The sequence below is a fragment of the Janthinobacterium sp. PLB04 genome (assembly GCF_021165895.1).
In the GTDB taxonomy this organism is placed as follows: domain Bacteria; phylum Pseudomonadota; class Gammaproteobacteria; order Burkholderiales; family Burkholderiaceae_D; genus Janthinobacterium; species Janthinobacterium lividum.
In genome coordinates, this window is the sequence record NZ_CP088968.1 from 894549 (window position 1) to 952219 (window position 57671).

Consider the following 57671-nt stretch of genomic DNA (forward strand, 5'->3'; position numbering starts at 1 on the left):
CGCATCGCCGGCGTCGACGCGGCCAAGGAACTCAGTGCGCGCCAGGAAGAATTCGCCGAAGCGCTGCGCAATTCGAAGCCGCTGAAGGAAGAGCGCCTGGAAGTGGGCGGCCGCCTGGGCGAGTTGCAGAACCTCACCAAGAACGCCACCGTGGCGCGCACGCGTGCCGATACCGTGTGGCAAAACGCGCGCCTGGCACTGTCTGAAGCGGAAGCCGGTTCGCGCCTCGGTTACAAGAAGCAGATCGAACAGCGCGCCGAGCATGCGCGCGCCTTGCTGGCCCTGCGCCATGCATGGCGCCACTTGCCGAAAAGCTGGCGCCGTCCCGCACGCCGCGCTGCCCTTGTGGCCGAGCACCAGAATGCGCACCAGGTCGATCTGCGCGTGGCCAGCCTGCAAAACAGCCTGGCGCGCGACGACTGGGAACTCGACGCCACCGTCATCGACCAGCATCACCGCCTGTCGGACCAGCTGCATGGCCGCCAGTCGGAGACGGACGAGCGCCGCTACCAGAACAACCGGGCCATCGAAGCGACGGGCAATGCCCGCGGCGCCTACATGGAGCGCTTGCGCTACACCATCAAGACGTACAGCAAGAACATCAAGGAGCTGGGCGAACTGGCCGGCATCGAAGTGCATGCCGACCCCGTGCGCCTGGAAAACGACGATGTGCAGCTGTCGCAGGCGGGCTTGCATGTGCGCTTCAAGTTCGATGGCAAGGGCGTGATCGGTATGAATGACGGCGAAGCGTCGGGCGGCCAGCAGGTGATGAAGTCGCTGGTGCTGTTGATCGGCTTGCTGAAATCGGAAGACGGTTCCGGCGGCTTCGTCTTCATCGACGAACCGTTTGCCCACCTCGATATCCGCAACATTCAATTGGTCGGCGAGTTCCTGAAAAACACGGAAGCGCAATACCTGATGACGACGCCGTTGACGCACAACACGGATGTCTACGATCCGTCGGAGCTGACCTTAATCACCAGCAAGAAGAAAAAGGATACCCAATGGGCACAACCGATTTTCGTGCTGCAGCGCAGGGTCGATCCCGTCTCGGGCAAGGCGGCGTGATGCTGGTGCACACCTTGCTGGCATCTGCCGCGCTGGCGCTGGCGTGTTCGGCGCCGGCAATGGCCAACGACGGCATCGGCTCGGTCGGTACCGGCGGCATTATCGTCGGCAAGAGCGACGCCGTGGCCATGAAAAAGGAGGTGCTGACGGTCAGCCCGGACTTGATCAAGGTCGAGTACGAGTTTCTCAACGAATCGAAAAGCGATGTGGAAGAGACCATCATCTTTCCGCTGCCTGCCTACGAGGCCGGCTACCACCAGTCGCCCACGTATTACGGCCAGCCGCAGCAGTTCTCGATCGAGGTCGATGGCAAGCGCAAGGATTACCAGACCGTGCTGGTCGCCAAACTCGACGGCCGTGACGTGACGGCGCGCCTGGCGCAGCTTGGCCTGTCGGACGCGCAAGTCGCTTATTTTCCGTCGTTCAGCCCGTTCGAAAAAAAGGTGGCGCCCTTGAGCGCCGCGCAGCAAAAAGCCATGATCGCCGAAGGCTTGCTGGCCAAGCTGTCCGAAGACGAAGAATGGGTGCCGGCCTGGTCCGTGACCGTGGTTTACCAGTGGCGGCAGAAATTCCCTGCTGGAAAAACGGTGCGCGTGCGCCATCAATATGCGCCTTTCGTGGCCGCCGGCCCCGGTGCCTCCTACTTGGGCGACGGCAAGGAGTTTGAGCAAAAGTATTGTGGCGACAAGGCTTTCTACAAGACGTGGAACCGCCTGGCGGCGCAACAAGGCGAGAGCGGCTTCGTCAATGCCAAATGGGTCTCGTACATCTTGAAGACGGGCAACACCTGGAAGAATGGCATCGAAGACTTTACCTTGAACCTGGTCAAGGGCAAGCCGGATGAGCTGATCAGCCTGTGCTTTCCCGGCACGTTCACCAAGATCAATCCCACCACCTTGCAAGTCAAGCTGCGCAACTTCCGCCCGCAGCAGGATCTGAACGTATATTTCGGCAATGTCGAGAATGGCAGCGGGAATACGGGCGAGGCGCCTGCGTTGCGTAGCAATTACTTGCTGACGAAATAGAAAGACCGCGCCTTGGAAACTGCTGCTCTTCAGCACCCACTGTGTAGACTGTTCCCGGGTGCGCTGCTTGCCGTGCCCGCCGCCCGGGCCGACAGTGATGCCGCTTCCAGCAAGCCGGCGCGCGCCTGGACGCGATCCTGGACCCACGCGTGAGTACGCAGCCGGCACTGGCAGCGCGGCTGCGCGCCATCGTCAGGAGCACGCCATGGTGCATGCAGGCCCTGCACGCCGTGGCGCAGCTGGGCTTGCCTGACTGCTGCATCGGCGCCGGCGCCGTGCGCAACCTCGTGTGGGACGCCTTGCACGGCTATGCGCATTCATCGGCATTGAGCGATGTCGACGTGGCGTATTTCGATGCGCATGATTCAAGCCCGGAAAGCGAAACGCAGCTGCGCCAGCGCCTGGCCACCTTGCTACCGGGCGTGCCGTGGGAGGTGTGCAACCAGGCCAGGGTGCACCTGTGGTTCGAAGACGAGTTTGGCTACGCCGTGCCGCCCCTGCTGTCGCTCGACGACGCCATCGCTACCTGGCCCGAGTTTGCCACCTCGGTTGGCATCTATCTGCAGCCTGACGGCGAGATCGGCATCGTCGCGCCGCATGGCCTCGATGACCTGTTCAATATGGTGGTGCGGCGCAACCCGGCGCGCATCAGCCTGGATGGCTATGCGCAGCGGCTGGCCAGCAAGGACTATGCGGCGCGCTGGCCGCGCGTCACCATCATCTCCCAAGCAAATGATGGTGTAAAACGCAATTAAATGCACTATGGATACAGATTGCCTATAATTACCAATTATCCAATAGTATTCTTCTGATCTGATGTCCCTATCGATTTCCCCGCCGCTGCGCCGCATCGGCCGCTTGTTCTGCCTTTCCTCCGCCCTCGTGGCGCCCGCCGCCTGGGCCGACAGCTATACCGATTTCCAGCAAGCCAGCGCGCGCCTGGAAGCGATGATGGCCAAGGCGACGCCACAAGGCGGCTTGCCGCGCCTGGGCGACCCTGACGTGGCAGCGTTGTTTGCCCGGATGACCGATGCGCCGCGCCTGTTCCAGGCGCCCGTCGCGGCGCTGCAGGACATGAACCAGAGCGTGGCCCTGTGCGAGCGGGCCACCAACGTGGGCAAGGCCTATTACCAATTTGGCCTCGCGCTGCCGCTGCCGCTGTCGGGCGCCGAATTGCAGCAGGCGCGCAAGGAGCAAGTGACGCAGAACCTGGCCAATTATGGCGATGAAATGAGCACCATGTTCGCCTTTGGCCTGCATTGCCATGCGCACTTGATCCGTCTAATGGAGCAGGAATTCAGTCACCAGCCGGGGCAGGAGGTGAGCGGGGCCGAGCGCATGCGCGCGCGCGCCTTCAGCAAGGGATCGAGCACGGCTTACTCCGGCGTGGTGCAGTTCGTGCAGGTGGCGTTCTGGAACGTGGCGCAAAAGAAAATGATGCTGGAAGCGGCCGCGCAGCACGCCACGGCGAACGCGGGCCTTATGCCGCCGCCCTTGCGCGAGCGTCTGCTGAACAGCCTGGCGGATGCTGACAAGGATCTTGATCCGGCCCTGGCGCCGGCGCTGGCGACGATCCGCCAGGCGCTGTCGGTGACGACGTGTACCGGCCTGTGCCAGTACTATTGACGGGATGACTTACTCGGGCGCCTGCAGCGGCTGGTTGCGCTGGCGCCAGCGCACGAGGCCCCACGCATACACGGCGTAGTAGCCGATGACGAGGCCGTAGGCGGCCATGGTCAGCGCGCTCTGGCCAAACGGTGGCGGCGGCACCGGCACGTCGAGGCGCGAGTTCAGGTAGATTTGCATGCCGCGGTACAGCAAGCGGGCGATGAACAGCATCGTGATGGTCAGGCCCAGGTAGCGGTGCTGGGTAAAGAAAAAGTCCTTGCCGACGTGTTCGAAGCGCGTCAGCTTCAAGCCCAGCACGCCCAGCCAGCCGCCGGCCAGGGCAGCGGCGCCCAGGCTGGACAGGGGCAGGACGTCGAATTTCGTCGTCGTCGCCAGGAACAGCAGCAGCGCGGGAAACGCGATCGCCACGGTCCAGTGCCGCCACAGCTGCGATTTCTGGCGCGCCACCAGTTTTTTCAGGCGCGAATAAATGCGCCAGACCAGCAGCGGGACCAGTAACAGCAGGGCGAGGGTGGTGGTTTCCATGTATGCAATCGGGTACGGGTAAAACAGCGATTGTAAGCCAGATGGGGACGGGCGACGATGCTTGTCAAACGGCAAAGTTGCATGTTGACATTTTTATGGCATGAACGCACTATGCCCTGTCACAAAGCGCCGCCATGAGCGGTGCGGTGCGCTCGCTTGTTGTCACCACCTTCATACACTGGAGTTCCATGTCTACTCGTTTGCCTTTGCTGCCCATCACTGTCGGCCTGATGGCCTCGTCTTCCCTGGCCATGGCGCAAGATGGTGCCTATCAAGCCCCGCCAGCGCCCTTGCAAGCCATCGTCGATGCGCCGCGTGCGCCGACCCTGAGCCTGAGCCCGAAACGCAACCTGGCCGCCGTGCTGCCTACGCCATCCTTGCCCAGCATTAGCGAAGTGGCGCAGCCGGAACTGAAGCTGGCCGGCTTGCGCATCAATCCGCGCACGTATTCGGCCAGCCGTTTCAGTTTTCACACGGGACTGGGCTTGCTCGACATCGATACGCAGAAGGAAATCAAGGTCAGCGGCTTGCCGGCCGCACCCCGCATCGCCGACCTGGCCTGGTCGCCCGACCAGCGCTACCTGGCGTTTACGCACGTCGCCTTTGCCGATCCTGCCAAGGGCGTGAAGGAATCGGGCGTGGAACTGTGGTTGCTCGACGTGCAGACGAAAGCGGCGCGCAAGCTGGCCAGCCAGCCTTTGTCGGCCGTGTATGGTCGCGGCTTTTCCTGGATGCCGGACAGCAAGACCTTGCTGGTGCAGTTGAAGCCGGCCAAGCTGGGTGCGGCGCCCGTGGCGAGCGGCATCCCGACGGGCCCGTCCATCCAGGACAGCGTGCCGGGTGGTGGCGTCAAGCAATTGCGCACCTATCCCGACCTGCTGAAAAACGAACAGGATGCGCAGCTGTTCGAACATTACATTACCGTCCAGCTGGCCTTGCTGGACGTGGCGGGCAAGCAGCGCCTCGTGGGCCAGCCCGGCCAGTTCTCGCGCGTGTCGGCCTCGCCCGATGGCAAGCATCTGTTGACGACCAGCATCGTGCGTCCGTATTCCTATATCGTGCCGGCGCATGACTTCGGCCACAAGATCGACGTGCGCGACCTGAATGGCAAGGTGGTGCATGCGCTGGCAGCCCTGCCGCTGGAAGAAGGGCTGCCGCCAGGTAATGATGCCGTGTCCGCCGGCGTGCGCTCCGTCAGCTGGCGCGTCGATGCGCCCGCCACCCTGGTGTGGGCCGAAGCGCAGGATGGCGGCGATCCGGCCAAGGTGGTCGAGATCCGCGACATCGTCTACACGCAGGCGGCGCCGTTCACCGCCAAGCCGGCCGTGCTGGCCAGGCTGGCTTCGCGCTATGCGGGCGTGGCCTGGGGCCGTGGCGACCTGGCCCTGCTCAGCGAAGCGTGGTACAAGACGCGCGCCGTCAAGCAGTGGCGTATCCAGCCGGACCAGCCATCCGCCGTGGCGGGCACACCTGGCGACCTCGTGTACGCCGGTTCCTTCGAAGACCGCTACAACGATCCGGGCCAGCCCGTCATGCGCGCCGACGCTGCCGGCTTGCCGCGTTTGCTCATCGCCGCCGATGGCTCCATCCTGCTCGACGGCCAGGGCGCCTCGAAGGAAGGCGACCGTCCCTTCATCGACCGCCTGAACCTGGCGACGAAACAGAAGGAGCGCCTGTTCCAGAGCGCCGCGCCGTATTATGAAAACGTGGTAGCCGTGCTGGACGAGGATGGCAGCCGGCTGCTGTCCACCCGCGAATCGCCGACCGAGCAGCCGAATTATTATGTGCGCAACCTGAAACAGCAGGGCGCCGCGCAATTGACGGCCCTCACGCATTTCCCCCATCCGCTGCCGCAATTGAAGGACGTGCAGAAAGAGTTGATCCGCTACAAGCGCGCCGACGGCGTGGACTTGACGGCCACCCTGATGCTGCCGCCGAACTACGACGTCAAGCGTGACGGCCCGCTGCCGACCCTGATGTGGGCGTACCCGCAGGAATTCAAGACGGCCAGCGCCGCCAGCCAGACCAAGGGTTCGCCGTACAAATTCAACGCTGTCAGCTACTGGGGCCCGGCCGCCTTTCTTTCCATGGGCTACGCCGTGCTCGACAATCCATCGTTCCCCATCGTCGGCAATGGCGAGCAGGAACCGAACGACACGTATCTGCCGCAACTGGTGGCCGACGCCGAGGCGGCCGTCGACGAGGTGGTGCGCCGTGGCGTGTCCGACCGCAACCGCATCGCCATCGGCGGCCACTCGTATGGCGCCTTCATGACGGGCAATTTGTTGGCGCACACGCGTCTGTTCCGCGCCGGCATCGCCCGCAGCGGCGCCTACAACCGCACCCTGACGCCGTTCGGCTTCCAGGCGGAAGAACGCTCGTTCTGGCAGGCACCGGCCGTCTACCAAGCCATGTCGCCATTTAATTATGCGGACAAGATCAAGGATGCGCTGCTGATGATCCATGGCGAGCAGGACAACAACTCGGGCACATTCCCGATCCAGAGCGAGCGCATGTTCCAGGCCGTCAAGGGACTGGGCGGCACGGCGCGCCTGGTGATGCTGCCGAACGAGAGCCACGGCTACCGCGCGCGCGAATCGATCATGCAGATGCTGTATGAAAGCAACAACTGGCTGGAGAAATATGTGAAGAACGCGGCACCACCGGCCGCCGACCTCAAGCCGGCAGGCAAATAAGGGCAGCGGCGGGCATCTCGTGGTATGGTCTTCTTTTGTCTGCAGGGAGGCCAGCCATGTCAGTCATCCATGCCCACCGCGCGCCCGACCCGGCGCCCGTCGATGAACCCATGCCGGCGCCGGAGCCGCAAGAAGCGCCCGGGCATCATCCGGGGCCCGTGCATCCGGTGCCGCAGGACGATCCCGTGCCGCACCCGCATCCCAGTTAATCTCGTCAAGAAAGGCTGTTTTAGATGGCAATTGTCAAGGAAGTCTACACACGCAAAGTCAGCGGAGAATCGTTCGACTATGAACTCGATTACACCCAGGGCGCGGACGTGGCCTGGATTGCGCGCGTGTACCACGACGGCGTGCTGAAAGGCTCGCCGCACGGCGCGCTGACGGCCAACGTGCTGTCCGGCCCCGCGCTGGAACAATATTTGCGCGCGTACGTCGAAGGCATGATCGAGCGCGGGCTCGACGTGGCCGAGTAAGCCGTTGGCGTCCTTTGCCGCAAGAGTGCGGCATGCACCCGCCCCATCATTCCCGGCGATATGGACGCGAAAATCCGGCCCTCATCGCGCTCCTGGAATGTATTTTTAAAAGTTCTGGAAAGATAAAGCCCGCATTGCGGGCTTTATTTTCGGAACAACATGACATTTCCAGGGTCTGGTGCTCATGTTTTTAAAAGTGCAATATTCATGAATGCCAAATACATGCTGCTCCGCGCTTCACAATATTCTATTATTTATGCGCAAAGATTTTATGGGTAGCCGTGGCCAGTTCCTGGCAATTCCGGTCCGGTGGATGAGCATGGCATTTGCATGTCTTCCAAGCGGTACGGTGTTTGTTCGCCCCAATAAATCATCCTGCCCGAGCAGGTGAACTCTGCACCGCCTACATGATCCGAGTACGATGGATCGGAATAGTAGGAATAAGTGATGGAATACATCGGCCGGGCGTAGGCCGCGGCGGCAACTAGCAATGTTGCAAGTGTAGCGGCAAAAGCAATTTTCTTTTTGGTTTTCATCTATTTTCCTTCATTATAAAATTCAAAAAAATATATCCCCATAAATTTGCTGCGAGTTGATTGTATCTTAATAATTTAATTCTTTATCGTAATTTTTCGGTATTCTTGGTTTCGCCAATTTCGCCATTGTTTGTTTTTACGCCTATGCGTTTCGTTATTGGCCATCGATAAAAAAATGCCGCTCAGTTTGCACTGAGCGGCATTGATTACCGGCGGTCCGTATTTCCGAGTGGTCTGACGATCAATCGAACGCCCACGTGTACAGCACGTCGAGCGCATTGTTCGTGCCAGTCTGGAATTGCAGGGTGATGCGGCGGTTCAGCTTGTAGCGCAGCTTGACCAGGCTCGTCGCCGTGCTCGTGCCTTGCTCGAACGTCAGGTAGGCGCGCGAGGACAGGCGCTTGCCGACGGTGACGACCGTGCTTTCCAGCCCTTGCGCCTGCGACAGGCCCACTTCATCGAGTCCCAGCGAACTGGCCAGCTTGCCCTGCAAGCCGCCGCCGGAGCCGCCGAAGAGGGCGCCTGCAGCCGTCGTCAAGAGGGCCATTTCATCGCCGGCCGCCGTTTCCGCGCCGTGGCCCAGGATCAGCCAGGCCAGCTTGTCGCTGTCCGACACGCTTGGCGTGGAGACAAGCTTGGCCGTCGGCGCCTGGGCCGTGCCGCGCACTTCCACGCCCGCTTCCACATTCGTTTCCGACAAGGCTTCGCCCTCGGGGCGCTTGCGCACGGCGAGGATGTTCAGGGACGGGTTGTCGTAGGCGCCCGTGAAGGCGATCAAGCCCCGTTCGATGGCCAGTTTCTGCCCATACGCCGCATACAGGCCATTGACGACCCGGATGCTGCCCGTCACGCGCGGCGCGGCGCGGTTGATGACCCTGGCGCGCACATTGCCCGCCAGGTCCGCATCGATGCCCATGCCGCGCAGGTGGAAGGCATTGCCCAGGTCGAACTCGAGGTCGATATTCAGGGGGAGCGAAGGCGCTTCCTTGCCGCCCTTCACTTCCTTGCCCAGCACCACCACGTCGCTGCTTTGCGTCGGCGTGTCTTGCGGCGCCAGCTCGATCAGCGCGCGGTTGGCCTTGAACTTGCCCTCAAAGCTGAAGCGCTTGTCGTTGCGCACCAGGGTGCTGTTGCCCGACAGGATCAAGGTACGGTCGGGGCGCGACAGCGCCTGCAGGCGGTCGGCCATCAGTTTCAGTTCCAGGCTCGCTTCGCCATTCGCAAAGCGTACCCAGCCATCTGCCTGCACCTTGCCATCGCCGCCGTCAAAGCTCAGGCGCTGCAATTGCAATTGATCGCCGGCCAGCTTGGCTTGCAGTACGCCATTGCGCAACTTCAAGCCCTGGTCGGCCCAGTTCACCAGCAGCTTGCTGCCGTTGATGTCGCCATTCAATTGCGGCGTGCCGATGGTGCCGCTGCCGGCCAGCGCGATTTTCAAGGCGCCGCCCAGTTCCAGGCCCGGCTGGCCCGTCAGCGGCGCCAGCCACGCCAGCGAATCGATGCTGGTCGTGCCCGTCAGCGAGAGGGCGCTGTCGTTGCTGATGCGCCCGCCCAGCATTTGCACGGTGGCATTGATGTCGCTCTGGCCCGCGCGTGCGCCATCGAGTTTCACGGCCAGGCGCAGCTGCTGGTTGGCCACGTCGATGCGCGCATCGAGGGTGCGCAAGCCCAGCGCCAGCGGCTGTTCCACGCCTACCGTCACGTCGCCTTTTTCGCGGTAGATATGCAGCATGCCGGCCAGGGACGGATCTTTCTGCTTGGCCGTCGGCACCTGCATGTCGAGCGACCACTGCGCGCCCAGGGTCAGGTCGCTGCGCGCATTGGCCTGCAGCGCGGGGATCACTTGCGCCAGGTAGGTCAGCGCCACGCCTGCCGCCTGGCCGGAACTGGTCCAGCGGGGGCCGTTCTTGACCAGGTTTTGCATGGTGATGCTGCCTGCTGGCAATTTGATGACAGTGTTGCCCACGCTGATCTGCTCGGGCTGACCGAGGCCCGCCACGCCGCTGCCGGCAGGACCGGCCACCTTGACGGGCACGGGCGCTTGCAGCACCAGCGCATAGCGGCCCTTGTTTTGCAGGCTGTCGATGGTGCCCGTCCAGCCGGCGCCGCTCTGGCTGCCACGGACTTGCACGGTGGCGTCGAAATCGTCGTTGCGCGCCGCCAAACTCACCGTATGGCTGCCGCGCGTGCCCGTCGTGCCCAGGCGGGCGCTGGCCAGCTTGAAGGTGGGCGTGCTGTAGCCCGTGATGTCCAGGCTGCTGACCATGGGGTCGAGCGCGCCCTGGCCGGCGCCCACGCTGGCGCTGCCTTTGATGGATTTCAGTTGCTGGTCGCCAAAGAAGGTCAGGTCACGGCCGTCGAGCGTCAGTTGCGCGGCGGGCGCGTCCATCTTGCCGCTGACGGAGCCGGCTGCCTGCAGCACGCCGGCAAAGCGCGGACCCAGGGTCGACAGTTGCGGCGCATCGAGTTTCCACGTCAGCTTGTCGGTGGCGCCGCCCAGCGCGCCCTTGGCCAGCAGGCTGTTCGGTCCCAGGCGCAGTTCCGTATCCACGCTGTCGATGCGTTTCGCGTTGGCCGACAGCTTGGCGTAGCCGGCCAGCGGAGCGTTTTGCAGGGTCGATTCGCGCAGGGCCAGGTTGAGGGCCACTTGCCAGTCGCCGCTCAGGCGGCCGTTGCCGTTGAAATCCGCATTGACGTTGCCGTTGGGCAGTGATGCGCCAAACGCGGCTGGGTTGATCTTTTGCAAGGAACCCGTCATTTTCAGTTCCGCTTCCTTTTTCGGTCCCGTCAAGCCCACGTCGCCGCTGGCGTGGATGGCGCTGTCCGGCGCAGGGCGCTTGCCGCTGGTGAAACCCAGTCCTTTTGCATCGGCAACAAAGCTCGTGCGCGGCTGCTGCAGGGTGCCTTGCACCACGCCGCTGGCCAGCACGGTGCCCAGCAAATCGCCCTGCAGGGCGGAAAGTTGCCGTGCATCGACATTCCAGTTCAGCTTTTCGCCGGCGCCGCCAAAGTTGCCCTTGGCCGTGACGTTGTTCTTGCCCAGCGCCAATTGCACGTCGATGCCGCTGAAGTGGGCCGCATCGGCCGTCAGCTTGCCCTTGCCCGACAGGGGCTGGTCGAGCAGCTTGCTGGGGCGTACGGTGAAGTCCGCATTCGCCAGCCACTGGGGCGCCACGTGACCATTGGCGCGCACGTCGAGGTTCAGGTCGGCCACGGGGAAGGCGCCGAAGTCGGCGGGATTGAGGCGGCTGGCATTGGCCACGGTCTTGAAGGGCTGATCGTCCTTCAGGCTGATCTGGCCCGTCGCATTCACGCTGCTTTTGCCTGCTTGCAAGGTTGCCTTGCGCAATTGCACGAGCGAGTCGGCCAGGGTGGCTTCCACGTCCAGGCGCAGCTTGGCTTCGCCCAGCTTGGCGCGCAGGGTCTGCGTCTTGCCATCGCTGTCGAGCACGATGTCGCCGACGATCTTCGTGCTGTTGATGCTGCTGTAAATGTGTTGCAAGTCGATCTTGTCGGTGTGCAAGGTCAGCTGCGCGTTGCCGATGGGGCCGTCGACGGCGTCGCGGTTGAGCTTGCCGCTACCCGTGAATTTGCCCGCGTTGCCGAAATCGATGATGGCCGACTCGAGCGTGGTGGCCGTCAGGGTGCCGCCCAGGCGCGCCTCGAACTGGCGCAGCGGCAGCTTTTGCTGGTCGATGGGGCCGGGCGTGGCGTGGTTGAGGATGGCCAGCTTGCCCGACACGGTTTGCGCGTTGGGCCGCGTATCGATGGCGGCATCGAGTTCCAGGCTCAGGTCCGCCTGCGGCAGGGTCGCGTCGAACTTGCCCGGATTGATGTTGCGGCCTTTGATGCTGGCCGAGCGCAGGATGATGACAGGGTCGAACGGCGCCAGCGCCAGCTGGGCGTCGGCCGTGGCCGCGCCCGCGCTGCCCTTGGCCGTCACGTTCAGCACATTCAGGTCGCCGCCCAGTTGCAAGGCGAGGGCGGCGGGTTTTTCACCGGCGGCGGGGGTGAGCTGCGTCAAGCCGGCCTTGCCTGACAGTTTGAACGGTTGTGTGGCGGCAATCGTCGCGCTGGCCGTGGCCTGGCCGAAGGGCGTCAGGGCCGAAGCGTCTTCCAGCTGCCATTGCGTCTTGTCGCCCGACAGGCTGAAATGGATCTTTTCAAACACCGTGTTGCCGCCCGCGCTCACCAGGGTCACCTTGTCCAGGCGCGCGTCGGCAATGCCGATCTTGAAGGGCGAGGCCAGGCTGGCAGGCATGGTCGATGGTTCTTCGGACGGCGCCGTGCTTTCCACGGACAGGCTGGCCACGTGCAGTTCGCTGATGGCGATGCCTTCCGAGAAGAACTGGAATGGCGACCAGTTGATATCGATGTTGTCGGCCGTGATGTGCTGCGTCTTGCTGCGGTAGCTGACGTGGCCCAGGTGCATGCGGTTGTACAGCGAGCCGGACACGCCCGACACTTCGATTTCGCCGCCGCTGGCGCTGGCCACTTTTTGCACCAGCATCTGCAAGGTCGATTCGCGGCCCAGGAACCAGAAGGCGCCGCCCAGCAGCACGGCCAGACTGGCGACGGCGATCAGCACATAGCGCACCCAGCGGCGCGGTTTTTTCGCCGGCGGTGGCGGCGCGGCGTCGTGGGACTCGGTAGTAATATCGGACATCAGAAAGTGAATCCCAGAGAGAAGTGCAAACGGTAGGCGTGGACGGCGTGGCCATACGCCACGTCGACATTGATGGGGCCGACGGGGCTCTTGTAGCGCCCGCCCAGGCCATAGCCCGATTTCGGCGTCATGGCCGCTTTCACGGTATCGGCCGCGTTGCCGGCGTCATAGAAGGCGGCGACGGCCCACTTCGGTTTGAACCAGTACTGGTATTCGGCGCTGCCGGTGAGCATGTAGCGACCACCGATGGTGGCGTCGCCTTCCTTGACGCCCAGTTCCTGGTAGGCATAGCCGCGCACCGACTGGTCGCCGCCCGCGCGGAACAGGTAGACGGCCGGCACGCCGCGTTTTTCCTTCGAGCCCAGCGCGCCCATTTCGCCGCGCACGATCAGTTCGCCTTTTTCACCGAGCGGACGGTAATACACGGCCTTGCCGGCCACGCGCACGAAGCGCTCGTCCGTCAGCACGGGCAGCAGGGCACCGCCCACCTGGGCGTTGATGACATAGCCCTTGGTGGGGAACAGCAGGCTGTCGAGGCTGCGCTTGGTGATGGCATAGGTCAGCGGCAAGCTCTTGCTGCGCGTCTGTTCCAGGCCGACGACGGTCTTGTCTTCGCTGAGGAACTCGAACGTCAGGCTGCGCTCGAGGTTGGTGCCACCCCAGTTGCGCTTGGCCGAGATGGTGGTGACGGCCGTGATTTCGTTGGAAATGTCGCTGCGCTCGAACGAGGCGCCCGCGCTGTCGTTGTAGCCGCGTTCGGTCGTTGGAAAGTAAAAATTGGCGTGCGCCGCCTGTTTCTTCGTTTCCATGGTGATCGCGCTCTTGAAGCGCGTGCCCCACACGTTCAGATTGTCATAGTTGAGCTGGGCGCGATTCCCCGTGTTCGTACTGAAACCGAGACCGGCGCTGACGTTCTGCTGCTTGTTTTCCGTCACGCGTACCACCAGCGGCAGCAGCGGCGCGGGGCCGCGGTTGGCCGGCTTGGCTTCGGCGGCGGCGCTGGCACCTTCGACCTCGGCTTGCTGGCTTTCCTGACCTGCTTCGATCTGCTCGTTGAGGATGCTGCTCATGTCGGCGCTCACTTCCACGCTGGCAAAATAGCCCGTGTCCTGCAGGCGCGCCTGGAACGATTGCAGCGCCGATTCGCTGTAGTATTCGCCGGGACGTATCTTGTCGAGGTTGCGGATGATGCTGGCATCGTAGCGTTTCAAGCCTTCGATGCGCAGCTCGCCGAAGCGCAGCTCGGGGCCGCTGTCGAGCACCACCAGCAGCGAGACTTTATGCGTTTCCGGGTCGACCACGGCTTGCGTATCGACCAGCTGGGCGCGCGGGTAGCGCGTTTGCACCACTTCGCGCAGCAGGGCGCGCTTGGCCGATTCCCAGTCGGCCTGGCGAAACACGCTGCCCGTTTTCAAGGACCAGCTGCGCTTCAGGGCTTCCGTATCGTAGGGTTCGCTGGCGGCCAGCGGCGGCGTGGGGTCGAAGCCGCGCAATTCCAGCTCGACCTTGTCGATGGTCACCGGCTGGCCCGGGTCAAGGTCGACGATGACGACGGGTTTGGCGCCCGTCGTATCGACGCGCACCGTGACGACGGGCGTGTAATAGCCGGCCGTGGCGACGAGGTTTTTGGCTTGCTCGGGCGTATCGCGCACGAGGCGCTGCAATTGCTCGCGGTCCATGCGCGGGTTGCCGCGGAAGCGTTCCAGATCCAGGTTTTTTTCGAGCAACTCATCGAGGTCGCCCGGTGCGTTGACCTTGACCTCGTACTGCAGCGGGGCGGGCGCCGCTTCCGTGGCAGGGGTGCCGGCGGCCGCGTCTTGCGGACGCTCTTGCGTTTCCTCCTGTGCGCGCGCCTGGACGGCCGGGCATGCCAGGATGACACTGCCGGCGGCCGCCAGTGTCAGTTGACCCATTACTTTTGTCACTACTTGTGCCAAAATCCGTGGTCGTATCGCCTTGCCGGCAGCCGTATGCCGTATGGGTCGTGCAGAAAACATGGTGCTCCAGATGAGTAAATGCTGACTGCATGTTACCGGAATAGGTAAACTGATGGCGGACGAATAAGTATTTTTTGCACCGGGAATCATGTTTCCCTGCGCACTATTGGACAGAATAAAACTGAAAGAAAGAAATTATGCTAGCAACGGACTCCGCACTGGTGCTCTTCAGCGGTGGACAAGATTCCACCACCTGCCTGGCCTGGGCCTTGAAACACTATAGCCGCGTGGAAACCATCGGCTTTGACTATGGACAGCGTCACGCGATCGAACTGACCGTGCGCCCTGGTGTACTGGAACAGATGCGCCAGCAGTCGCCCGAGTGGGATAGCCGCCTGGGCCAGGATCACATGATCGACCTGTCCCTGATTTCCGCCATTTCCGATACGGCCATGACGCAGAACGTCGAGATCGTCATGCAGGAAAACGGCTTGCCGAACACGTTCGTGCCTGGACGCAACTTGCTGTTCATGACCGTGGCCGCCACCGTGGCGTACCGCCGCGGCTTGACGGTGCTGGTCGGCGGCATGTGCGAGACGGATTTTTCCGGCTACCCGGATTGCCGTGACGACACAATGAAGGCCCTGCAAGTGGCCCTGAACCTGGGCATGAATACGCGATTGAAGCTGGAAACGCCGCTGATGTGGCTGGACAAGGCGCAAAGCTGGGACCTGGCGGAAGACCTGGGCGGCCAGCCCCTGGTCGACCTGATCCGCAGCGGCACGCATACCTGCTACCTGGGCGAGCGGGGCGAGCTGCACGACTGGGGCTATGGCTGCGGCACCTGCCCCGCCTGCGCCCTGCGCGCGAATGGCTACCAGCAATACGCGGCGAGAAAGGCTGCAAAGCAGGCCAAATAAGCAGCTTGCGCCGTTTCTTCAAGCGGCGGGGAGGGGGACAAGGCCAAGCTGTGGTTTTTGCCACAGGAGTCCCTTGCCATGAAATCCCTCTTTGCCGCGCTGTACGGCCCCGCGTTCTGGGCCGGCTTCATCGGCGCCGCCAGTTACCTGATTGCGGTGTGTCATTATTCTCTCTGGGTCTTGCCGCCCTTGCTGCTGCTGGCCCTACTCACTTCCTTTCTTGCCGAACGCTATCTGCCGTATGACGGCGCGTGGAACCACGATCATGGCGACGGCTGGCGCGACAGCCTGCATGCGCTCGTCAATGAAGCGCTGTATCTGCTGGGCCTGGCTGCCTTTCCCTTGCTGGCCGGGCACCTGGCGCTGGGCGCATTCTGGCCAGTCCAGCTGCCGTTCTGGGCGCAACTGTTGCTGGCGATCGTCATCGCCGATTGCGGCATCACGCTCGTGCATTACCTGAGCCACCGCTATTATTTTCTGTGGAAACTGCATGCCGTGCACCACAGCGTACAGCGCCTGTATGGCTTCAATGGCTGGATGAAGCACCCGCTGCACCTGCTGCTGGAAGCGGCGGGCGGCATGCTGCCCTTGCTGCTGCTGGGCATGCCGGAGCGTGTCATGGCCGTGCTGGCGTTTGCCGTGGCGATCCAGCTGTTGCTGCAGCATGCGAATGTCGACATGCGCATGGGCCCGCTGCGCCAGATATTCGCCTGGGCGCCATTGCACCGTTTTCATCACATGAAATACGGCACGGCCGGCGATGTGAACTTCGGCCTGTTTTTTACCTGCTGGGACCGCTTGCTGGGCACGCGTTTCGATGCACCGGGCTACCGCATGCGGGGCGAGGACCTGGGCATCGGCAGCCGTCCCGATTATCCGGCCGCATACGGGGCGCAACTGCTGGAACCGTTCCGCGCGGAAGAGGGCGTGCGGGCGCCCGAGCCGCCAGCCGGTTTGCGTAAAGTCATCAATCGAGCAGCTTGACGTCGAGCTGGCGCAAGCTGCGGTCGGCGCGCACGCCGAACAGGCTGCGCATGGTGCGCGAAAAATGCGCGGCATCGGCAAAGCCGGCGCCGTGGGCCGCCTCCGTCAGTGTACTGCCGAGCAGGATGAAACGGATGGCCAGGCGCAGGCGGCGCCACAGCACCAGGCGCCGCACGGGCAGGCCCAGCTGGGCGCTGAACAGGCGTTCCAGCTGGCTCAGCGACAAATGCGCCGCCTCGGCCACGGCGGCCGCGCTGACCTTGCCCGACAGCAGCGCATCGACCTTGTCCAGCGCCCGCCGCAAGCGGGGATCGGGCAAGCGTTCGCGTGGCTGCGCCTGCAGCGCGGCGGCCAGATTGTCCAGACTGGGTACGCCGGCGCTGGCGGCTGCTGCCAGCAGAGCCGCGCCGCCCAGGCGCTGCGGCTCCGCATAGATGGTCAGCATGGGCACCGGCGCGGCCAGGATGGCGTGCGGGCGCAGGCTGTCGATCAGCAAGTGCCGCGCCGTGTGGACGATGCCGTCGAGCTTGGCCGTGAAGGGCGCGCCCGTGCTCAGCATCAGCTGGTGCGCATAATGGGCGTGGCTGTCCGTGGCGCCCGCTGCGCCATGCAAAATGGCAAAGTCTGGCGCCAGCCATAGGGTTCCCTGCCAGCGGTCGTCGTGCAAGCGATGCTCCCGTGTCTGCAATCGCCAGCACTGTACAGCAGCGCGCTCAGGCCCGCTGGCGTTGCTGCGCCAACTGGCGCGCCAGCAACATGGCCAGCAGGGCGCAGACGATGCCGAGCGTGAAACTGCCGCCGTAGCCGGCCGTGGCCGCCACGCCCGTCAAGGTGGACGAGGTGAGGATTTCACCGCCGTCGCGCATGCTTTGCACGGCCGTCATGTCCGTGCCCGCCTGTCCGCTCTGGCGGGCAAACTGCATCGCCATGGTCAGCATGGAGACCGATGCACAGCCGGCGCCGAAGCAGCCCAGCGCCGTCGCCAGCCAGACCAGGCTGGACGGCAGGGGCGCCGCCATCGCTGCCAGCCACAGCCACAGGCCGGCAGCGGCCGCAGAGGCGCCTATGCCTAGCAGGAAGACGCGCTGCGGGCCATGGCGGCCCATCAGCCAGGCGCCGCCGCCACAGCCCAGCAGCACGGTGATCATGCCACCGGCCATGCCCACCTTGCCGACATCTTCCAGCGGCCAGCCGGCGTCGACCAGCAGCAGTTTCGACAGGCCATAGCCGGCCACGGCTGTCATGGACGACAAAAAGGCGATGCCCAGCAGCGCCGGCGCACCGGGCCGGCGGATGAAGCCGCGCAAGCTGGCCTTGCGTGGCGCCGGGACCGGGACCGGGACCGATGCGGGCAGCGCGGCCGCGAGCGGGCTCTCGCGCCACAGCACGACGAGCGCCAGGCTGGCGGCACCGATCACCGCCAGTGCCAGCAGCGCCACGCGTTGATCGAACATGCCCGACAGCATCAATACTCCGGAGCCGCCCGTGAAAAAGCCCACCATGGTGCCGCCCACCTGCAAGGCGTTGGCGCGGCCCAGCGCGGCGCCTTCGAAGCGCTCGGCCAGCAGGCCGTCGGTAGCGATATCTTGCGTGGCGCTGGCCAGCGAACCCATCGCTGCCAGGGCGACGATCAGCGGCGCCGTGGCGGCAGACAGCCCCAGCAGGGCGGCGCCCAGCAGGCAGGCGGTGGCCAGCGCCTGCATCGGCAGCAGCCAGCTGCGGCGCCGGCCCACGCGGGCGTTCCAGCGGTTGTCGACTTGCGCCGCCCAGAGAAATTTCAGGACCCAAGGCAAGCCCACCAGCGGTAAAAAAGCCAGGGCGTCGAGCGGCGCGCCGTCGCGGCGCAGCATGGCCGGCAGCGCTTCCATGGCCAGCCCCAGCGGCACGCCTTGCGTGAAGTACAGGGCCGCCACCATCAGCCACAGGTGCGCCCGCCGCAGTGCCGGCCTCATGCGGCACCGCCCACTTTGCGGTGTTCGCTGCCGATGCTGGGCGTGATGAACAGCAGGCGTCCGGGGACGTCCACCTGCAGCCGGTGCCAGGTGCCGCACGGCACGATGCAGGCTTGCCCCGCCTGCAAGGCGACGCGGCGTTCCGCGCCATCGTGCGTTTGCAGCACCAGTTCGATGCTGCCTTCGAGCAGGCACAGGGTTTCGTCGCCGCGCGGGTGGCGCTCCCAATGGTCGCCGTGCACGGACTGGGCGTCGCTGACGTGCTTGACGCCGATGATCCAGTCGGCGCGGCTCTTGCCGCGCGCATGGTAGGGAATGGCCAGGGCCAGCGCATCGGGGTGCAGCGCGAGCAGGTGGCCATCGAGCGGGAAAATGGTCAAGGTGTTGTCATTCATGGGGGACCTCAATACTGGGCGCGCAGGGACAGCATCACGCTGCGCGGCTCGCCATAGCGGTTGTTCCAGGCCGTGCCGGACAGGCTCTGGTAATAGTGTTTGTCGAACAGGTTGTTGACATTGAGCGCGGCCGTGAAATGGTGGTCGATGCGCCAGCCCAGGCGGGCATTGGCCAGCGCATAGCCGGCCTGGCGCAGCGTCACGCCGCCCGAGGTGACGCTGTAGCGGCTTTGCGCCTGCAGGCCCAGTCCGGCGCTCAAACGGCGTCCGGCCCACGGCAGGGTGGCGTTGGCCCACGCGCGCAGGATGTGGGCGGGTGCGAAGCTGGCAAACGGCTGGCCCTGCGATTCGGCATCCTTCAGGTAGCGCGTCGTGTTGTAGCTGTAGCCGGCCGACAGGTTCAGGTCGGGCGTCAGCTGGCCGTTCGCTTCCGCTTCCAGGCCGCGGCTTTGCACTTCGCCGCCGGCGATGTAATAGCAGACGTTGCCCGCGCAAGGGAAATTCGGGTCTTCCTGGGCCCGCTTGTTCTGGCGGATCTGGTACACGGCCAGGGAAACGTCCAGCTTGCCATTCGCCAGCGCACCCTTGATCCCCGCTTCCAGGTTGTTGCCCGTCACGGGAGCTAGCGTCTTGCCGTCGATGGTGGCCTGGCTTTGCGGCTGGAACACTTGCGTATAGCTGCCATAGCCGGACCATTGCGGCGACAGGGCGTAGACCAGGCCGCCATACGGTGTCAGCTGGGTATCCGGTTCCACGCGCGCCGTGCGCGTTTCCTGTTTCCAGCGGCTCAGGCGCGTGCCGGCGATGGCCGTCAGCGCGTCGCTCACCTGGAAGCGCCCCATGGCATAGGCGCCCCACTGACTGACCTTGGTCGGGCCGCGCGAGGCATACGCGCTGGTGGCCGGTTCCGCCAGCGCGTAGGGGTTCCAGTGGAAGACGTCATGGGTGCCCTTCGGCGGCGGCAGGAAGCTGGCGGAGAACTGTTCGCTGGACGTGTGCTGGACGTTGGCGCCCAACAATAGTTCATGCTGGCGTCCGCCCAGGCGGAAGGGACCGCTGGCGTAGGCATCGACGCTGTTCTGCAGGTTGTCGAAGCGGTAGGCGGCGCCCATCACGCTCGAGGATGGACGTTGGTCGCGGCGCGCGGCGCCATATGCACCCGCGTATTTCAGGAAGGAATCCCCGGACAAGTGATTGGCCTGCACCTTGGCTTGCCAGCCATTGGCAAAATGCTGCTCCAGGCTGGCGAAGACGCGCTGGGTATCCCAGTCGAACTGGTCCCAGGCCGCATCGAGATAGGTGGAACGGGGCAAGCCGATATCGCCGCCGTCCGCATAGCGGGGCACGCCTGCCATGTTGGTGATGGAACGGATGCGCTGTTTCTGTACACCCACGCTGAGCGTGCTGCCCGGCGTCAGGTCCAGTTCGGCGACGCCATACAGATTGCTGCTGTTCTGCTGCGCCACGTCATAGAAAAAGCCCCGTTCCTCGTGCGTGGCGACGACGCGCGCGCGTAGCGTGGCCGCGGCGTTCAGGGGGCCGCCGATGTCGGCTTCGCCACGGCGCCGGTCCCAGCTGCCGGCCGACAGCGCACCTTGCGCGGCGAAGTTCTTTTGCGGCCGCTTGGCCACCAGGTTGACGGTGGCGGCAGGGTTGCCGCTGCCATGCAGCAAGCCATTCGCGCCGCGCAGGATTTCCACGCGTTCCAGCATCGCCATGTCTTGCTGCGGACTGGCCATGTGACCCATCAGCACGGGCACGCCGTCCTGTTCGAAGGAATCGATCTTGAAGCCGCGCGCATAGTAGGCCGTGGTCAGCAGCTGGAACGGCTGCACGGTGGTGCCCGTCGCCTGCTGCAGCACGTCGTCGAGCGTCTGCAGGTTTTGTTCCTGCATGCGTTCCTGGCTGATGATGCTCAGCGACTGCGGCGTGTCCTTCAGCGAGGCGCCCGTCTTGCCCATGCTGGCGCCCGCTTCGCGCGTGGCCGTGACGGCGATGACGGGCAGACTGGCCTCGGGTGCCGGCGCGTCGGCCGCCTGCGCCAGGGGGCTGCAGCCGAGGGCGGCCAGGACGTGCAGGGTATGCCGGGGCCAGCGCACGCCGCGTGGGGGGAGGGGAAACATTGCCATGAAAAACCAGACCTTTCGTATTGAGAATCAATCTCAATATGGTAAGGACCGAGGGCGTCAGGGCGTTAAGGATTGCCGCTGTTTTCCTGGCGATTGCGCGTATTGCGTCAGGCGCAGCGCAGGTCGCTGGGGGAAACGCCGTAGCGCTGCCGGAACACCTTGCTGAAATGCGAATCCGTATAGCCGCAGGCATGCGCCGCGTCGGCCACGCTGATGTTGCCGGCCGCCAGCATGCGGTACGCCAGTTCCAGCCGCTGCTCGCGCACGTAGGCGAAGACGCTGGTGCCGAACTGCTGGCGAAAGCCCTGGCTCAGGGTGCTGGCGTTGGTGCCGGCCAGGCGCGCCAGTTCCGGCAAGGTGGGCGGTGCGTGCAGGCGCTGCAGCAAGATGTCGCGCGCCTGCTGCAGGCAGCGCAGCTGGCGTGTGCCGGGCGCCGTCTCGGCCGCGGCGCCGGTGCCGGTCAGGCCGTCCATCACGGCCGCTGTCAGTTCCAGCGCCTTGCCGGATAAATACAGCTGACGCAGCGGACCGGCCAGCGGGCACAGCATGATTTGCCGGCCCAGCGCCTGCACGGCCTTGCCGGCGTATCCGTTCGCCGTGGCCATGGTCTGCCGCGCGGCCGGAGCGATGCGCCGCGCCAGCGAACCAAGCTCGGCGCCGAAGGTATCGTGCAAGGCCTGCATCGGCATGCGTACGCTCAGGTACTGCAGCGGTTGCCGTGCCGCATAGTGGTGGCTGACGGAAAACGGCGTGTCGCTCAGGCTGATATGGAAGGCCGGGCCTTCGACACTCACGGCGCCACCGCTTTGCAGTTGATAATCCAGCTGGCCGCCCAGGACCAGCACCAGTTTCAGTCCTGCCTCATTGTGTTCGATGCTGTGCGCCGGCGCCGGAAAGGACAGGGTGCCCGCGCTGAGTTCCAGCGTTGGCGTGGCCAACGGTAGTTGCCAGGAAGTGTCGTGGGAGGAAGGCGGCTGGGAGGGCATCGTCGAGGGTGTGGAGGAAAAGCGGGATGATCATTATAAATGAGAATCATTATCAGTTGCGATGGCGTCGACTTTGTGCTGGGAAAACTCAGTTGCAGCTTCGCAATTCGTGGTCTTTTTAATACAATATTCAGCATTGCAAGGGCGCCCGCTGTAACGTACTATCATTCTCATCGACTACCGATGGTCGTCGTGCGGCCCGCCGCCAGCCATGTTGCTGGCCGTGTAGCGGTTTGATGTCCGTCCTGCTTTTTCGCCTGCCATGTCTACACGCGCGTCTACGTCGTGGTTTGCTCGTTCAGTGTCGCACTGGCTGGGACCGCGCGCGTTGGCCTCGCTGGTGCTGGCGCTGTGCCTGGGATTGACGTATGGCGCCTGGCGCAATGCCGACGACGCCAGCGAACAGCAGGTGCAGGCCGATTTCGATTTCCGCGTGCGCGAACTGGTGGGCAATATCGTCGGCCGCATGCAGACCTACATCCAGGTGCTGCACGGGGTGCAGGGCCTGTATGCCAGTTCGCAGGAAGTCACGCGCCGCGAATTCCATGCCTATCTGGCGGTGCAGCAAGTGGACCGCCACTTTCCCGGTATTCACGGCATCGGCTACCTGCCGCTGCTGTCCGGCGCCGCCCTGGCACGGCATGAGGCCAGCGTGCGCGCGGACGGCTATCCCGGCTATGCCGTGCGTCCGCACGGCCAGCGCGATTGGCATGCGCCCATCACTTATCTGGAACCTTTGAGCGAGAGCAACCTGCTGGCCTTCGGCTATGACATCGGGTCCGAACCCGTGCGCCGGGCCGCGCTGGAGCAGGCGCGCGACACGGGGCAAGCCGCCATGACGGGCAAGATCCACCTGGTGCAAGATGGCGGCAGCGCCCGGGCGCATGGCTTCCTGGTCGTATTGCCCGTGTATGACAATGGCTTGCCGCACGCCAGCGTGGAGCAGCGGCGCGCCGCCTTGCGCGCCTGGGTGTTTGCGCCGTTCCGCATGGGGGATCTGATGGCGGGCGTGGGCGGCGAGGGCGCGCGCCAGCTGGATCTGGAAATCTATGATGGCGCGCAACTGGCCGAGGCGGCCCTGATGTATGACAGCTTGCCGGGCGCCTTGTCGTCTGTCGCTTCGGACAGCCTGGTGTCGCAGCAGGCGATCACCATCGCCGGCCATGCCTGGACCTTGCGCATGCGCGCCATGCCGGGCTTTGATGGCGAACTGCTGGCGCGGCCCCGCCTGGTGGCCTGGACCGGCTTGCTGGCCAGCATCGGGCTGGCGCTGGCCACCTGGCTGCTGGCGGCGGGCCGCGCCCGCGCCCAGGCGGCGCTGGCGCGCTCGAGCGAACTGACCGGCCAGCTGGAGCAGGGGCAGGCGAGCGTGCTGGCCATGGCCGAGGCGGCGCAGCGCAGCCAGGCCATGCTGCGCAGCATCCTCGATTCGACCATCGACGGCATTCTGGTCGACAATACCGATGGCCGCATCTTCACGTCGAACCGGCGCTTCCGCGACCTGTGGCAAGTGCCCGATGCACTCGACTGGCAAGCCGATGGCGCGGCGCTGGTGCGCCATGTGGAAAGCCAGCTGGAGCAGGCGGCGCCGTTCCTCGGGGCACGCGCCCACGCACCGCATGGCCACCGCGAGCGGCGCGACGTGCTGCACCTGCGCGATGGACGGGTGGTCGAGCAATATGTGCGCAGCATGCAGCTGGGCAATGAGCAGGCGCGCCTGTGGACCTTCCGCGATATCAGCGAGCGCAGCCAGATGGAACGGCGCGAACATACGCGGCGGCAGGTGCTGGAAATGCTGGCCACGGGCGCGCCGCTGGAACGGGTGCTGGAAAGCGTGGTGCTGAGCGTGCAAGCGGACCATCCCGCCATGCTGTGCAGCATCTTGCTGCTCGATGAAAGCCGCCACCGCCTGGTGCTGGGCGCTGCGCCGAGTTTGCCTGCGTTTTTCAACCTGGCCAGCCATGGCCATGACCTCGATACCCTGCAGGGCGTGCATGGCATCGCCGCGCAAGCCGTGCGCGACGGCCAGCGCGTGATCGTCGGCGACCTGCATGCCGATGCGCAGGAAACGATGGAACTGGCGTGGCGGGCCCAGCTGCAATCGTGCTGGGCCGAGCCCGTGCGTGGCGGCTCGGGCAAGCTGCTCGGTGTGCTGATGGCGTATCACCGCCAGCCGACGCTGCCGGGCGCGGCGCATCTGGCGCGGCTGAGCGAGGCGGCGCACCTGGCCGGCATGGCCATCGAACAGGCGCAAGTGGCGCTGGCCCTGCGCGCCGGCGAAGCGCGTTTCCGCAGCCTGTACGACCATGCGCCCGTGGCCCTGTGGGAACAGGACTGGTCGGCCGTGCGCGCCGCGCTCGATGCCTTCGAACAAGCGGGCGTGCGCGACCTGGGCGCCCACTTCCAGGCCCATCCGGACGCGCTGCGGCAACTGGCGGGGCTGGTGCGCATCATCGATGCGAACGGCGCCGCCCTGGCGCAGGTGCGCGCCAACGAGGACGATCAGCGCCGCGGTGCGCTGGGCCTGGCGCAGAATTTCGACGACAGCGCCTTGCCCCGTTTCGGCGACGCGCTGCTGGCGCTGGCTGGCGGCGCCCACCTGTACGAGTGCGAGAGCAGCTTCGTGCGCCTCGATGGCGCGGCGCGGCAAAATGAATTGAGCTTGCTGGTGATGCCCGGCCATGCGGACAGCCTCGATTTCGTCATGGTGTCCTCGCTCGATATCACCGAGCGCAAGCGCATGAACGCGGAACTGCTGCAACTGGCTACCACGGATTTCCTGACCGGTTTGCCGAACCGGCGCCACTTCATGGCGTCACTGGAAAACGAGCATGCCCGCTTGCAGCGTGAGCTGGCCAGCTGCGCCAGCGTGCTGATGCTCGACATCGATCACTTCAAGCGCGTCAACGACGAGTATGGCCACGCCGTGGGTGATGCCGTGCTGCGCCACCTGGGCGCGCTGATGTGCCAGGCGCTGCGCAAGGTCGACGTGCCGGGCCGCGTGGGCGGCGAAGAATTCGCCATCCTGCTGCCCGGCACCGACCTGTCGGCAGCGGCCGTGTTTGCCGAACGGCTGCGCCGGCGCGTGGCGGAAAGTTCGCTGACCATCGATGGCGGCATTGTGATCACCGTCACGGTGAGTATCGGCATGGCCGCCATGGCCGGCACCGATGCCGATTGCGACGCCGTGCTGGCGCGCGCCGACGAGGCGCTGTACCGGGCTAAGCGGGGTGGGCGCAACCGCATCGAGCAGAATGACGGCGGCAGCGACGGCGTGCTCAGCAAGTTCATGGCGCAATGATTACAGGCTGTGCTGACGCGCTTGCGCCTGCTTGCGGTTGCGGCTGACGATCAGCCAGACGATGGCGACGGGAATGAGCAGCGGCAGCAGCACGGGCGTGCTCAATGCCAGCGCCAGTACCACGCAGAGCGCCACCACCGCGATCAGCACCACGCCCACGCCGGCCAGGACGACGCCGGTGATGACGGCGGCGCACACCACCGCAATGGCGGCGATCAGCAAGCCGCCGCCGGCAAACACCAGGCCGAACAGCCATTCCAGCGGACCGTCGACATCGTCGCCGTTGAACTGCATGTGCATGTCGCTGCCGCCGATCTTGTCGAGGAACAGGCAGGCGAGCATGACGATGAGGACGAAGGTGAGCAATTTTTTCATGGTGAGCCTCAGTGTGTGGGTGATGGGGTGTTGCATGATCACACTGTAGGGGCGCGCCCGGCTTGCCGCCAGCGGCGTGCGACAGGCCGTCATTTTCACGGTATGGAAAGCGCTGGCGGGGCGAAAAACGCTGATCTGGAACAAGATTTCTTTTCTTGTAATGTGCGCAAGCCGTCCTATACTGAATACCTCAGTCTCGCAAGGAGGGCAACATGCTTTTGTTTGCAGATACCGGGGATCAATCGCTATCCCCCCCTGACCATCGAATCACGCGCCAGCGTAGCGCCACGCAGTCCTGCGCCGAGCCCGTCGGCGCGCCATCGGCGATACCGCCGATCATCATCACCCCATTCAACTACCATGCACCGCTGCCGGCCATCGACCCGCGCTGGGTACCGCCCGGTCCTCCGCTGACCTGGCCCAGCCGGCCTGCCATGTCCATGTGTTGAGGCGGCTATAAGGCGTTGCCGTCCATGCGATGGCTGGTTGTGAAAAAAGCCCGCATCGCGGGCTTTGGCTTGCGCATGGCCGTGTTATGACGCTTTGCGGCGCAGCATGAAACCCAGCAGGCCCAGACCGGCCAGCAGCATGGCGTATGTTCCCGGTTCCGGCACGGCGGCGATGTAGGCGTGGTTGTCGCTTTCAAACGCGTTCGTGTTTGGCGAATGGAAGGCGACCGAGGTGAAGCTCGCCCCTTGGCCGGCCCAGGCGTTGATATACAGGCCGACGGACTGGTCGCCATTCGGGCTGACGCCGCCCAGGGCGGCCATTTGCGAACCGGTCAGGACGACTGTGCTGCTGTCGCCCATGGTGAAGACGATGCTGTTGTACGTGTCGGGCGATCCCATGTAAAAACCAAAATAGCTGAGTCCGCCACTGAAGGTGGCCGTGCCTGGCGTGATCTGGCCATCCGAGACGCCGACGGAATAGAAGGCCGTCAAGTCATTCGGCGGTTGCGCGGCATAGCTGGGGTGGTTGCTGGTAAACACGGCGCCCGTGTAGTTGCTTGGTAGTAAGCCATCGTTGAAGTTGATCGTCGTGGCGCCTGCGACCGAGGTGACAAGGCCTTCCCCTGCCAGTGCCGTGCCGCCGGCAGTGAAGGTGGGGACGGCGCTTGCGGTACCTGCGGCGACCGTTAGCGTGGCCAAGGCCAGCGTAGTCAAGATTTTCATGTGAGTCCCTCTGATGAGTATAGTTATATGCAGCGGTAATGGACGATAGAGATGCCTGGCGTGGCGGGGCAATGCGGCGTGCGGGGACGAGGGACGTCGCGTGAGAAAAGAATTTCTTGGAGCCAAGCATTACTACATGCAATATTTAAATACAAAAAACACAATTCAGATTGCAAAATAATAATAGGTTTACTTGAGAAATATCAAAGCTCGATTACTAGAATAAAGCTACTACATTGATAGCTTGTCTTCTTGCCGGGATCGACTATGGCGGGCCGCGCCTTACCTTGCGGCAAGGCGGCACGGGTGGGCGTTTTCGACTATCATGCTAGCCCCGACCTTCCATCACGAGCACCGCCATGAGTACCGATTTTCCCGACTTTTCCGACGAAGCAGCCGAGCAAGACAATGACGCCCCGATCCAGGAGCCGCGCCTGTGGGTAGGCAATGGCTGGACGGCGCGCGTGATCAAGAACGAGGAAGATGAGGGCTGGGCCGTGGCCATGATCAAGGATGGCGAACCGGAGCCGGCCCTGGTGGGCCCGTGGACCATGGGGCGCGACAAGAAAAATCCGAAGCCGCTCGACGTCAACGCGTTCAACACGCTGGTCAAGACGGCTTCGGAAGTGCTGCGCCGCCATGAGCAGCAGCTGCATGCCCAATTGCACAAGAACCTGTTTGTCGCCACCGACGAGGGGCAAGTCAAGGTGATGTTCGACATCGTGCCCGACGAAGAGCACCCGTATGCGGAACTGAGCGCCTACGACGCCGACGGCGAGCAGATCGCCAAGGTGCGCACCTCGGCCGCCTTCAAGTTCAACGCCACATCAGCGGCGAACTGGATCGAAGGCGGCTACCGCCGGCCAGGCTAGCAAAATCTACTGCGCGGCACGCTTTGCGGCCTCCGATGCTCGCTGTACTTAAGTACAGCTGCGCTTCTCGGCCACAAATCGAAGCCGCTCGCTACGATTTTGCTACGCCTGGTTCCAGGACTACACCGCCGCGCCTTCGGGCGCGGCCTGCATTTCCACCTCGTCTTCCCTGCGGTACGCCAGCCGGTACAGCAGCGGCAGCACCAGCAGGGTCAATGCCGTCGAAGATAAAATGCCGCCGATCACCACGGTGGCCAGCGGACGCTGCACTTCAGCGCCCGTGCCCGTGGCGATAGCCATCGGCACGAAACCCAGCGACGCCACCAGCGCCGTCATCAGCACGGGCCGCAAGCGCGTGATCGCCCCTACACGTATCGCCTCCTGCAAGGGCATGCCCTGTTCGCGCAGCTGGCGGATATAGGCGATCATCACGAGGCCGTTCAGCACGGCCACGCCGGACAGGGCGATGAAGCCGACTGCGGCCGAGATCGACATGGGAATGTCGCGCAGCCACAGGGCGACGATGCCGCCCGTCAAGGCGAACGGGATGCCGCTGAACACCAATAAGCCATCCTTCACGTTGCCGAACATGGCAAACAGCAAGACGAAGACGAGGGCCAGCGCCACCGGCACCACCAGCTCCAGGCGTTTCGTGGCCGACTGCAATTGCTCGAACTGGCCGCCCCAGCTGGTCCAGTAGCCGGGGGGAATGGCTACCTGCGCTTGCAGCTGCTGCGTGGCGTCGGCCACGAACGAGCCGATGTCGCGGCCGCGCACGTTGGCGCTGATGACGATGCGGCGCTTGCCGTCTTCGCGGCTGATCTGGTTCGGCCCCGGCGCCACTTGCAGGCTGGCCACTTCGCCCAGCGGGATGAAGCGGGCGCGGCCTTCCGCCGCCGCGCCCAGGGGCAGGGCGATGGGTAGGCGTTTGAGTTGCTCCAGGTCGCTGCGCAGGCTGTCGGGCAGGCGCACGACGATGTCGAAGCGGCGGTCGCCCTGGAACAGGGTGCCCGCTTCCTGCCCGCCGATGGCCGTGGCAATTGCCGCCTGCACGTCGGCAATGTTGAGGCCGTAGCGGGCAGTCTGCTCGCGGTCGATCTGCACCGTCAGCATGGGCAGCCCCGTCGTCTGCTCGACCTTCACTTCCGTGGCGCCCGGAATCTTCCCAAGCACGCCGGCGATCTTCGCCGCCGTGCCGTCGAGCACGGCCATGTCGTCGCCGAACAGTTTGACGGCCACGTCGCTGCGCACGCCGGAAATCAGTTCATTGAAGCGCAGCTGGATCGGCTGCGAAAACTCGTAGTTGTTGCCCGGCAAGCTGGTGGCCGTCGCTTCGATTTCCGCCAGCAATTGCTCGCGCGATTTCCCGGGTTGCGGCCACTGGTCGCGGGGCTTGAGCATGATGTAGCCGTCGGAAATATTCGGCGGCATGGGGTCGGACGCGATCTCGGCTGTACCCGTGCGGGCGAACACGCGCGCGATTTCCTTGTGGTTTGCCATCAGCTTGCGTTCCAGCTGCTGCTGCATGGCCAGCGATTGCGTCAAGCTGGTGCCGGGGATGCGCAGGGCCTGGATGGCGATGTCGCCCTCGTTCAGGCTGGGCACGAATTCGCTGCCCATGCGCGTGGCCAGCAAGCCCGACAGCACTACGGCCACGGCCGCGCCCGTCAGCACGACAGGCGTGTTGCGCATCACCTTGTCCAGCAGCGGCGCATACCAGCGCTTGGCCGCGCGCATGATGGCGTTTTCCTTTTCCGCCACCTTGTCGCCGATAAACAGCGCCACGGCGGCCGGGATGAAGGTGATCGACAGCAGCATGGCGCCCAGCAGGGCGATGACGACCGTCAGGGCCATCGGCGTAAACATGCGGCCTTCCACGCCCGTCAGGGCAAAGATGGGCAGGTACACGACCATGATAATCAGCTGGCCATACAGCAGGGGGCGGCGCGCCTCCTGCGATGCCGCAAACACTTCGTGAAAACGTTCCTGCAAGGTCAAGGGCCGTCCCAGTTTCTGCTGCGCATGGGCCAGGCGGCGCACGCAGTTTTCCACGATCACCACGGCGCCATCGATGATGATGCCGAAGTCCAGCGCGCCCAGGCTCATCAGATTGGCGCTCACATGGTATTGCACCATGCCCGTAAACGTGAACAGCATGGCCAGCGGAATCACCATGGCCGTGATGATTGCCGCGCGGATATTGCCGAGGAACAGGAACAGGATGGCGATCACCAGCACGGCGCCTTCGAGCAGGTTTTTCTTCACCGTATTGATGGCTTTGTCGACGAGCACCGTGCGGTCATACACGGTGACGGCGTGCACGCCTTTCGGCAGGCTGCGGTTGATCTCCAGCATCTTCTTGTCGACGGCTTGCGAGACGGCGCGGCTGTTCTGGCCGATCAGCATGAAGACCGTGCCGAGCACCACTTCGCGGCCGTTTTCCGTGGCCGCGCCCGTGCGCAGCTCGCGCCCCAGCACCACGTCGGCCACGTCGCGGATGCGGATCGCCACGCCCTGCACATTGGCGACGACGATGTTGGCAAGGTCGCTTTTTGATGCCACCTGGCCCGGCGCGCGTATCAGCAACTGCTCGCCCTGCCTTTCGATGTAGCCGGCGCCCACGTTGCTGTTGTTGCGCTCGAGCGCCGTCACCACGTCTTGCAGGCTGATGCCGTAGGCGGCCAGTTTTTCCGGATACGGCGCCACCTGGTATTGCTTGGCGTAACCGCCGATGGCATTGATTTCCGTGACACCCGTGACATTGCGCAACTGCGGCTTGATGATCCAGTCCTGGATTTCGCGCAAGTCCGTCGGCGTGTAAGGCGTGCCATCGGGCTTTTTCGCGCCGTCCTGCGTTTCCACCGTCCACAGGTAGATTTCGCCGAGGCCCGTGGAGACGGGGCCCATCTTCGGCGTGATGCCGGCCGGCAGACTTTCCTTCGCCTCCTGCAAGCGCTCGTTGATCATCTGGCGCGCAAAATAGATGTCCGTGCCATCCTTGAAGATCACGGTGACCTGCGACAGGCCATAGCGTGACAGCGAACGCGTCTGTTCCAGGTTCGGCAAGCCGGCCATGGCCGTCTCGATGGGGAACGTCACGCGCTGCTCGGTTTCCAGCGGCGAATAGCCGGCGGACTGGGTATTGATTTGCACCTGCACATTGGTGATGTCGGGCACGGCGTCGATGGGCAGCTTTTGATAGCTGTAGATGCCCAGGCCAGCCATGGCGGCCACGGCCAGCATCACCAGCCAGCGCTGGTCGATGGCGAAGCGGATCAAGCGTTCAAACATGATGGTTTCCTTAGCCTTGACGTGATCAGTGTTCGTGACCGGCGGAGTCCTTGCCCAGCTCGGACTTCAGGACAAAACTGCCTTGCGCCGCGTACGGCGTGCCGGCGGCAAGCCCCTGCTTGATGTGCGTCAAGGTGCCATCGCTGCGGCCCAGCACCACGGGCGTGGCCTGGTAGCCATCTTTCACCTGCACGAAGACGACGGGCTTGTCTTCCACCGTCTGGATCGCCGTGCTGTGCACGGTGACAGGCGCGTCCGCTTCGCCGGAGACCACTTCCACCGTGACGAAGAGGCCCGGGCGCCAGGCCATGTCGGGATTCAGCAAGCTGATGCGTGCCTTGGCCGTGCGCGTCTGCTCGCCCAGCAGCGCGCCCACATAGGTGATCGTGCCTTGCGCGCTGGCATCGAAGGCGGACGCTTTCACTTCCGCCTTGCCTCCCATGCGCACGGTGGCCAGGTCTTTCGCCGGCACGGCGATTTCCGCCCACACGGTCGACAGGTCGGAAATGACGAAGATGTTCGCGTCTTCCTTGACGGCTTCGCCCAGCGTGATGTGTTTTTCCAGCACCATGCCGTCGAACGGCGCGCGGATGTCGTAGCGGTTCAGCGGCCCCTTGCTGGTCCCGGTCCCGGTCCCGGAACCACTGGCGCCCAGCGCGCTGAGCTTTTGCTGCGCGTTCTGCACGGCGATTTCCGCCTCGCGCCACGCTTGCTGCGCCTGCAGGTAATCCTGTTCGGCCGAGATTTTTTCGCGCCACAGCTTTTCTTCGCGCTCATAGGTGGAACGGGCCAGCGACAGCCGTCGCTGCGCCGACAGCAGCGCGCTGCGTTGTTCCGACAGTTCCGTGCTGGCGATGACGGCCAGCACTTGTCCCTTTTTCACCAGCTGGCCCAGGTCCGCGTGCACGGCTTCCACCACGCCAGCCAGGCGCGGCACGACGTGGGCCGTGCGGTCTTCATTGAAACGGATTTCACCGGGCAGGGCGACCGTCGTCTTGATGCGGCCAGGCGCGGCCGTGGCGATGACGACGCCGGCTGCCTTGCTTTGCGCAGCCGTCAATTCCAGCTTGCCTTCCACTTCTTCGTGGCCGTGTTCGTCTTTCTTTTCCACATGTGCTTCCGCCTTGGCGGCCGGGACTGCCGGGGCGCTGGACTTGCCCGTGCCGAGGATGAGGATTGCCAGCACGATGCCGGCGGCGGCGATGGAGACGATGGCGATCGCCTGCTTTTTGTTCAGTGTGATATTCATGGTCGGGGATTCCTTACAGGGGAGCTGGTGTGCCCAGCAGGCGCTCGATGTCGGCGGCGGCGTGCTGCGCTTCCGTCAGCGCGCGCAGGTATTGGTTTTTGGCTTGCAGCAAGGTGCGCTGGGCATCGAGCACGTCGAGGAAGGCGAACTTGCCGAACTCGAAGCCCTTGCTGGCCGCGTCGTAGGCGCTCTGGGCGCCAGGCAAGATGTCCTGGCGCAAGCTTTCCACGTCGAGCCGGGCCGTGGCCAGGCGTTCGGTGGCGGCGGCCACGTCCGTTTGCACGGCGATGCGGGCGGCGGCCAGCTCGTCGCTGGCCTTGTCGCTGCGCCGCAGTGCGTCGAGCTTGTTGCCGGCATTGCGGTCGAACAGGGGCAGCGGCAAGGCCAGGCCGATGATGGCCTGGTTGCGGCCCAGCTCTTCCGAACGCTTCATGCCGATACTGACCGTAACGTCGGGCGTGGCGCGCCGCTGTTCCACGTCCAGCATCGCTTGCCGCTGGGCCAGCGCGCTTTGCGCCTGGCGCACGGCCGGGGCCTGGGCCAGGCGCGCCGCCAGTTCGCTGGCCGGGGGCAGCTCGGGCACGGTTTCCAGGCGTCCCTCCGCGAGGGTAAAACGTGGCGTGGCGTTGCCCCACAGGGAGGCCAGGCGCTTGCGGGCGCTGGCCAGGGTGCTGCGGGCCAGGTTCAGCTCCAGCCGCACGCTCGCTTCGGCGACCCTGGCGCGGGTTTCCTCGACGGGCGAAGCCTTGCCTGCCGTGACCCGGCGCGCCGTGATGTCGCTGGCGCGCGCGGCCAGCGCCTGCGCGCTGTCGGCCAGGCGCAAGCCTTCCTGCGCCGCCAGCACGTCGACAAAGGCGGAAGTCACGGCGGCGCGGGTTTCCGCCTGCTGCAGCGACAGGCCCGCTTGCGCCAGGTCTTCGCCACGCTGGGCGACGGCGGCGCGCGCCCCCCGCTTGCCGCCCAGTTCGATGAGCTGGTTGAGCTGCACGGTGGTGCTGCGCGAGGCGCGCCGCGTGTCTTCCAGCACGGTTTGCAGTTCCGGATTGGGCAGGGCGCGCGCCTGTTGCAGGGCGCCCCCTTGCGCCGCCAGTTCATGGCGGGCAGCGGACAAAGTGGCGTTGCCGCCCTCGGCGAGCAGCAGCGCGGCAGGCAAGGTCAGGGGGCCGGCAGGCTCCTGTGGAGCTTGCGCATGGACAAAGTTGCCAGCCAACAGGCTGGCGGAGAGTAATAACAGATAGATGGATCGGTACATCGAATTCTCCAAAAGCATGGAAAAGAATTCGACGGGACGCGCAGGCTGGCGCCTGGCTTACTGCGAAAAGTGATTGAAACGTCCCGTCGGCCTAGGTGGCCGACGACCAGTCAGGGCGCTTGGGAGCGTCCGGGATGTGGGAAGCGTAAAAGAAGGGGGAAGTGTCCGCATTCACGGAAGCCGTGTCGCCGATGGGCAGGCTGGAGCCGGCCGGCAGCCATGCATGGCCGATGCCGTGGCAGACGTTGCAGTCGCTGTGCGGCTGGCCTTTTTTCTGCTGGTCCGCCACTTTTTTGTCGCCAAAGGGCTGCTTGTCCGCATCGGCCTCTGCCTTGTGCTGGTGGCTGTGGTGGCCCAGGTGCTGCGCCGCCTTGCCTTCCTCGTGCAGGCAATACGCGCTCGCCGCAGCCCAGGACATCTGGAGCGGAAGCACGAACAGCAGCAAAATGAGGAAGAATCGGCGCATGGTGACGACTATTGTACAGAAAGGCGGGCGGCCGTGCCCATGTCAGCGTGCCTGGGCACGCCACGCCTTCAGCTGCGCGGCGATGGCCTTGCCCTGGAACAGCTGCGGCTCGGAATGCTCTTCCGTCTCCATGCCGCCTTCGCGGAAATCGGCTTCTTCACGGGCCTGCACCAGCACCTTGGCCTTGTCGAAGGCTTCGGCAAAGCCGGCGCTCCTGGGCAGCGCTTCCTTGAAATATGCTTCGCTGAAGTAGGTAAAATCGTTCTGGTCATCGCAGCCGAACGAGGTGCGGTCGCTGCGCGCGGCCGTGATGATGAGGGTGTTGTCATCCTTTAGTGGCGCAATGAAGCCGCCCGCATAGCAGGCCGAGATCACGATGACCTTCCAGCGGATGCCGCTGTGTTTGAGCATGGATGCCAGCTCTTGCGCGGGCAGGCTGTGCAGGTCCATGCCGTTTTGCGCCAGCGCCAGCTCGTGCTCGGGCGAGCCGTGGCTGGTGAGGAACAGGAACAGGATATCGTTATTCTTGTCCATCTTCGCCCCCAGGGCATCGAGGCTGGCGGCGATGCTGGTGCGCGTGGCCATCGGCTGCTGCGCCACCGTGTTGCGGCTGTTGACGAGCATCAAGGAGCGGCCTACGGTGCCGTAATCGCGGTCGAACTGGCGCTGCACGAAGGCCGTTTCGCGGTGAAACACTTCCTGCGCGCCGTCGCCGGCCACGCCCAGCAGGTACAGATTGATCTTTTTCGCCGCATCGCGCGGCAGTACACGGGCCAGGCTGCGATCCAGCAAGGATTGCTGGCCGTACAAGGCCAGCTCGATATTGTCGCGCGTGAGCTTGTCCAGGGCCGGATCGTCCAGCTGGCCTTCCGTCCAGTTGCCGCTGTCTTCGCGCCGTCCATCCGCCTGCGCCACTGCATAGCGCAGCACGCCCTTGCCGTCGAACTGGCCATTCTTGAAGCTGCCCCGGTATTCGTCGCCCTCGGCCGTGCGCAGCACGCCTTCGCCTTCGAATTTCCAGTCTTTCAATTCGCCTTCGTAATGGATGCCGTCGCTGGTGGTGACCCTGGCCTTGCCCTGCACCTGGCCCTGGACGAATTCGCCTTCGAAGACGGTGCCGTCCGTGTCGGTCAGCTTGCCGGCGCCATGCGGTCGCCAGTGCTTGAAATGGCCTTCAAAGGTGGCGCCATCGGCGCCCTGGAAGCGGCCTTGTCCCTCGAAGCTGCCCTTGACGAAGCTGCCCGCATAAATCTCGCCCTTGGGCGAGGTGTAGCGGCCGATGCCGTCGAAGGCACCCTGGCGGAAGGCGCCCGTGTATTCGACGCCGGAAGCCTGGCGCAGCTTGCCCTGGCCGGAAAACACGCCGCGCGCGAAGCCCCCTTCGTAAAACGCGCCGCTCGCGTATTCGAGCCGGCCCTGGCCATGCATCTTGCCCGCGACGAGGGGGCCGAAATAGCGTCCGCCATCGGCCGTTTCCGCCGCCGGCGCCTTGGCTGGCGCGGCGCACAGCGGCGGCATGCCCAGCGCGGCAAAGGCCAGCAGGCCGGCGAGGGTGTAGGGGCGAAGCGAGGCGCGTAGCGTGGCAGTCATGAGGACGGTCTGGTCTGTAGGAAGGGGCCTAGTCTGCCACTGTATTGCCATCGTGGCAAATGCGCGCGTGGCGTGTGTTGCTCTGCTTCAAGGCAAGATTCTCCGTTTTATGCCGTGCCAAGGCTGGGCTGAACTGATAATATTGATTTTCAGAACATATACTTGCACAAGGTACATAGTCACCCATGGAAAGCCGTCTCAGCCGCCTGGAAGCCGTCCAGACCGTGTTGCTGGAAATCGGGCAGCGCTCGAGCACCTGCAGCGATATCAGTGAATTCCTGCAGGCGGTGCATGCAGCCTTGGGACGCATCATGTATGCGGCGAACTTTTACGTGGCGCTCAGCGACCGTGACGACGGCCTCGTGCGTTTTCCCTATTTTGTCGACGAGTTCGACGCCGCGCCCGACCCGGACGAGGGCGTGCGCCTGGCCAGCGCCGCGCAGTCGCCCACGGCGTGGGTCATCGTCAACCGCAAGCAGCTGGTGATGACGGCCGACGACGACGCCATGCGCGCCATCGGCGGCGGCGCCTGGGGCGGCGGCACGGCGGCCGAGCACTGGATCGGCTGTCCGCTGCTGGACCAGCAGCACCAGGTGCTGGGCGCCATCGTCATCCAGAGCTATGACGCGCAACACCGTTTCAGCCTGGAAGACCAGGCCCTGTTCGCGCTGATCGCCACGCACGTATCGAGCGCCCTGCAAGGCATGCAAAGCATGGACCGGCTGGAAAAGGCGGTGCAGGAGCGCACGGCCCTGCTGGCGCACGAGGTGGCCGAGCGGCGCCGCGCGGAAAACCTGCAGCATGCGCTGTATGAAATCGCCAACCTGTCGGCGCAGGCTTCCGATGCGACGACCCTGTACGCGCGCCTGCACGCCATCATCAGCGAGCTGGTGACGGCAAAGAATTTCCTCATCGCCCTGTACCACCCGGACAACAAGGACATCACGATCCCGTATTTCGTCGATGAAAAGGATGCGCAGGCACCCGTGAAACGCTTTCATTACGGCATCGGCATGAGCTCGTATGTGCTGGCGCGCCGGCAAGCCTGTCTGCTGGATGCTGGCAGCTATGCGGCGCTGGTGGCCAGCGGCGAGATGGACGAGCCGCTGGGCAATGTCGGCATCGCCAGCTGGATGGGCGCGCCCATGCTGCTGGGCGACCGGAAATATGGCGTGATCATCGTGCAAAGCTACGACACGTCCGTCGTATATGGCCAGGCGGAACTGGACGTGCTGGCCTTCATGGCCAGCCATGTGGCCGTGGCGATGGCCCGCATCCAGGCCGACAACGCCATGCGCCAGGCCAAGGAAGCGCTGGAAGAGCAGAACGCGGCCCTGAACAGCGCCCTGAGCGCCTTGCAGGAAGCGCAGTCGGAACTGGTGCGGCAGGAAAAACTGGCCTCGCTGGGCCGGCTGGTGGCGGGCGTGGCGCATGAAATCAATACGCCGCTGGGCATATGCGTGACGGCTACCAGCCACCTGGTGCAGGAATTGAAGCTCACGCGCGAAGACCTGGAAGGGGGCCAGCTCGATGAAGATGGCTTGCGGCAATTTTTCGACATCATCGACCAGACCCTGCGCATCATGACGACGAATACCCAGCGCGCCGCGGCGCTGGTGCGCAGCTTCAAGCAGGTGGCCGTGGACCAGTCGTCGGACGAATTGCGCAGCTTTAACTTGCGCAAATACCTCGATGAAATCCTGCTGTCGCTGCAGCCCAAGCTCAAGGGCAAGCCGATCAAGGTGGACATCGATTGCCAGCCCGAGGTGCAGCTGCGCAGCTATCCGGGCGCCGTTTCGCAGATCGTCACGAACATGGTGGTCAACTCACTCGTGCATGGCTTTGCCGAAGGCGAACCGGGCAAGATCAAGATCAGCGTGCGGACGGCCGGCGAGATGCTGGAACTCGACTACAGCGACGACGGCATGGGCATGGACAGCGCCACCCTGGGCCAGCTGTTCGACCCCTTCTTCACGACGAAGCGGGGCTCGGGCGGCAGCGGCCTGGGCGCGCATATCCTCTACAACCTGGTGACGGGGCCGCTGGGCGGCACGGTGAAGGTAGTCAGCGCGCCGGGGATGGGGTTGCATTACAAGATACGCTTCCCGCTGGAGCCAAAGAGTGCATGAAATTTGAAACTTGAAAACAGCGGGCCGGAGACGCGGGCCTGAGAAAATGCCGATGGCGGCGTTGCAGCTCCTTGCCGTACATGCGTACTGTCTGCGTCGCCGCGCCTTGCCCTCGACATTTTTCAGGTCCGCTTGGCCCGGAATGCCCGTGTTGGGGGCTTGGGCCGAAACGTGTTTCGCTGGCGTGCGGGGGTCAGACCCTCAGGGTCTGACCCCGGTATTTGTACTTGGGTTAAATGTGGCCCCTAATCAGGAAAGCGTTGATTTAACGCAAGCGCCTCATCCAGATTTGCAATCAGCAATTCCACATACTGCGGATCGAGGTGGCTGCCGCTCACTTCGCGCAGGTAGCCCACCACGCGCTCCAGGGGCCAGGCGTCCTTGTAGCAGCGCTTGTGCATGAGCGCGTCGAAGACGTCGGCCACGGCGGCGATGCGCGCGTATTTGTGGATGTGCTCGCCGACCAGGCCCTGCGGGTAGCCGCTGCCGTCGTATTTTTCATGGTGCTGGTGGGCGATCACGGCGGCCGCCTTCAAGAGCGGGCGCTGTGAGCCGTCGAGGATGGACATGCCCACCGTCGGATGCTGCTTCATGATTTCCCACTCGGCCGCGTCGAGCTTGCCCGGTTTGAGCAGCACGGCGTCGGGCGTGGAAATCTTGCCGATGTCGTGCATGGGCGCCGCGTGGCGCAGCACCATGGTTTCCTCTTCCGACATGCCGGAGGCCTGCGCCAGCAGCTGGCACACTTCAGCCATGCGGCGCACGTGGTTGCCGCCTTCGTGCGAGCGCGATTCGACGACGTCGCCCAGGCGCAGGATCAGCTCGGCCTGGGTATCGGTGATTTCCTGCGTCAGCAGGATGTTGTCGAAGGCGATCGCCACGCCGGAACAGAAGACTTCCAGCAATTGCGCGTCGAGGTCGGAAATTTCTTCCACGCCTTTCAACACCAGCAGCGAGGCCTTGCCGCTGCTGTTGGGAAAGTAGCCGACATAGGTGTCGCCATGCAGGCGCGAGATCTTGTTGCTCTTGGCATCGTCCAGCTGTGACAGCAGGGACGGGCTGAGGATGCCGTCGTCCGTGTCGCCGATCTGCGCGAGGATTTCATAATCCTGTTCGCCCGAGATGGCGCTGGCGCCACGCAGGCGCAGCAGCATGCTCGTTTCCAGGCGCAGCAGGGCGACGACTTGCTGCAGCAGGCCGCTGGCGAAGTCGCTCAGGTTGCGCTGCTTGAAAATGTGCGCCGAGGCGGCGATGACGCGCTCGAGCCCCTCGCGGTAATGGAGCTGGGCCTGGCGTGCCTCTTCCACCTTCATGATGTCGCGGTAGGCGCGCAGGGCGGCAAAGGTGGTGGTGAACAGCTTGGTGCGGTCCAGTTCCGTCTTTTCCTTGTAGTCGTTGATGTCGTAGTTGACGATCACCCGTTCTTCCGGCGCCTGTCCCGGCTGTCCCGTGCGCAGCACGATGCGCGTAAACTGGTTGCCGAGGTCTTCGCGCATCCAGCGCGCCACTTCCAGGCCGCTGTCTTCGCGTTCCATCACCACGTCGAGAAACACCAGCGCGATGTCTTCTTCGCGCGCCAGCACCTGCTTGGCCTCGGCGCCGCTGTATGCATGCACGAAACTCAGGGCGCGGCCTTCCAGGCGAAAACGGCTCAGCGTCAGTTTGGTGATGTCGTGGATGTCGGGTTCATCATCGACGAGCAGGACTTTCCAGGGAGGTAACTTGGGTGAGGCTGAAGACAAAAATGACATAAGGGCGAGTTCCGCTAAAAGGCATAACTGACGCAATGCTGAGACGCCCGCGCCAGGCTTGCCTGTGCGCCACTACTGGCGTTGCGCGTTTTTCGGGCGCATTTTATCGATTGTAGACTGACAGCCAAGTATTAACAACAAGCAAGAATAATTGACTAAATTCATGCAACATGCATATCAAAAAAGCACTTTAAATCCACGCTGACGACATTATGTATACTTTATCGCTTAGGCAACTATATTTTCAAGACAATACTTTGTTTTAATTAATATTGCCAATATATCTGTAAAAAAATCTGTGGCCTGTCTTGTCCGAGTTGCCGTATGAAAAGGTAACAAGGTATGAATTTCGCTTCGAAAGGAGACGCATGGGGGTATAGTGAATCGGATAAAAGTGGCCCATGTGCCACCCACATTTTTCCTGAAAGGATACATCATGAAAAAGAAGGTAACACGTGCCCTGATCGCCGGCCTGACCTTGCTGGCCAGCAGTGCCGTCTGGGCCGGAACTGAAGTGCATTTCACTAAACCGGAACAATTCACGGACTTGCCATTCAATGCGCAAGATCGTGAAGAGGTGCTGAAGCAGCTGAGTGCGCATTTCGAGAAACTGGGGGCATCGTTGCCGCCGGGCCAGAATCTGAAAATCGATGTGACCGATGTCGACCTGGCCGGACGTGAAGAGCCCGCCAGGAATATCGGCCAGGACTTCCGCGTGATGAATGGCCGCGTCGACTGGCCGCGCATCCGCCTGCACTATGTGCTCGAACAGGATGGCAAGGTCATCAGCAGTGCCGACTCGGCCCTGTCCGATATGTCCTATTTGACGCGCATCAATCATTATTCCAGCGGCGAAAAGCTGCGCTACGAGAAGGCCATGATTGATGACTGGTTCGCCAAGACTTTTGGCAAGCCCGTCAAGCGTGCGGGACGCAAATAAGCGTACAGGCGGGCGGTGGCTGGCAATGCCGGGCGCCGCCTGTCAGCGCAGATAGGCTTGTTCGATGCGCGCCAGCTGGCCGTTCTGCCGCAGGGCCAGCAGGGCGGCATTCATCTGCGCGATGAAATCGGCCTTGTAGGCCGGTGCGTTACGCGCGCTGTAGGCGATATAGGTGGCTTCGGACGACAATTCCAGCACTTCGTGCAATTGAAAGCCGTAACTGGCCAGTTCGGCGCCCAGCTGGCGTGCCGTGTGGCGCGCCGCGCCGCGGTCGCTGGCGTAGCAATCGATGCGCCGCAAGGCCAGTTTTTTCAGGTTGGCTTCATTCCCCTTGGCCGCTTCCAGGCGCAGCAACCCCTCGCGGGCTGGCGCCATCAGTTTTTCCGAGAGCAAAAATCCTGTATTGACGCCGATGGTCAGGCCGGCAAAGTCGGCGGGAAACCGCGTGCGCGGCGTGCGCATGACGGCATCATGGCAAAACAGGACCACTGATTCGCGGTACAGCATGGCCGAATACGGTTGCACGTACGGCCGTTGCGTTTTGCGTCCGGGTGGAAACAGGCCGAAAACCTGGCCCTTTTCCAGCGCGGCTAGCCCCCGTTTCCAGGGGCGTGGCTGCAGTTCCAGCCGGTAATCGGGCATCGCACTGGCTGCCAGGCGCAGGATGTCGACATACATGCCCTTGAAAACGCCGTTTTCCACATAGCTGTACGGTGCATAATCGTCGTCGCCGTACAGGATGACGGTTTGCGGCGCGGCATGGCCGATGCCGGGTGCCGCCATCGCGCAAGCGGCCAGCAGGCAGGCGCCGGTGTGGCGCAGGTTGATTTTGCATGTCATCCTGATAAGCATACAGGATGATGGCCAGAATGTACCGCGCCTCAGTCGATCCAGTTTACCTGTGGGAACTTGCTGCCGAAATCTTCCGCCATGGGCACGACCTGGCTGAGCTTATAGTTGAAGAAGACAAAACCGGACTTGGCCATGGCGATCAGGGTGTTGTCGCGCGGGCGCGTGATGCGGAAGGTGATATCGCCGCCATACTTGTTGAAATCCATGACGCCCACTTCGAACAGCAGCTGGTCGCGCGCATGGGCTTCGGCGCGGTAGGTGGTGGCCAGGTCGGTGACGATGATGCCGGTGCCGTCCGCTTCGATGTCGCGCACGCCATATTCGAACAGGAAGCGGGCGCGCGCCTCGGAAATCATGGAAATCATGGAATCGTTGCCGAGATGGTTGCCGGCATTGATGTCCGTCGTGCGTACCGTCAGTTGCGAGGAATAGCAGTACTGGTCTTCAGGAAATTCAAGTTTCAAACGGGCCATGGTGTTCTCTTGGTCTGATGCGCAGGGCGCGGCGGAAATATCAATTCTAGCCGGTTCCCCGCGTCCCGTCGAAAAATGCCCTCAGCCGCGTGCGTGCCGTCCGCTTCACTGGCACGCAGGTTTGCGTACGCCTATTTACGGACGATCTTGTACACCTTGCCCGTGCCGCTCAGCATGTACAGCTCGTTTTGACCATCCTGGCCAAACGACAGGATGTTACCCACGTTCGTGATGCCCCAGTCTGTCACGGCCGATGCCGTGCCATTGCTGTAGCTGAAACTCTTCAGCCAGCCGCTGCAGTAGTCCGAATACAGGTACTGCCCCGCCAGCTCCGGCAAGGCCGCCCCCCGGTACACATAGCCGCCCGTGATCGAGCAGCCGCCGGCCGCATCGTGGCCGTATTCGATGGCGGGCAGGACCAGCCCCGCCTGGTTGCAGCTGGCACTGTTGTAGCAGTGCGCGCCTTCCATGATGTTCCAGCCATAGTTGTTGCCCGCCTGGCCCACGGGACGCACATCGACCTCTTCCCAGTTGCCCTGGCCCACGTCGGCGAGGTACAGCAGCTGGGCCGGCACATCGAAAGCGTAGCGCCACGGGTTGCGCAAGCCGTAGGCCCAGATTTCAGGGCGCCCGCCTGCCGCCGCAAATGGGTTGCCCGGCGGAATGGCATACGGTTGGGCGACGCTGCTGGCGTTGACGTCCAGGCGCAGCAGTTTTCCCAAGAGCACGTTGGTGTTTTGCGCATTGCCGGGCGGGTCGCCCGCGCTGCCGCCGTCGCCCGTGCCCGCATACAGATAGCCGTCCGGCCCAAAGCTGAGCAAGCCGCCATAGTGGTTGCTGAACGTGGGGTGGGCAATCGTCAGGATGGTCAGCGCGGACAGGGGATCGGCCACGTTGGCGTTGCCAGCCGACACTTGCCGCCGCTCGATGACGATATCGCCGGCCAGGTTGGTGTAATACAGGAAGAAATAGCCATTGCTGGCGTATTGCGGATGGAAGGCCAGCGACAGCAAGCCCCGTTCGCCGCTCGTGGTGGTGAGCGTACTGATGTCGAGGAAGGGCGTGGCCAGTAGGTTGCCATTTTGCATCACACGGATGCGGCCGGCCCGTTCGATGATGAACAAACGGCTGTCGCCGGGCGGCGCCGTGAGGAAGATGGGCGCGCTCAAGCCGCTGGCCACTTCCTGCAGCCCCAGGGCCAGCGGCGTGGCGGCCGCATACAGGACGCTGGCGCTGGCCGTCGCCCCCGCATTGACTTGCACCTGCTGGGTGACGGGCATGGGCGCCAGCGTCCCCGTGCCTTGCGCCACGCTGGCGGCGCTGAGCGTGTAGACGCCGGGCGCCAGGCCGGTGAGCGTGGTGCTCGCCGTCAGCGCCTTGCTGTATGACGCGGGCCCGCCCACCGTGACGGCGCCCGCCACGCCGGCAGGCAAGCCGCCGATGCTGACATTCAGGCTGCCGGTGCCGGCGGCAGGCGGATGGTGGCCGCCGCCCCCGCCACACGATACCAGCAGGCTCAGGCAGCAGGCCAGCAGCAAAGCTGGCCAGGCAGGGGAAAACCGGGATAGGAAGTGGCGCATGTCAGTCTCCTGCGGGAACGATGAAACGGCTGCACGGTATGGCGCCAGGTTTGCTGCAAGAATGCGCGTTTTGGCGTCGGCATGATTGAGCTTGCGCAAGCATACCCCGCGTGGCGGCCGCACTTCCGTGCGCTGCTGCACCGTGCGGCGGCATCGGACAAATGCGCCGCGTTTTCAGACAAGCGCGGGTCCAGCGGCACCGCCGCGCCCGCAGCCGCCCGATAATGGCGCATCTGAAACCGAGCAGGAATGACACACATGAAAACCAAAGCCGCGATTGCCTGGAAGGCGGGCGCCCCGCTGACCATCGAAGAAGTCGACCTGGCCGGCCCGCGCGCCGGCGAAGTGCTGGTCGAGCTGAAAGCCACGGGCATTTGCCACACCGATTACTACACCCTGTCCGGCGCCGACCCGGAAGGCATCTTCCCTGCCATCCTCGGCCATGAAGGCGCCGGCGTCGTCGTCGACGTGGGCCCGGGCGTGACCACCCTGAAAAAGGATGACCACGTCATTCCCCTGTACACGCCGGAATGCCGCCAGTGCAAGTTCTGCCTGTCGCAAAAGACGAACCTGTGCCAGGCCATCCGTTCCACGCAGGGCCGCGGCCTGATGCCGGACGCCACCAGCCGCTTCTCGCTGAATGGCCAGCCGCTGTTCCACTACATGGGCACATCGACCTTCTCGAACTACATCGTCGTGCCGGAAATCGCTCTCGCAAAAATCCGCTCCGACGCGCCGTTCGATAAGGTGTGCTACATCGGCTGCGGCGTGACGACGGGCGTGGGCGCTGTCCTGTTCTCGGCGAAGGTCGAGGCGGGCGCCAACGTGGCCGTGTTCGGCCTGGGCGGCATCGGCCTGAACGTGATCCAGGCGGCGAAGATGGTCGGCGCCGACAAGATCATCGGTATCGACATCAACCCGGCGCGCCAGGCCATCGCGCGCAAGTTCGGCATGACGCATTTCATCAACCCGAACGAAGTGGAAAACGTCGTCGACGCCATCGTGCAGCTGACGGATGGAGGCGCCGATTACTCGTTTGAATGCGTGGGCAACACGACCCTGATGCGCCAGGCGCTCGAGTGCACGCACAAGGGCTGGGGCAAGTCTTTCATCATCGGCGTGGCGGCGGCTGGCCAGGAAATTTCCACGCGGCCATTCCAGCTGGTGACGGGGCGCGAATGGCGCGGTTCGGCCTTCGGCGGCGCGCGCGGGCGCACGGACGTGCCGAAGATCGTCGACTGGTATATGGAAGGCAAGCTCAATATTGACGACCTGATCACGCACCGCCTGAAGCTCGAGGATATCAACCAGGGCTTCGACCTGATGAAGAGCGGCGAATCGATCCGTTCGGTCGTGCTGTATTAAGCGCGCTGGATTGAGCTGAATGTACGTATTGCGCAACACTTGACGGACGGGGCAGGGCGGCAGGCTGTACTTCGCTGGCTGCCCCTGCTAGTGTGAAGACATCCGCCTTGCTTTGGGAGCCGTCCATGTTTGCCACTGCCTACCTCGCGACCTTGCGCCGCATGCTGCCCGTCTTCCTCGGCGCGGCCCTGTCTTCCCTGCTGGCCTTGTGGTGGAGCAATGCCGCCAGCCTTGCCACGCCCGCCATCTGGCTGGCGCTGCTGGCTACGTATCTGTTGTGCGCACTGCTGTTTACACCGCTGGCCCGTCAGAGCCGCCAACTGGCCACGCGCCACGTGCGTCACGGCAAGCCGCGCTGATTCCCGCTGCGCCTAGCGCGCCGTGCTGGAAAAGCGCTCGCGGTAGTCGCGCGGCGTGATGGCGAGTTTCTTTTGAAACAGGCGGCGCAGCCTCTCTTCGCTATGCAAGCCCGCCTGCACGGCCACCTGTTTTAAGGAAGACACATTGTCCTCCAGCAAGCGGCGCGCCACTTCGAAGCGGGCCGTGTCGATGAATTCCGTGGGACTGGTGCCCGTTTCGCGCTGAAACACGCGCGTAAAATTGCGCTCGCTCATGGCCAGCCTGGCCGCCAGCAGCGGCACGGTGAGCTCTTCGGCAAGATGCTCCATGATCCAGCCCTGCAACTGGCGGATGGTCGGATGCGTCGTCATCTGGCTCGACAGGTGCACGGAAAACTGCGACTGGCCGCCCGGCCGCTTCAAATACACCACCAGGTCGCGCGCCACTTCCAGCGCGATATCGCGGCTGAAATCGTCTTCCACCAGGGCCAGCGCGAGGTCGATGCCGGCCGTCACGCCGGCCGACGTCCAGAATTTCCCTTCCCGCACGAAAATCGCATCGGCATTGACCTGTATCAATGGATAGCGCTGGCGCAAACTGTCCACGGCGCTCCAGTGCGTGGCCGCGCTCTTGCCGTCAAGCACGCCCGCCTCGGCCAGGAAGAAGCAGCCCGTGCACAGGGCCGCCAGGGTATCGATGCGGGGTGCCGCTTCGGCCACCCAGGCGGCGAGGGCGGGAATGTCCTGCAAGACTTGCTCGACGTGGTGGCAGCCGACGATGACGGCCAGATCGGGCAAGCGGCTGGCATCGAGCGCCTTGCTGGCGTGCAACGACATCAGGGTGTCCGATTCGACCGGGCCGATGGCCGTCGAGGCGATGCGCACGTCGTAGCCGCCGGGCAGGTTACGCAGGCGCAAATGGGTGTTGGCGTAGTCAAACACCTTCATGGCGCCGATGGCTTCGAGTGCCTTGAAACCGGGATAGACGATGATGTCGACGGTGCGCAGGGGGAATTCTTTGGGGTTTTGCTTGATCATGCGATATGCGCGAGGGGGATAAATACTGCCATAATGCAACAACGGCGATGGCGTAGGTTAGCATGAAATAATCCGCGCGCCCGCTGGCTCCCCACCCATCGGATTCCTGAATATCGTGCGCTTACTCCATCTTTTTGCCGCCCTGACATTACTGTTGGGCTCATCCCTTGCCCACGCGGTTACGCTCAACTTCAATGGCGGCGCCGTCAGCGGCTGCACTCTGCCGGCGTCCAGCAACCAATATACTTGCGCCAGCCTGATCATGGGCAGCACCGACAACGTCGTCATCGCCAGCGGCTATGGCGTGACGGTCAACAGCGATGTGAGCATCGACTACAACCAGGGCCTGAGCATGAGCGGCACGGCGGCCCTGACCGCCAACAAGAATATCGACATCGGCAATGTCAATCCGCCCAACCTGAAAATCACGGGCGGCAGCCTGACGGCCAAGGGCGGCAATTTCAAGGTGGGGGCGCAGGGCGGCACCGTGCTCGTGGCCGATATCTCGGCGGCGTCCGTCTCCCTGGGCGGCACGCCCGTGAAGGTGACGGGCAATATCACGGCCACGGGCAATATCGACATTTCCTCCGGCTCGACGCTGAATGGCGCCATCAGCGGCGGCTCGATCAGCGGCAACTCCAAGGTCACGATCACGGGCAGCGTGAAGGCCAGCGGCAACGTCAGCATCGGCTCCAGCTCGACCATAACGGGACCCGTCAACGGCAGCAGCATCACCACCAGTTCCGGCGTGTCGATCACGGGCGACGTGACGGCTGTCAACGCGTTCAGCCTTGGTTCGGGCAGCAACCTGAATGGCACCACCAAGGCGCCCGTCGTCAGCATCGAGGCAGCGAACAGCCAGGTGCAGGGCGATATCACGGCCAGTACCTCGCTGACAGTCGGTTCGGGCAGCCAGGTGAAGGGCAACCTGACGTCGCCGACCATCGACCTGAAGGCGTCCGGCCTGCTGGTCACGGGCGACGTGAAAGCGTCCAGCTCCCTGAGCATCGCCTCCGGCAATGGCGTGAAGGGCAACGTCGAGGGCGGCAACGTCACGCTGGACTCGTCCAACGCGTATATCACGGGCAATGCGCTGGTCGACCACATCACCCTGGGCTGGCAGGGCCGGGTGCAGCAAACCATCACTTGCAAGGCGTATACGCCATCGAACCCGTGCAGTTGCGTGACGAACAACAGCGGCTGGGCCTTCAATGAACCGATGGGGCCGAAGTGCGGGCCCGGTACGCTGGCAGGGCCGCACCACTTCCAGATCGAGCATTCAGGCAATGCCCTGACGTGTGCGCCGCAGCCAGTGACGGTGACGGCGTGCGCAGATGCCGCCTGCAGCGCCAAGTACACGAACGGCGCGAATGTCACCGTCAGCCCCGGCGGCACGGCGACGCAGATAGGCAGCAGCGGGGTGGCAACGGCCAGCGTGCGCCAGTACACGGCCGGCACGGCCACCCTGAGCCTGACGAGCGTGCCCGGCACCACCGGCGCGCTCGTATGCAAGCGCGCATCGGACAACAGCAGCAGCTGCGACATGAACTTTGCGGCGACAGGCTTGACGGTTATTCCCGTCAATCATGTTTCGGCCACGCAAAAGGCGTTCGACGTCAGCGCCGTGCAGGCTTCCCCCAATGCGCAGGCGTGCGTGCCGCTGTTCAAAAATACCAACAAGGACCTGAACCTCGCCTGCAGCTATGGCAATCCTGCCAGCGGCACCCTGCCTGTCTTCGCGCAGGGGACGGGGGCCTTCGTGCCACTGGCCCCGAACAACAGCAGCGCCTGCAGCACGGCGGGCGCGAACGTCAACCTGGCGTTCAACGACCAGGGCGTCGCCACGGCCATCATGTCGTATGCGGACGTGGGCAAGCTGAATCTGAAGGCCACTTACACGGGGTCGGCCATTACCGGCGACGCCGGCTTGAGCATGACGGGCAACGCCGATGTCATCGTCGTGCCGGCCGCCTTCAGCGCCCCGGTCATTGCCAGCCCCCAGCGCGCGGGCGCACCCGTGACGGTCGGCATGCGCGCGCTCAATAACGCGGGCAACCTGGCGCCCAACTTTGGCAATGAAAAGACGGCAGAGACGGCGCTGCCGTCGCTGGCCAGCCTGGTCCGGCCGACGACAGGCGAGATCGCCGCGCCAGCCAAGCCGGCCGTGCTGGGGGGCGTGGTCTTCAAGAATGGCATCGTTACCAGCAGCGACATGAACTGGCCGGAAGTGGGAATCATCACCATCGCCTTCAATCTGGCCAACCCCAACGGCTACCTGGATGCCAACATTGCCGTACCGACCTTGCCCAAGGCGTCGGGCTTGAGCGGGGAGGTGCGCTTCATCCCGCACCACTTCATCACGGAGTTGATCAGGAGCAAGGATGCGGACCAGCCCAAGGCCAGCGACGGCATCGCCATTCCATGCGCCGCGCCGCTCACCTGCGCCGACGACGGGGAGAAAGGCCGCTACGCCTACTCGGGACAGGCGATAGGCGTGCGCGTGACGGCGCGCGCCCAAGGCGGGACGCCGACCAAAAATTATGATGAACGCAATCCGAGCGTCCTGGCGCCCGTGCTGCTCGATGGCTGGGATGCGGCCACGGGTGCCACCGCCTTTCCGCCGAGTACCGCTGATGGCAGCAGCCGCCTCACCGATGGCAGCAAGGCGCAAACGACCGTTACCGGCGTGGCGCCCGCGAAATTCACCCTCGGCGTCGCTTCGCCCATGGTCGCCTACCGTTTTCCGGGCAAGGCAGGCGTGCCGGTGAAGGTGGCGCCCACCGACGTGCGCTTGCGCGCCAGCAGCAAGTATCCCGACGGCGCTATCGTCAATTCAATCTCGCCATTGGTACAGAACGAGGCACGGTTGACCGTGCTGTCGGGGCAATGGATGGTGCCCCACGGCTATGGCTCCGAATTGCTGCCCGTCAGGCTGGCCGTGCAAGTCCAGTACTGGAATGGGACGAAATGGATCACGAATCTGCTCGACAGCATCAGTGCCTTGAGCAAGTCGGACGTGGTGCTGGCCAATTGCAAGAAGACGCTGGACTGCGCCAAGCTGGCCGTTGATAACCGGACCTATACCGTCACGCAAGGCGCACTGCCGCAAACCAATCTCCTGACGTTGCTGGCGCCCGGCGCCGGCAAGGCCGGCAGCGTGGACGTTTCCGTGGGCAACCATCCTTACCTGGCCAGCACTGTGGGCACCGTCGTCTTTGGCGTCTTCAAGTCGGGTCCCGTGATTTACCTGCGCGAGATGTATTAAGCCTGGACAAAGGGCGGGCGCAGAAAGTGGGGAAAACCAGTAACATGCCTGGCTGTGGCATTCCCCCAACCTCAGACTGGAGTTTTCTATGAGCACAACATCGCAGTGGATCGATATCGCCGGCCCGGACGGCAGCTTCCAGGCTTACCTGGCCGTGCCGCACGTGGGCAAGGGCCCCGCCATCATCCTGTTGCAGGAAATTTTCGGCGTCAACGAGCACATCCGCGCCGTGGCCGACCAGTACGCGGCCGATGGCTACGTGGTGCTGGTGCCGGACCTGTTCTGGCGCGCCGGCGCGCACATCGAGCTGGGCTATGACGCGGACGGCTGGAAGCGCGCCGTCGAACTGATGCAGGCTACCGACAATCCGCATGCCGACGCCGATATCGCCGCCACCATCGCCGTCCTGCGCGCGCGTCCTGAAGTGACGGGCAAGCTGGCTTCCGTCGGCTACTGCTTCGGTGGCCGGCTGTCGTTCCAGGCGGCCGCGGCCGGTCTGGTCGATGTTGCCATCGCCTATTACGGCGGCGGCATCCAGAACAAGCTGGACCTGGCTGACCGGATCCAGGTGCCGCTGCTCATGCATTTCGGCGGCCAGGACAGCCATATCCCGCCGGAAGCCGTGCAAAAGATCGCCGAGCGCTTCGAAGACCGGCAAGACGTGGAAATCCATATCTACCCGGGCGCCGAGCACGGTTTCAATTGCACCCACCGCGACAGCTACCAGCAGCGCGCCGCTGCCCAGGCACATGGCAATTCCTTGATTTTCCTGGCAGAAAATCTGTAAGACTGCCTCGCCAGGCTGGCCTGTTGCTATTTTCCGCCCAGCAGCAACGCCGCATGGGCGTTAAAATAGCGGCTGTGCCGGGCAACTCCGGCCGGCCGGGCACGGCGCCCGGCAAACCTGGATAAGGAACCGAATTAAAGATGGCCCAAGTAATTGTTTCTGTAACATTGGCGGCAAGCGCCGAACGCGTGTGGGATTTTATCGGCGGCTTCCAGTCGCTGGCTGAATGGTCTAGCTCGATCAAGACCAGCCTGTCCGAGCACGGCGGCCGCGTGCGCCGCCTGAAAACCACGGACGGCGCCATCATCGCCGAACGCCTGCAAAGCTACAGCGAAGCGGACAAGAGCTACAGTTACACCATCGTCTCGGGCCCGATCCCCGTCAAGAACTACCGTTCTACTTTGCGCGTCACGGGCGAACCGGGCGCCGCTTCCTGCGTGGCGGAATGGTCGAGCGAGTTCGACGCGGCCGAAGGCGTGGAAGAAGTCATGACCGGCGCGTTTCAACATTTGTACGAAACCGCGTTCGTGGACCTGAAACGCATCATGGCAATTTGATTTGCCAGGGCTAACGGCAAATACTGGGGTCTGACCCTGAGGGTCTGACCCCGGCCTTTTTTGCTAGTTCACCGCTATCTGCTTACCGTTTTACTTTTCCAAACGCCTCGCCCTTGTTCCATGTAGGCAAATTCTTGTCATTCGCCACTTCATAGCCCAGATTCAGGGTGAACTGCGCCTGCTGCACCATGCCCGACAGGTCCCATGACGGGTTGTACTCGTCCGTCACCTGGTGGTAATCCTTTTTAAAGGCGACCAGGCGCTCGCTCGATGCTTTCGGGTCCTTGACGAAATCGAAAGAACCATCGCCGGAAAACACGGCCGAGCCCACGTTGAAGGCGGGCACGCCAGCCTTGGCGAAGGCAAAATGGTCGGCCCGGTAAAACGCGCCGGACAAGTCGGGAATGGTGGGTGCCAGACGCAAGCCCATGCGCTTGGCCACCTTGGCGGCGCTCGCGTACAGGCTGCTGCGCTCGGCGCCGGCCACGCCGATGTCGCGCGTCTTGCCGACGAAATTCATGCTGTCGAGGTTCAGGTCGGCGGCCGTTTTCGCCAGCGGCCACAGGGGCTTGCGCGTGTAGGCCGTGCTGCCCAGCATGCCCGTTTCCTCGCCGGCCGGCCACAGGAAGATCTGCGTGCGCCGTGCAGGTTGTTTTACCGCAACTTGCGCCATGGCCAGCAGGGCCGCCGCGCCCGAAGCGTTGTCGATGGCGCCGTTGTAGATATGGTCGCTTTGTCCGGCGCGTTGGCTGCCTTCGTCATCCTTGCCCAGGTGGTCCCAGTGGGCCGAGTAAATCACGGCTTCGTCCTTGAGTTTCGGATCCGTGCCCGGCACGATGCCGGCCACGTTGAATTGCTCGATGCTGCGGATCTGGCTGTTCAAGACCACCTTGACCGTGGCGTTCAAGGCCACGGGACGGAACTCGCGTGTTTCCGCCTGCGCGCGCAAGGCGTCCAGGTCCTGTCCGCCGGCCTGGAACAGCGTGCGCGCCAAGTCTTCCTGCAGCCATCCTTCCATGGCATTGCCTGCGCCGGCCAGGTTGAAGCGCTCATGGCCGAAACCGTTGGCCGGCACCGACCATGGATACGAGGCCGATGCCGTCGTATGGATCAGCAGCACGCCGGCGGCGCCCTGGCGCAGCGCTTCCTCGTACTTGTAGACCCAGCGGCCGTACCAGGTCAGCGACTTGCCGGCAAAGCGGTTCGGTTCGGCTGCTGTCGGTTGCGGGTCGTTGACCATTATGATGACGAGCTTGCCTTTCAGGTCGACGCCCTTGAAATCGTCCCAGTTTTCTTCGGGCGCGCGGATGCCGTAGCCGGCGAACACGACGGGCGCGTCGAACGCCACTTTTTCCTGGCCATTCGCCGCGCCGAAGACGATGTCCTGGCCGAAGGCGGGAGACAAGGTCTTGCCGCCCGCGCTGAAGGTCACCTTGCTCGATGGCAAAGCCTTGCTGCCGACGATGGTCAGCGCCTGGCGATATGTGCCGTCCGGCAAGGGTTGCAAGCCGGCCACGGCTGCCTGGGTTTCCAGGTAGCGCACGGCCAGGTCGCCGCCGCGCTGGCCCGTGCCGCGTCCTTCGAGCAAGTCGTCGGCCAGGAAGGACAGGTGGGCGCGCAGGGGCGCTTCGGTAACGAGTGGTTGGGCGAGGGCGGCCGTGCTGAACAGGCTGGCGGCGAGGACGAAGGGAAAACGCATGGCAACTCCAAAAGTGAATACGGGAAAACAAAGCAGCGGCAATCTTACTCTACCGCAATGCTCTGGCGTAGCGCGCGGCGCGCGCAAGGCGATTGCGGCCACAATGGCTGCTGGTCCACCGACAAGGAGCGTTCCATGACTAGCCCTGACTTGCAATCGAGCAATACCCTGCGTACCGCCGACGGTACCCTGATCTACTACAAGGACTGGGGCAGCGGCCCGCCCGTCGTCTTCAGCCACGGCTGGCCATTGTCGTCCGACGCGTGGGAAGACCAGATGTTCTACCTTGCCTCGCGCGGCTACCGCGTCATCGCGCACGACCGGCGCGGCCATGGCCGCTCCAGCCAGCCGTTCGACGGCAACGACATGGATACCTATGCCGACGACCTGGCCGCCTTGATCGCCGCGCTGGACTTGACGGGCGCTACCCTCGTCGGCCATTCGACGGGCGGCGGCGAAGTGGCCCGCTACATCGGCCGCCATGGCACGCAGCGCCTGGCCGGCGCCGTGCTGGTGGGCGCCGTGCCGCCGCTGATGCTGCAAACCGCGGAAAACCCGCTGGGCTTGCCGCTATCCGTTTTTGATGACATCCGCGCGGGCGTGCAGGCCGACCGCAGCCAATTCTTCCGCGACTTGAGCGAGGCCTTCTATGGCTACAACCGGCCCGGCGCCACCCCGTCGCAGGGCGTGCGCGACAGTTTTTGGCGGCAAGGCATGCAGGCGGGCATGCCGGCCGCCTACCTGTGCATCAAGCAATTTTCCGAGACGGACTTTACGGCCGACCTGGCCAGGTTCGATGTGCCGACCCTGGTGATCCATGGCGACGACGACCAGATCGTGCCGATCGCCGCCTCGGCGCGGCGCACGGCCGAGCTCATTATCGGCAGCAAGCTGCTCGTGTATGCGGGCGCGCCGCACGGCCTGGCGACGACGCACAAGGACCGGCTTAATGAGGACTTGCTGGAGTTCTTGCGCACCTGAAACGGGGCGGGCGCCATCGTCTCGAGGCGCCCGCCGTTGCTGTTGACGCGTGGAACCGGCGCAGGCTGCAGATTGTTGTGTATCGTCTAATGTTGGCAAAATCACGCGCCAATTGCGTGCGGATAGCCGATTTTTCTGGCTTTTTTCGGTAGATATGGCGCAAAAAACGGCGTTCTGCGGCATGCGGCCACCCGGTAAGGTCCAGTAAAGAGTAAACTAGCAGATACACTCTTTCGCATTGGGCGATTCGAGCGAACTTGTGAGTGATTTCATGTCTGATACACCAATTTCCTTATTTTCCGACCTTAACCTGAGCGAGCCGCTGATTCGCGCGCTCAAGGATGTCGGTTACGAAACACCGTCGCCTATCCAGGCGGCCACGATTCCATTATTGCTCGCGAACCGCGACGTGCTGGGCCAGGCGCAAACAGGCACGGGTAAAACCGCCGCCTTCGCCTTGCCGATCCTGTCGCGCATCGATCTGAAACAAAGCTCACCCCAAGCCCTGGTCCTGGCACCGACGCGCGAACTGGCCATCCAGGTCGCCGAAGCGTTCCAGGTGTATGCCGCCCACATCCCCGGCTTCCACGTGCTGCCGATCTACGGCGGCCAAAGCTACGGCCCGCAACTGTCGGCCCTGCGCCGCGGCGTGCACGTCGTCGTCGGCACCCCTGGCCGCGTCATCGATCACCTGGACAAGGGTTCGCTCGACCTGTCCAAACTGAAGACCCTGGTGCTGGACGAAGCCGATGAAATGCTGCGCATGGGCTTTATCGACGATGTCGAACGCATCTTGCAAGAAACGCCGGAAGGCCATCAAACGGCCCTCTTCTCGGCCACCATGCCTTCCGTCATCAAGCGCATCGCCACGACCTACCTGGTGAACCCGGCCGAAGTGACGGTTGCCGCCAAGACGGGCACGGCTGACAACATCCGCCAGCGCTACTGGCTGGTGTCGGGCATGCACAAGCTCGACGCGCTGACCCGCATCCTGGAAGCGGAAGCGTTTGACGGCATGATCATCTTCGCCCGCACCAAGCTGGGCACGGAAGAGCTGGCCGGCAAGCTGCAAGCGCGTGGCTTCTCGGCTGCCGCCATCAATGGCGACATTCAGCAAGCCCAGCGCGAGCGCACGATCCAGCAGTTGAAAGACGGCAAGATCGACATCCTCGTGGCAACCGACGTGGCCGCCCGCGGCCTGGACGTCGAGCGCATCAGCCACGTCGTCAACTACGACGTGCCGCACGATCCGGAAAGCTATACCCACCGCATCGGCCGCACGGGCCGCGCCGGCCGCAGCGGCGAAGCGATCCTGTTCATCACTCCACGTGAAAAGAACCTGTTGAAAGCCATCGAACGCTCGACCCGCCAGCCTATCGGCATGCTGGAACTGCCGACGATCCAGGCCGTCAACGACGTGCGTATCGCCAAGTTCAAGGAACAGATCAGCGAAACCCTGGCCCTGGGCGAACTGGAACAGTTCCAGTCGCTGATCGAAGACTTCGAACGCGAACAGAACATTCCCGCCATCGAAATCGCCGCCGCCCTGGCGAAGATGGCGCGTGGCAATGTCCCACTGCTGCTGGACAAGAACAAGGCGCGCGAGCAAGCCACGTGGCAAGACGACCGTCCCGTGCGCCAAGACCGCTTCGAGCGCAACGACCGTCCGGAACGGGGCGACCGCTTCGACCGTAACGAGCGCAGCGACCGTGGCGAACGCCCGGCCTTCCCGAAAAAGGAACGCATCCAGCGTCCGGCCGACGCCGGCATGCAGACCTTCCGCATCGAAGTCGGTCATCAGCATGGCGTGAAACCGGGCAATATCGTGGGCGCCATCGCCAACGAAGCGGGCATCGATTCGAAAAACATCGGCCGCATCGAAATCTATGATGACTACAGCGTCCTGGACTTGCCAGACAGCATGCCGAAAGAATTGCTGGATCAGCTGAAAATCGTGTGGGTGGCGGGCCAGCAGCTGCGCATCAGCCGCGACGGCGACGCGCCGGACCTGGCACCGCCAGCCGCGCCGCGCAAGCCGTTCGCCGCCAAGTCCGCGCCAGCGTTCAAGGATGCGCCAGCGGACGCGGGCGAAGTTGCCCCGCGCGCGCCGAAGAAGGAACGTCCACGCCCAGGCGTGACGGCCTACCGCATCGAAGTGGGCCGCGAGCATGCCGTAACGCCAAGCAACATCGTCGGCGCCATCGCCAACGAAGCGAACCTGGAAGCCAAGCATATCGGCCGCATCGATATCTTTGACAACTACAGCGTGCTGGACCTGCCGGAAGGCATGCCGCCGGAAATCCTCGACCACCTGAAATCGGTCGTGGTCTCGGGCCAGAAACTGCGCATCAGCCTTGACGATGGCACGACGGAGCGCAAGCCTGCGCCACCGCGTCCGAAGTCGCCACCCCGTAAAACGTACAAGTAAGCCATTCCCACGGGCGCTCCGGCGCCTGTGTCGCGGATTGGAGACAGTTCCCCTACTGGCGCATTCGCGCCAGTTTTTATTTTCCCTCAAGAAATGAACATGGTTGCCGCGTTATGGTTGGCAACTGGCGCCGCCATGTGCGGGTAATTGGCATGCCCCTCTGCGCATTTTTATCGGCACAAACAGCGTATTTATCGGCTGGTGCATCGATACATAATTTTTTATTAATTATTTTGTATGCGCGCAATTTAAATTTTACATTCAATAAAATCAATCAAGTTGAATCAAAGTAAATTCTAAAACATAAATGAATTGGCTTTTATTAAATTATTTGACTGGCGTCACTGTCGCCGAGGCGATATATCATGGGTGCTTGATGTGGTATATTGTTTTTATGTTTTTGTTATGCTAGTTGAAAAAAAATAGAGGAGCGACGATGCGGGTCAATACACCTATCACGCAAAATGAATACGTATTAAATGAAGGCATGACGATTGTTTCCACCACGGATTTACAGGGAAACATCAATTACGCCAATCAGTATTTCATTGAAGTCAGCGGTTTTTCAGAAATGGAATTGCTGGGTGCGCCACAGAATATCTTGCGTCATCCCGATATGCCGGCCGAAGCGTTTGCCGACCTGTGGGACACCATCAAGACGGGCATGCCATGGACCGGCATGGTCAAGAACCGCTGCAAGAATGGCGATTTCTACTGGGTCTTCGCCAATATCACGCCCGTCATCGAAAACGGCCGCCCGATCGGTTATATGTCCGTGCGCACCAAGCCCACGCGCGAGCAGATCAACGAAGCGGCAGCCCTGTATAAAAGTTTCAAGGACGGCAATAGTGCCAACCTGGCGATCCGCAATGGCCGCGTCGTGCGCCAGGGCTGGGCCGCCAAGCTGGCCGAGTGGCGCAAGCTGAGCCTGTCGCAAGACCTGGCCCTGCATTGCATCGTGTTTGGCGTGGTGCTGGCCATCCTCGGCTGCGCCGTGTGGAATATCGACGGCGACACGAGCACGGCCACGCGCAGCTGGCTCAGCGGTGCTGCCGCCGCGGCCGTGGCGCTGATGCTGTATTTCTGGGCCCATCTGCACAATTCCCTCGTTGCACCGCTGGGCGACGCCATCACCGTGGCGCGCAAGATGGCGGGTGGCGACTTGACGGGCGTCATCGACAAGGTGCGCGACGACGACATGGGGCAATTGATGGCGGCCTTGCGCCAGACCAACATCAACCTGCACAGCATCATCGGCGACGTGCGCGCCAACTTCGAGGATATCCGCATTACCACGGCGGAGATCGCCACGGGCAATATGGACCTGTCCAGCCGCACGGAATCGCAGGCGTCCAGCCTCGAGCAGACGGCAGCGAGCATGGAAGAGCTGACCTCCACGGTGCAAAACAGCGCCGACCACGTGGCCACGGCCAATGACCTGGCGGCGCAGGCGTCGACCGTCGCGGCCAAGGGCGGCACCATCGTCAGCGAAGTGGTCACCACGATGGACGAGATCAGCACTTCGTCGCGCAAGATTCTCGACATCATTGGCTTGATCGACGGCATCGCCTTCCAGACGAATATCCTCGCCTTGAACGCAGCCGTGGAAGCGGCGCGCGCGGGCGAGCATGGCCGCGGCTTCGCCGTCGTGGCCGGTGAAGTGCGCAGCCTGGCGCAGCGCTCGGCGACGGCCGCAAAAGAGGTGAAAAACCTGATCGACCATTCGATCGCCACCGTGAATGCTGGCAGCGTGCTGACCAGCAATGCGGGCGCCACCATGACGGAAGTGATCGCCTCGGTGGCCCGCGTGACGGAAGTGATGGACGAGATTTCCTCCACCACGCGCGAGCAGAACCAGGGCATCGGACAAGTCAACCAGGCCGTCATCCACATGGATGGCATCACGCAGCAGAATGCGGCGCTGGTGGAGCAGGCGGCGGCCGCCGCCACCAACCTGGCGCAGCGCACCGACAGCGTGGCCCAGTCGATTGGCATCTTC

44 protein-coding genes (2 of these 44 cut by a window edge) are annotated in these 57671 nt (G+C 63.6%); 22 read left to right on the plus strand and 22 right to left on the minus strand.

What is annotated here, in order from left to right; genetic code table 11:
* The 4 genes from LSO07_RS03885 to LSO07_RS03900 form a co-directional block, all read left to right on the plus strand.
* A protein-coding gene (locus tag LSO07_RS03885) for an ATP-binding protein (RefSeq protein WP_151092374.1) crosses the window boundary here: on the plus strand, positions 1 to 1068 show its end. It extends 1764 nt beyond the left edge of the window; only the last 1068 of its 2832 coding nucleotides appear in the window; its start codon lies beyond the left edge, outside the window; it ends in the stop codon at positions 1066 to 1068.
* Complete coding sequence (locus tag LSO07_RS03890; RefSeq protein WP_191909573.1) at positions 1068 to 2093, plus strand: DUF4424 family protein; 1026 nt, start codon at positions 1068 to 1070, stop codon at positions 2091 to 2093. Before LSO07_RS03885 ends, LSO07_RS03890 begins: the two co-directional genes overlap by 1 nt.
* A gap of 149 nt (positions 2094 to 2242) precedes the next feature.
* Complete coding sequence (locus tag LSO07_RS03895) at positions 2243 to 2848, plus strand: nucleotidyltransferase family protein (protein WP_318526549.1); 606 nt, start codon at positions 2243 to 2245, stop codon at positions 2846 to 2848.
* 61 nt (positions 2849 to 2909) lie between these two features.
* Positions 2910 to 3719, plus strand: a complete 810-nt coding sequence (locus LSO07_RS03900) for a hypothetical protein (protein WP_151092378.1) — start codon at positions 2910 to 2912, stop codon at positions 3717 to 3719.
* Between the two features lie 9 nt (positions 3720 to 3728).
* On the opposite strand, the gene LSO07_RS03905 is transcribed toward LSO07_RS03900, so the two are convergent.
* Positions 3729 to 4247, minus strand: coding sequence for a hypothetical protein (locus tag LSO07_RS03905; protein WP_034784345.1), 519 nt, complete (start codon positions 4245 to 4247; stop codon positions 3729 to 3731).
* Positions 4248 to 4435: 188 nt separating this feature from the next.
* On the opposite strand from LSO07_RS03905, the gene LSO07_RS03910 reads away from it, so the two are divergent.
* Genes LSO07_RS03910 through LSO07_RS03920 form a run of 3 tightly spaced genes read left to right on the plus strand, consistent with a single transcriptional unit; the run spans position 4436 to position 7416 of the window.
* Positions 4436 to 6943 (plus strand): alpha/beta hydrolase family protein, encoded by a 2508-nt coding sequence (locus tag LSO07_RS03910; protein WP_225317170.1) that lies wholly within the window; start codon positions 4436 to 4438, stop codon positions 6941 to 6943.
* 56 nt (positions 6944 to 6999) lie between these two features.
* Positions 7000 to 7152: a hypothetical protein gene (locus tag LSO07_RS03915; protein ID WP_168208500.1), complete on the plus strand. Its 153-nt coding sequence runs from the start codon at positions 7000 to 7002 to the stop codon at positions 7150 to 7152.
* Between the two features lie 24 nt (positions 7153 to 7176).
* A complete protein-coding gene (locus LSO07_RS03920) occupies positions 7177 to 7416 on the plus strand; it encodes a hypothetical protein (RefSeq protein ID WP_034753464.1) in 240 nt (79 codons plus the stop codon).
* Between the two features lie 269 nt (positions 7417 to 7685).
* Here the strand turns inward: LSO07_RS03920 and LSO07_RS03925 are convergent, their stop codons facing one another.
* The 3 genes from LSO07_RS03925 to LSO07_RS03935 all read right to left on the minus strand — a co-directional run bounded on the left by LSO07_RS03925 (position 7686) and on the right by LSO07_RS03935 (position 14531).
* Positions 7686 to 7952: a DUF6289 family protein gene (locus LSO07_RS03925; protein ID WP_151092380.1), complete on the minus strand. Its 267-nt coding sequence runs from the start codon at positions 7950 to 7952 to the stop codon at positions 7686 to 7688.
* A 241-nt stretch (positions 7953 to 8193) separates the two neighbouring features.
* Complete coding sequence (locus LSO07_RS03930; RefSeq protein ID WP_151092382.1) at positions 8194 to 12618, minus strand: translocation/assembly module TamB domain-containing protein; 4425 nt, start codon at positions 12616 to 12618, stop codon at positions 8194 to 8196.
* Positions 12618 to 14531, minus strand: coding sequence for an autotransporter assembly complex protein TamA (locus LSO07_RS03935; RefSeq protein ID WP_151092384.1), 1914 nt, complete (start codon positions 14529 to 14531; stop codon positions 12618 to 12620). Before LSO07_RS03935 ends, LSO07_RS03930 begins: the two co-directional genes overlap by 1 nt.
* Before the next feature lie 221 nt (positions 14532 to 14752).
* On the opposite strand from LSO07_RS03935, the gene queC reads away from it, so the two are divergent.
* A complete protein-coding gene (gene queC / locus LSO07_RS03940; RefSeq protein WP_034784336.1) occupies positions 14753 to 15475 on the plus strand; it encodes a 7-cyano-7-deazaguanine synthase QueC in 723 nt (240 codons plus the stop codon).
* 78 nt (positions 15476 to 15553) lie between these two features.
* The gene (locus LSO07_RS03945; protein ID WP_151092386.1) at positions 15554 to 16459 is read left to right on the plus strand and encodes a sterol desaturase family protein; all 906 of its coding nucleotides are present in this window, start codon (positions 15554 to 15556) and stop codon (positions 16457 to 16459) included.
* Here LSO07_RS03945 and LSO07_RS03950 read toward each other — a convergent pair.
* From LSO07_RS03950 to LSO07_RS03970, 5 genes are all read right to left on the minus strand, one after another.
* The gene (locus LSO07_RS03950; RefSeq protein ID WP_151092387.1) at positions 16443 to 17126 is read right to left on the minus strand and encodes a helix-turn-helix domain-containing protein; all 684 of its coding nucleotides are present in this window, start codon (positions 17124 to 17126) and stop codon (positions 16443 to 16445) included. The genes LSO07_RS03945 and LSO07_RS03950 overlap by 17 nt on opposite strands.
* 46 nt (positions 17127 to 17172) lie before the next feature.
* Entirely contained in the window at positions 17173 to 18411 is a 1239-nt protein-coding gene (locus tag LSO07_RS03955; RefSeq protein ID WP_151092389.1) for a RhtX/FptX family siderophore transporter, read from the minus strand.
* The gene (locus tag LSO07_RS03960) at positions 18408 to 18806 is read right to left on the minus strand and encodes a cupin domain-containing protein (RefSeq protein WP_151092391.1); all 399 of its coding nucleotides are present in this window, start codon (positions 18804 to 18806) and stop codon (positions 18408 to 18410) included. The genes LSO07_RS03955 and LSO07_RS03960 overlap by 4 nt, the downstream gene beginning before the upstream one ends.
* A gap of 8 nt (positions 18807 to 18814) precedes the next feature.
* Positions 18815 to 20935: a TonB-dependent siderophore receptor gene (locus LSO07_RS03965; protein WP_191909574.1), complete on the minus strand. Its 2121-nt coding sequence runs from the start codon at positions 20933 to 20935 to the stop codon at positions 18815 to 18817.
* Between the two features lie 107 nt (positions 20936 to 21042).
* Positions 21043 to 21873, minus strand: a complete 831-nt coding sequence (locus LSO07_RS03970) for a helix-turn-helix transcriptional regulator (protein WP_175445129.1) — start codon at positions 21871 to 21873, stop codon at positions 21043 to 21045.
* Positions 21874 to 22222: 349 nt separating this feature from the next.
* Here LSO07_RS03970 and LSO07_RS03975 point away from each other — a divergent pair, with 349 nt between their 5' ends.
* Positions 22223 to 25222 carry a sensor domain-containing diguanylate cyclase gene (locus LSO07_RS03975; RefSeq protein WP_225317171.1) on the plus strand — a complete coding sequence of 1000 codons (3000 nt, stop codon included), beginning with the start codon at positions 22223 to 22225 and terminating at the stop codon, positions 25220 to 25222.
* Here the strand turns inward: LSO07_RS03975 and LSO07_RS03980 are convergent, their stop codons facing one another.
* Complete coding sequence (locus tag LSO07_RS03980; RefSeq protein ID WP_052140298.1) at positions 25223 to 25597, minus strand: hypothetical protein; 375 nt, start codon at positions 25595 to 25597, stop codon at positions 25223 to 25225.
* Positions 25598 to 25809: 212 nt separating this feature from the next.
* On the opposite strand from LSO07_RS03980, the gene LSO07_RS03985 reads away from it, so the two are divergent.
* Positions 25810 to 26046 carry a hypothetical protein gene (locus LSO07_RS03985; RefSeq protein ID WP_151092395.1) on the plus strand — a complete coding sequence of 79 codons (237 nt, stop codon included), beginning with the start codon at positions 25810 to 25812 and terminating at the stop codon, positions 26044 to 26046.
* A gap of 84 nt (positions 26047 to 26130) precedes the next feature.
* Here the strand turns inward: LSO07_RS03985 and LSO07_RS03990 are convergent, their stop codons facing one another.
* Positions 26131 to 26769, minus strand: coding sequence for an Npun_F0296 family exosortase-dependent surface protein (locus tag LSO07_RS03990; RefSeq protein ID WP_151092397.1), 639 nt, complete (start codon positions 26767 to 26769; stop codon positions 26131 to 26133).
* A gap of 359 nt (positions 26770 to 27128) precedes the next feature.
* On the opposite strand from LSO07_RS03990, the gene LSO07_RS03995 reads away from it, so the two are divergent.
* Positions 27129 to 27641 carry a hypothetical protein gene (locus LSO07_RS03995; RefSeq protein ID WP_131689372.1) on the plus strand — a complete coding sequence of 171 codons (513 nt, stop codon included), beginning with the start codon at positions 27129 to 27131 and terminating at the stop codon, positions 27639 to 27641.
* A gap of 120 nt (positions 27642 to 27761) precedes the next feature.
* Here the strand turns inward: LSO07_RS03995 and LSO07_RS04000 are convergent, their stop codons facing one another.
* The 5 genes from LSO07_RS04000 to LSO07_RS04020 form a co-directional block, all read right to left on the minus strand.
* Positions 27762 to 30932 carry an efflux RND transporter permease subunit gene (locus tag LSO07_RS04000; RefSeq protein WP_151092399.1) on the minus strand — a complete coding sequence of 1057 codons (3171 nt, stop codon included), beginning with the start codon at positions 30930 to 30932 and terminating at the stop codon, positions 27762 to 27764.
* Positions 30933 to 30957: 25 nt separating this feature from the next.
* Entirely contained in the window at positions 30958 to 32181 is a 1224-nt protein-coding gene (locus LSO07_RS04005; RefSeq protein WP_151092401.1) for an efflux RND transporter periplasmic adaptor subunit, read from the minus strand.
* Positions 32182 to 32194: 13 nt separating this feature from the next.
* Positions 32195 to 33433, minus strand: a complete 1239-nt coding sequence (locus LSO07_RS04010) for a TolC family protein (protein WP_143451094.1) — start codon at positions 33431 to 33433, stop codon at positions 32195 to 32197.
* A gap of 91 nt (positions 33434 to 33524) precedes the next feature.
* Positions 33525 to 33899: a cation efflux protein, CzcI family gene (czcI, locus tag LSO07_RS04015; RefSeq protein WP_034784321.1), complete on the minus strand. Its 375-nt coding sequence runs from the start codon at positions 33897 to 33899 to the stop codon at positions 33525 to 33527.
* Positions 33900 to 33941: 42 nt separating this feature from the next.
* Positions 33942 to 35489, minus strand: coding sequence for a C13 family peptidase (locus tag LSO07_RS04020; protein ID WP_191909575.1), 1548 nt, complete (start codon positions 35487 to 35489; stop codon positions 33942 to 33944).
* 185 nt (positions 35490 to 35674) lie between these two features.
* On the opposite strand from LSO07_RS04020, the gene LSO07_RS04025 reads away from it, so the two are divergent.
* Positions 35675 to 37618: a GAF domain-containing sensor histidine kinase gene (locus LSO07_RS04025; RefSeq protein ID WP_151092405.1), complete on the plus strand. Its 1944-nt coding sequence runs from the start codon at positions 35675 to 35677 to the stop codon at positions 37616 to 37618.
* A gap of 245 nt (positions 37619 to 37863) precedes the next feature.
* Here LSO07_RS04025 and LSO07_RS04030 read toward each other — a convergent pair whose 3' ends face one another.
* Positions 37864 to 39369 (minus strand): DUF3369 domain-containing protein, encoded by a 1506-nt coding sequence (locus tag LSO07_RS04030; RefSeq protein WP_151092407.1) that lies wholly within the window; start codon positions 39367 to 39369, stop codon positions 37864 to 37866.
* 436 nt (positions 39370 to 39805) lie between these two features.
* Here LSO07_RS04030 and LSO07_RS04035 point away from each other — a divergent pair, with 436 nt between their 5' ends.
* Positions 39806 to 40309, plus strand: a complete 504-nt coding sequence (locus LSO07_RS04035; protein ID WP_151092409.1) for a DUF3016 domain-containing protein — start codon at positions 39806 to 39808, stop codon at positions 40307 to 40309.
* Positions 40310 to 40351: 42 nt separating this feature from the next.
* Here LSO07_RS04035 and LSO07_RS04040 read toward each other — a convergent pair whose 3' ends face one another.
* The 3 genes from LSO07_RS04040 to LSO07_RS04050 all read right to left on the minus strand — a co-directional run bounded on the left by LSO07_RS04040 (position 40352) and on the right by LSO07_RS04050 (position 43214).
* On the minus strand, positions 40352 to 41149 hold the full coding sequence (locus LSO07_RS04040) for a substrate-binding periplasmic protein (protein WP_208672448.1): 798 nt from the start codon (positions 41147 to 41149) through the stop codon (positions 40352 to 40354).
* Positions 41150 to 41190: 41 nt separating this feature from the next.
* The gene (locus tag LSO07_RS04045) at positions 41191 to 41634 is read right to left on the minus strand and encodes a thioesterase family protein (RefSeq protein WP_034784316.1); all 444 of its coding nucleotides are present in this window, start codon (positions 41632 to 41634) and stop codon (positions 41191 to 41193) included.
* A gap of 131 nt (positions 41635 to 41765) precedes the next feature.
* Entirely contained in the window at positions 41766 to 43214 is a 1449-nt protein-coding gene (locus tag LSO07_RS04050) for a PQQ-dependent sugar dehydrogenase (protein ID WP_151092411.1), read from the minus strand.
* A 258-nt stretch (positions 43215 to 43472) separates the two neighbouring features.
* Here LSO07_RS04050 and LSO07_RS04055 point away from each other — a divergent pair, with 258 nt between their 5' ends.
* Positions 43473 to 44579, plus strand: coding sequence for an S-(hydroxymethyl)glutathione dehydrogenase/class III alcohol dehydrogenase (locus LSO07_RS04055; RefSeq protein WP_034784313.1), 1107 nt, complete (start codon positions 43473 to 43475; stop codon positions 44577 to 44579).
* A 125-nt stretch (positions 44580 to 44704) separates the two neighbouring features.
* Positions 44705 to 44938, plus strand: coding sequence for a hypothetical protein (locus LSO07_RS04060; RefSeq protein WP_034784311.1), 234 nt, complete (start codon positions 44705 to 44707; stop codon positions 44936 to 44938).
* A gap of 12 nt (positions 44939 to 44950) precedes the next feature.
* Here the strand turns inward: LSO07_RS04060 and LSO07_RS04065 are convergent, their stop codons facing one another.
* Entirely contained in the window at positions 44951 to 45955 is a 1005-nt protein-coding gene (locus tag LSO07_RS04065; RefSeq protein WP_151092413.1) for a GlxA family transcriptional regulator, read from the minus strand.
* A 154-nt stretch (positions 45956 to 46109) separates the two neighbouring features.
* Between LSO07_RS04065 and LSO07_RS04070 the strand changes: the two genes are divergently transcribed.
* The 3 genes from LSO07_RS04070 to LSO07_RS04080 all read left to right on the plus strand — a co-directional run bounded on the left by LSO07_RS04070 (position 46110) and on the right by LSO07_RS04080 (position 50564).
* Positions 46110 to 49220, plus strand: coding sequence for a polymer-forming cytoskeletal protein (locus tag LSO07_RS04070; protein ID WP_151092415.1), 3111 nt, complete (start codon positions 46110 to 46112; stop codon positions 49218 to 49220).
* A gap of 88 nt (positions 49221 to 49308) precedes the next feature.
* On the plus strand, positions 49309 to 50007 hold the full coding sequence (locus LSO07_RS04075) for a dienelactone hydrolase family protein (protein ID WP_099395909.1): 699 nt from the start codon (positions 49309 to 49311) through the stop codon (positions 50005 to 50007).
* A gap of 140 nt (positions 50008 to 50147) precedes the next feature.
* Positions 50148 to 50564 (plus strand): SRPBCC family protein, encoded by a 417-nt coding sequence (locus tag LSO07_RS04080; RefSeq protein WP_151092417.1) that lies wholly within the window; start codon positions 50148 to 50150, stop codon positions 50562 to 50564.
* Positions 50565 to 50646: 82 nt separating this feature from the next.
* Here LSO07_RS04080 and LSO07_RS04085 read toward each other — a convergent pair whose 3' ends face one another.
* The gene (locus LSO07_RS04085) at positions 50647 to 52263 is read right to left on the minus strand and encodes a M28 family peptidase (RefSeq protein WP_151092419.1); all 1617 of its coding nucleotides are present in this window, start codon (positions 52261 to 52263) and stop codon (positions 50647 to 50649) included.
* Between the two features lie 135 nt (positions 52264 to 52398).
* Here LSO07_RS04085 and LSO07_RS04090 point away from each other — a divergent pair, with 135 nt between their 5' ends.
* The 3 genes from LSO07_RS04090 to LSO07_RS04100 form a co-directional block, all read left to right on the plus strand.
* Positions 52399 to 53244, plus strand: a complete 846-nt coding sequence (locus LSO07_RS04090; protein WP_151092421.1) for an alpha/beta fold hydrolase — start codon at positions 52399 to 52401, stop codon at positions 53242 to 53244.
* Between the two features lie 271 nt (positions 53245 to 53515).
* A complete protein-coding gene (locus tag LSO07_RS04095; RefSeq protein ID WP_151092423.1) occupies positions 53516 to 55672 on the plus strand; it encodes a DEAD/DEAH box helicase in 2157 nt (718 codons plus the stop codon).
* A gap of 436 nt (positions 55673 to 56108) precedes the next feature.
* On the plus strand, positions 56109 to 57671 hold the 5' portion of the coding sequence (locus LSO07_RS04100) for a methyl-accepting chemotaxis protein (RefSeq protein WP_151092425.1). The gene runs 105 nt beyond the window's last position; the window shows 1563 of its 1668 coding nt (coding positions 1-1563); its start codon is at positions 56109 to 56111; the stop codon falls past the right edge of the window.

Bases quoted from the DNA above. Each gene is read 5' to 3' on its own strand.
- LSO07_RS03890 (WP_191909573.1), top strand. From the start codon at position 1,068: ATGCTGGTGCACACCTTGCTGGCATCTGCCGCGCTGGCGCTGGCGTGT.
- LSO07_RS03900 (WP_151092378.1), top strand. From the start codon at position 2,910: ATGTCCCTATCGATTTCCCCGCCGCTGCGCCGCATCGGCCGCTTGTTC.
- LSO07_RS03905 (WP_034784345.1), bottom strand. From the start codon at position 4,247: ATGGAAACCACCACCCTCGCCCTGCTGTTACTGGTCCCGCTGCTGGTC.
- LSO07_RS03910 (WP_225317170.1), top strand. From the start codon at position 4,436: ATGTCTACTCGTTTGCCTTTGCTGCCCATCACTGTCGGCCTGATGGCC.
- LSO07_RS03915 (WP_168208500.1), top strand. From the start codon at position 7,000: ATGTCAGTCATCCATGCCCACCGCGCGCCCGACCCGGCGCCCGTCGAT.
- LSO07_RS03920 (WP_034753464.1), top strand. From the start codon at position 7,177: ATGGCAATTGTCAAGGAAGTCTACACACGCAAAGTCAGCGGAGAATCG.
- LSO07_RS03925 (WP_151092380.1), bottom strand. From the start codon at position 7,952: ATGAAAACCAAAAAGAAAATTGCTTTTGCCGCTACACTTGCAACATTG.
- LSO07_RS03930 (WP_151092382.1), bottom strand. From the start codon at position 12,618: ATGTCCGATATTACTACCGAGTCCCACGACGCCGCGCCGCCACCGCCG.
- LSO07_RS03935 (WP_151092384.1), bottom strand. From the start codon at position 14,531: ATGGGTCAACTGACACTGGCGGCCGCCGGCAGTGTCATCCTGGCATGC.
- queC (WP_034784336.1), top strand. From the start codon at position 14,753: ATGCTAGCAACGGACTCCGCACTGGTGCTCTTCAGCGGTGGACAAGAT.
- LSO07_RS03945 (WP_151092386.1), top strand. From the start codon at position 15,554: ATGAAATCCCTCTTTGCCGCGCTGTACGGCCCCGCGTTCTGGGCCGGC.
- LSO07_RS03955 (WP_151092389.1), bottom strand. From the start codon at position 18,411: ATGAGGCCGGCACTGCGGCGGGCGCACCTGTGGCTGATGGTGGCGGCC.
- LSO07_RS03960 (WP_151092391.1), bottom strand. From the start codon at position 18,806: ATGAATGACAACACCTTGACCATTTTCCCGCTCGATGGCCACCTGCTC.
- LSO07_RS03965 (WP_191909574.1), bottom strand. From the start codon at position 20,935: ATGGCAATGTTTCCCCTCCCCCCACGCGGCGTGCGCTGGCCCCGGCAT.
- LSO07_RS03980 (WP_052140298.1), bottom strand. From the start codon at position 25,597: ATGAAAAAATTGCTCACCTTCGTCCTCATCGTCATGCTCGCCTGCCTG.
- LSO07_RS03985 (WP_151092395.1), top strand. From the start codon at position 25,810: ATGCTTTTGTTTGCAGATACCGGGGATCAATCGCTATCCCCCCCTGAC.
- LSO07_RS03990 (WP_151092397.1), bottom strand. From the start codon at position 26,769: ATGAAAATCTTGACTACGCTGGCCTTGGCCACGCTAACGGTCGCCGCA.
- LSO07_RS03995 (WP_131689372.1), top strand. From the start codon at position 27,129: ATGAGTACCGATTTTCCCGACTTTTCCGACGAAGCAGCCGAGCAAGAC.
- LSO07_RS04000 (WP_151092399.1), bottom strand. From the start codon at position 30,932: ATGTTTGAACGCTTGATCCGCTTCGCCATCGACCAGCGCTGGCTGGTG.
- LSO07_RS04005 (WP_151092401.1), bottom strand. From the start codon at position 32,181: ATGAATATCACACTGAACAAAAAGCAGGCGATCGCCATCGTCTCCATC.
- LSO07_RS04010 (WP_143451094.1), bottom strand. From the start codon at position 33,433: ATGTACCGATCCATCTATCTGTTATTACTCTCCGCCAGCCTGTTGGCT.
- czcI (WP_034784321.1), bottom strand. From the start codon at position 33,899: ATGCGCCGATTCTTCCTCATTTTGCTGCTGTTCGTGCTTCCGCTCCAG.
- LSO07_RS04020 (WP_191909575.1), bottom strand. From the start codon at position 35,489: ATGACTGCCACGCTACGCGCCTCGCTTCGCCCCTACACCCTCGCCGGC.
- LSO07_RS04025 (WP_151092405.1), top strand. From the start codon at position 35,675: ATGGAAAGCCGTCTCAGCCGCCTGGAAGCCGTCCAGACCGTGTTGCTG.
- LSO07_RS04030 (WP_151092407.1), bottom strand. From the start codon at position 39,369: ATGTCATTTTTGTCTTCAGCCTCACCCAAGTTACCTCCCTGGAAAGTC.
- LSO07_RS04035 (WP_151092409.1), top strand. From the start codon at position 39,806: ATGAAAAAGAAGGTAACACGTGCCCTGATCGCCGGCCTGACCTTGCTG.
- LSO07_RS04040 (WP_208672448.1), bottom strand. From the start codon at position 41,149: ATGACATGCAAAATCAACCTGCGCCACACCGGCGCCTGCCTGCTGGCC.
- LSO07_RS04045 (WP_034784316.1), bottom strand. From the start codon at position 41,634: ATGGCCCGTTTGAAACTTGAATTTCCTGAAGACCAGTACTGCTATTCC.
- LSO07_RS04050 (WP_151092411.1), bottom strand. From the start codon at position 43,214: ATGCGCCACTTCCTATCCCGGTTTTCCCCTGCCTGGCCAGCTTTGCTG.
- LSO07_RS04055 (WP_034784313.1), top strand. From the start codon at position 43,473: ATGAAAACCAAAGCCGCGATTGCCTGGAAGGCGGGCGCCCCGCTGACC.
- LSO07_RS04060 (WP_034784311.1), top strand. From the start codon at position 44,705: ATGTTTGCCACTGCCTACCTCGCGACCTTGCGCCGCATGCTGCCCGTC.
- LSO07_RS04065 (WP_151092413.1), bottom strand. From the start codon at position 45,955: ATGATCAAGCAAAACCCCAAAGAATTCCCCCTGCGCACCGTCGACATC.
- LSO07_RS04075 (WP_099395909.1), top strand. From the start codon at position 49,309: ATGAGCACAACATCGCAGTGGATCGATATCGCCGGCCCGGACGGCAGC.
- LSO07_RS04080 (WP_151092417.1), top strand. From the start codon at position 50,148: ATGGCCCAAGTAATTGTTTCTGTAACATTGGCGGCAAGCGCCGAACGC.
- LSO07_RS04085 (WP_151092419.1), bottom strand. From the start codon at position 52,263: ATGCGTTTTCCCTTCGTCCTCGCCGCCAGCCTGTTCAGCACGGCCGCC.
- LSO07_RS04090 (WP_151092421.1), top strand. From the start codon at position 52,399: ATGACTAGCCCTGACTTGCAATCGAGCAATACCCTGCGTACCGCCGAC.
- LSO07_RS04095 (WP_151092423.1), top strand. From the start codon at position 53,516: ATGTCTGATACACCAATTTCCTTATTTTCCGACCTTAACCTGAGCGAG.